This is a genomic window from Xenorhabdus budapestensis (assembly GCF_017743015.1).
In the GTDB taxonomy this organism is placed as follows: domain Bacteria; phylum Pseudomonadota; class Gammaproteobacteria; order Enterobacterales; family Enterobacteriaceae; genus Xenorhabdus; species Xenorhabdus budapestensis.
In genome coordinates, this window is the sequence record NZ_CP072455.1 from 3,081,823 (window position 1) to 3,139,493 (window position 57,671).

The window sequence follows — 57,671 nt, forward strand, 5'->3', positions numbered from 1 at the left end:
TTGCCCTAAAAGATATTATCAAAGGGGGTATTAAGGAGCGTTTCAATGAAATGCGTAGGATGGGGATCAAGACTGTCATGATCACCGGCGATAATCATCTGACCGCTGCCGCCATCGCCGCAGAAGCGGGAGTTGATGATTTTCTCGCAGAAGCTACTCCCGAAGCAAAACTGACGTTGATCCGCCAATATCAATCTGAAGGGCGTTTGGTTGCAATGACCGGTGATGGTACAAACGATGCTCCCGCTCTGGCTCAGGCTGATGTTGCCGTTGCCATGAATTCAGGTACTCAGGCTGCAAAAGAGGCTGGCAATATGGTGGACTTGGATTCTAATCCCACCAAATTAATTGAAGTGGTACGTATCGGTAAACAAATGCTGATGACCCGAGGTTCTTTGACCACATTTAGTATCGCCAATGACATTGCCAAATATTTTGCCATTATTCCTGCCGCATTTTCCGTCACTTATCCGCAGCTTAATACTCTGAACATCATGCACCTCCATTCACCCCAATCGGCAGTACTGTCGGCGGTGATTTTCAATGCAATCATCATTATCTTTTTACTGCCATTGGCTCTGAAAGGTGTCAGCTATCGTCCGATGAATGCACTGTCGCTCCTGCGACGCAATTTATGGCTATATGGTCTTGGTGGTTTGCTTATGCCTTTTGCGGGTATCAAACTTATCGACATGCTAGTCACTGCACTCGGTTTTAAATAACACGAATTCTGAATAGAACAATTTCCAGATAATACAGATTTCAAATCATTAGGTTCTAGAATTTAACTATCAAGTAAGGTGACAAAAATGATTTGGTTACGTTCTTCCATTGTTTTGTTGATATTTCTTACCCTGATCACCGGTATAGCTTATCCGCTACTGATCACCGGGATTTCAGCAACATTATTTCACTATAAGGCTACCGGCTCATTGATTGAACAGAATGGAAAATTTATCGGTTCTGAATTAATCGGACAGGAATTCACTAAAGCCGCCTATTTTCATGGGCGTCCTTCCATGACCGCTCTACAGCCCTATAATGCGTTATCATCCGGGGGAAGCAATCTGTCACCAACTAACCCGATTTTATTTCATAAAATACAACAACAGATTATTAAAATTCGTTTATTTAACTACCCGGAAAACCAACCAATTCCGGTCGATTTAGTGACAGCATCCGGCAGTGGACTTGATCCTCATATCTCACCTGAAGCAGCCGAATTCCAAGCACAGCGCATCGCCACGGCCCGCCACATACCAATAAATGTAATTAATAAACTGATTCAGGAAAATACAACTTCTCCACTGCCGAACTACCTTGGTCAGCCTGTAGTCAATGTTCTGAAACTTAATCTGGCATTAGATAACTTGCGAGCACAAGGCCAATAACTTATGGATCAGACCGAACCACAACGTCCCGACCCAGACAATCTGCTAACATTGGCGAATGAGAAACCGCGTGGCAAGCTGAAAATATTTTTTGGTGCTTGTGCCGGGGTAGGAAAAACCTATGCCATGTTACAGGAAGCCCAACGTTTACTGGCTCAGGGATTAGATGTCATTGTTGGTGTCGTCGAAACACACGAGCGGCAGGAAACCGCAGCACTATTGAAGGGATTGCCTCAACTGCCGCCAAAACATATCCACCATGCTAAACGCAGAATAGCAGCATTCGATATTGATGCGGCTATCGCCCGCCGCCCGGCCATCATTTTGATGGATGAATTAGCATTCAGTAATCCTCAAGGTTGCCGTCATCCCAAACGTTGGCAGGACGTGGAAGAGCTTCTGGAAGCAGGCATTGATGTCCTGACCACCATTAACGTACAACATCTTGAAAGCCTGAACGATGTTGTCGGTGGCATTACCGGTATCCGGGTTCGGGAAACCATTCCCGATCATATATTTGATAGTGCGGATGATGTTGTTTTAGTCGATCTTCCACCTGACGATCTACGTCAGCGGCTTCACGAAGGTAAAGTCTATATATCAGGACAGGCTGAACGGGCTATCGAACATTTTTTCCGTAAAGGAAACCTGATCGCCTTACGTGAACTTGCATTACGTCGCACAGCAGATCGTGTGGATGAGCAGATGCGTGCTTTCCGCGATCCACGGGGAAAAGAGCCAGTCTGGCATACACGGGATAACTTACTGTTGTGCATTGGTGATAATGAAGGAAATGAAAAACTGATCCGCAAAGCTGCCCGGCTTGCCGCAAAACTGGATTGTATCTGGCATGCTGTTTACGTTGAAACCCCTAAACTGCACCGACTGCCAGAAGTCAAACGACGTACTATCTTAAAAGCATTAAGGCTGGCACAAGAGCTGGGAGCAGAAACTGCCACACTTTCTGAACCTCACAGAGAAAGAGCTATTCTCCGTTACGCAAGAGAAAACAACCTCGGTAAAATCATAGTGGGGCGCTACCATAGTTTGTATGCAAAATTCTTTAACCGTAGATGGCGCTCTGATTTCGTCGAACGTTTAGGCAAACTTGGCCCCGATCTGGATATCATTATTATTGCTCTGGAAGACAAAAGACATTGGCATAATCATAGTAAAGAACATCCCGATCACCGCTCATTTAATGAAAAGTGGCTCAGTCAGATCCAAGGCTGCGTGATGGCGATTATACTGTGCGCCTTAATCACCTTATTTTCCCGTGCTGTTTTACTGCCTCTTGATAAAGCTAATCTGGTGACACTTTACCTGCTCGGCGTTGTTGTCATCTCTCTGTTTTATGGGCGTTGGCCTTCAGTCTTTGCTGCTTTTATTAATGTTGTCAGTTTCGATCTCTTTTTCGTTCAGCCACATTGGTCACTGGCAGTTAAAGATATGCAGTACCTGCTCGCCTTTATCGTCATGTTGATCGTAGGGATTGTCGTGGGAAACCTGACCGCTGGTATACGTTATCAAGCCAGAGTTGCACGCCATCGTGAACAGAGAACACGGCACTTATATGAAATTACCCGTGAACTCAGCCGAGCCTTGAATGAAGAAGATGTTGCCCGGATCAGCTACCACTTTTTATCAAATAGCTTTCAGGCCAAAACGGGGCTGTTACTGCCGGATGGCAACAACCGTCTATATCAGGTGAAATCCTACAATGGTGGGCAAATGCTGGTTGATGAAGCCATCGCCAAATGGTGTTTTGAGAAAAAACAACCTGCCGGAGCCGGTACGGATACCCTGCCGGGTGTACCTTATCAGTTAATTCCCATAGCTACTCCGTCGCAAGTATTTGCTGTTCTTGCGATTGAGTCACCTAACCTTCGTCAATTACTAGTACCGGAGCAACAGCGGTTACTACATATTTTTACTGGAATTATTGCTAACGCATTAGAACGATTACATTTGGCCCATGGTGCAGAAACAGCCAAATTAGACAACAAATGGCAACAATTACGCAACGCATTTCTGACTGCACTGTCCCACGATTTACTTACTCCACTGACAACCCTCACTGAACAAACAGAAGCACTGAGATTAGATGTATCCATTGAAAATTCTCATCATGCCAAGCAATTTCAGCAAATTCACCAACAAATTCTCAATACCTCACATCTGGTGAATAACGTTCTGGATATAGTACGTATTCAATCAGGTAGTCTTCAGCCTAATTTGGGCTGTTATTCGTTGGAAAAAATTGTTGGCACAGCTCTGCATTCATTAAACTATGCACTCAGCCATTATCCTGTAGAACTTTCCCTGCCCTCCGATTTAACGCTACAGTGTGACGCTTCCTTATTAGAGCGTGTATTTATCAATCTATTGGAGAACGCTATCAAGCACACTAATCAAGACTCAGCATTAGGCATCAAAGCTATTGTTGAAAAAAAACAAGTTAATATCGAAGTTTGGGATACAGGCTCAGGCATTCCAGTAGGGCAAGAACAATCTATCTTTGATAAATTCTCACATAATCACCAAAAATCTGCTGTACCTAATGCCGGATTAGGGTTGACGATCTGTTATAACATCATTGAAATCCATAACGGAAAAATATGGGCAGTGAATAATGAAAAAGGTGGAGCCAGCTTCCATTTTTCTCTACCACTTTGTTCTACTGCTGAGTAATCGTCAGAGCCATAAATAATGAAAGGTTCCCCAGGAGGCAGTCAGCGGGTTTACGGAGGCTTTAACGCGTTGGTCTCTATCCGTATACCTGCTATTTTCTATAGCAAGTCTAAAAATAACGGATATAAAAACCGAAAAGCCGCAGTCACAGCCACGGCTTTTCTTATCATTGCTAAGCGTCAATTACCCCGCAGAGAGCACTTGATTGACAATTTCCTGGGCTTCCTGCTCAATTTTTTCACGGTGTTCAGCACCAAGGAAACTTTCACAATAGATTTTATAAGCTTCTTCTGTGCCAGAAGGGCGAGCAGCAAACCAGCCATTGTCACTCATCACTTTCAACCCACCAATGGAAGCACCATTGCCTGAAGCGGTTGTCAAACGAGCCGTAATCGGATCACCCGCCAATGTATCAGCCTTAACCATTTCCGGTGACAATTTGGACAATTGTGCTTTCTGCTGATGGCTTGCCGATGCCTGAAGGCGGCTATAACTCGGTGTACCAAAACGTGCAGCTAATTTATCATAGCGTTGCTGTGGATTTTCTCCGGTAATCGCCATCATTTCTGCTGCAAGCAGACAAAGAATAATACCATCCTTATCTGTTGACCATGGTGTACCGTCAAAACGCAAGAAAGATGCACCAGCACTTTCTTCGCCACCAAAGCCCAATTTGCCTTTATATAGCCCATCAACAAACCATTTAAAGCCAACAGGAACTTCCACCAATTCACGACCCAGATCTGCCACAACACGATCAATCATGGCACTGGAAACCAATGTTTTACCCACTGCAACTTTTTCAGACCATTGTGGACGGTGCCGGAATAGATAATCCACTGCTGTCGCCAGATAATGATTAGGGTTCATCAAACCTGCTGGAGTAATGATCCCGTGACGGTCATAATCGGGATCATTAGCAAAAGCTAAATCAAACTTATCACGTAACTCCAGTAAACCCGCCATCGCCCAACGTGATGAGCAATCCATTCTGATCACACCATCACGATCCAGTGTCATAAAACGAAATGTCTGGTCAATATTGTCATTCACCAGCGTCAGATCGAGGTTATAGTACTCCCCAATGCGCTGCCAGTAAGCAATACCTGAGCCACCTAGCGGATCAATGCCAATGTTCAAACCCGCCTTTTGAATGGCAGCCATATCCACAACTTCACCCAATGCAGTCACATAAGGTTCAACCAAATCTTGTGGATGCAGATATTCACTTTTCAATACCTGCTCATAAGGCTGACGCTTAACCCCGTCCAGGTTATTTGCCAACAATTCATTAGCACGATTCTCAATAACGGAAGTCAGATCAGTATCAGCGGGGCCACCATTCGGTGGGTTGTATTTAATACCACCATCTTCTGGCGGATTATGGGATGGCGTGATCACAATACCATCTGCTAAATTTTTTCCCTGCCGATTGTAAGACAGAATTGCATGAGAAATGGCCGGTGTTGGTGTAAAACCATTATCTTCCTGTACAACTACATCGACACCATTTGCTGTCAGCACTTCCAGCACTGAAATAAATGCAGCTTCAGAAAGTGCATGAGTATCTTTCCCTACATAACATGGGCCTGTGATGTCGTGTCGCTTACGAACTTCCACAATAGCCTGAGAAATCGCCAGAATATGTGCTTCATTGAAACTATTGCGTCCAGCGCTGCCACGATGACCGGAAGTACCGAACTTAACTTTATGTGCCGGGTCTTCTGGATGTGGTTGTACGGTGTAATACTTTGAAGTGAGAAGTGCAACATTGATTAAATCATGCTGCTGGGCCAGTTGCCCTGCCCTTGGATGAATTGCCACTTTATTTCTCCTGAAAGGCTGCACTGGATCCCCCCCAGTGCAGTATAGAACAGATAAACTGAGCAGTTTAAAGAGCTAAATTAGATAGTGCTACACACCTTTTCAATCAAATTTGCTGGAAAACTCATACTCTGCATAACATATTCAATCATGCTGCGTTTGCGGTCAGTATTGGTATTGGTGATCACCCAAAAAGGTGTGCCGGGGATATGACGTGGTTTGGTCTGCTTACCACTGGTCAGCAACGTATGTTCATCGCCTGCAAAATAAGTACGGGTACGACCGTGCATCTCTTCTGTTGCTTTGGAGAAATTTTCACTGTCCAAATTATACAATGTAGACAACACTAACATGAAACGCTCAACGGATTTTTTCTTTTCAGCATATTCATCGGAAAGCAATAATTCGCGCATAACACGAACAGTATCACGGGAACGTACAGCTGGTGCTTTGTCGACAAGTACAGGCTCACTGGCAGGCTGTGTAGTTTGTACTGGCTGCCCTGCGTCCAATTTCAATATGCGCCGTAAAATATCAGATGCACTTTCACCGATATGCAGGGTTTGGCTTGCAATAAAGCGGTAAAGGTCTTCATCAACTTCTATCGTTTTCATTTCTATCCAGTACTGTTCTTAATGAAAAAATTATTCTCGGATTATAAGATATAATGCAACAAAACAAAACAATTAAACTTTCAATAACTTAAAGTGATTCTTTCCGTAATTGAGAATTGAAAAAAAGTCGCTTTTCCCCTAAAATAAATCAATCAGTTACAGCCATTTTGTTTGTCCATGCTAATGTGTCATGATATTAAACTCTACAATATTAAACATTGTATGAATGGCATTAACTCAGGCAAATTATGAAGTCAAACAATCAATTAAATTATCATTTACACAAACCGGAAAACCCACTGTCCTCCACACCAATTATTCTTATCCATGGGCTTTTTGGTGATTTGAACAATTTGGGAATATTAGGCCGAGATTTACAGCAATATTATCCGGTTATTCAAATTGACGTGCGCAATCACGGTATTTCTCCGCGGTCGGAAAACATGGATTACCGCGATATGGCTCAGGATGTTTTAGCACTTCTTAATAAACTACTTGATGAACTGAATGCACCGAAAGCTATTATCATAGGACATTCTATGGGCGGCAAAATTGCGATGAGCATGACAGCAATTGCCCCGGAACGAATTGAAAAGATTGTAGTCATTGACATAGCACCTGTGGCTTATCAAGTTCGGCAACATGATGGCATTTTCACAGCACTGAACAAAGTCACTGAAGCAGGGGTACAAACCCGACAGGCGGCAACAGATATCATGCGACAAAATATTCAGGAAGATGGTGTGATCCAGTTTTTACTAAAATCCTTCCGCCAGGGAGAGTGGAAATTCAACCTGCCTGTATTGCAAAAAGAATATGAAAAGATTATCGGTTGGGAAACGATCCCGGCATGGCATAAACCAGCCTTGTTCATTCGTGGTGGAAATTCAGATTACATTACCGAGGAATATCGACAGGATATTATCAGACAATTCCCAAAAGCAAACGCATGGGTAATAGCAGGTGCCGGGCACTGGGTTCATGCAGAAAAACCCGAAGCCGTACTCAGGGCAATTCATCGATTTTTAGGAACAGAATAATCATCATATCAACCCACCTGTAAACGTGGGTTGATCGCTGTTGATAGCAACAAGAGATATATTCAATACTATCGCTAATAAGTTATTTTTTAATATTCTGTTCATTAAATCTTTATTTCCATACCCATTAAACTATATAACTAATACAAAAATAATTATATCTAACTTATTATTTATACACTAATGTTCTGTGACGAAATAAATATCAGGAAAAACCACAAAAATAATAAATTTCATTCTTACCAAATAAAAAACATCCTCTTCAATTAATATTAATTAAAGGATAAAAACAATGGATCCTAAAAACGTATATAATCCTATCGCAGATCTATATGAGAGTTTTTCAGACTCTGCTGCCCAAATCAACATCGAAATTCGGACTATCCTCAATCTGGCAGGGGATATACAAGGAAAATCCGTGTTAGATTTAGCCTGTGGATATGGTCTTTTTAGCCGATTGTTCAGAAACCACGGTGCTTCAAAAGTTGTGGGCGTCGATATATCACATAACATGATTGAGATTGCCAAAAGCAAATCGCAACAATACGATGATAATATCGAATTTCATGTAAGAGATGCCTGCAATATGGAATCATTCGGAAAATTTGATCTGATAATTGCAGCCTGGTTATTCTGTAATACACTATCACTTGAAGACCTTGAAATGATGTTTCGTTCAGTCGCAAAGAATCTAGCCCCTAACGGTAAACTTATCGCTTATACCATTGATCCTGATTATCGGTTAGTAAAAGGAAACTGTATAAATTATCGCGTCAATATTCTTAGTCAAGAACCCTGGAAAGAAGGCGCTTTCGTCAAGGCAGAATTTCTTACCACCCCACCCAGCCCTTTTACAATGTATCAATGGAGTCGTGAACAACATAAAGAGGCGTGCAATAAAGCAGGATTAACACAATTAGAATGGCATAAACCAACGCTGTTACAAAGCGATATTGATAGTTACCCTCCGGGTTTTTGGGATGATTTCCAGAATAACTGTCATGACATAGCATTTGTTTGTCAATTTTAACAGTATCAGATAACTTATCTCTTCATCTTTCAAAATGCACCAATAAAATGATAATTTGAAAGATGAAGGGGATATTAAATTGGAAAAAAATAAACTGAGGAATTAATATATTGAAGACTATAATTAAAATAAACAGCCTAAGAGTATAGGCTATTTATTTTCTAAGAAAATTCTGAATAACTTAACCAGTAACAGAATAATTCATTCTCTCCACCACCTGATCAAGTATAATGTCCCGTTAAAAAACATAAGTACATTAAATTAACCATTTGAAGTTAAATAAAAAAATAGCCCACATTTGTGAGCCATTTTTATTAATCAAGTTCAGGGTAAGAAAACCATCAAGCCAGTTTGGATTTCCCGGTTATGGTATCCGACCAGGCCATCATGATGGAAGATTGAGTTTGTCTATCCAGTGAGTCGATAAAACCACTGTCGCCAATCGCTGGCGCAAAGCCACTCATTGCCTGAACCAATGAATCTAGCGCATTGGCAGAGAGTGCAGTATATTCACGCTCGCCGCGTGCATCTTTACTGCTCATTTGCGTGATAATGTCCGCACGGTTGCCATTGAAATAGCCAGTGAACGTCACCGAGCCGATTGCTTCAAACTGTCCTTGTTCAGAAGTACCCTCAATGTTACGGTTAGTCAACATAACCAGATCGTAACCGCTACGCTGGAACCACAAATTTTGCCAGTTAAGGTTGTCGAAAACGATCTTGTCACCACGTTTAATATCCTCAACTACGTTATCAATCACATCTCCATTGACCACATAACTGTTAACCCCTGCTCCACCTTTGAAGTTGTTCTGGTATCCTCCCAACACCAACAGATCGTCACCATCACCGCCGTCAAACTGACTGAATTTGGAAATGACATCTGCGATCAGGTGATCGTCACCAGCTCCGCCATTGATCAGAGCATGGTAACCCATCAGCTTGATAGTATCGTTACCCACTCCAGCATCAATCTGATTATAGTTGCCGAAAACCGTAGCAAAGTCGTGCTCATCGCCCAACTCAACCTGATTGTTGTTACCGATAGCAACTACGTAATCTTGCCCTTCTCCACTCTCGATGCGATTGAAATGACCTGAAGCGACGATATAGTCACGTCCTCTGCCAGTCTCAATCACAGCACCTTCTCCAAAGGCAAAGACTTGATCATCACCATCTCCCATGTAGGCATAGTTGATACGTCCCGCAACTACGGCAACATCATTACCCTTGCCGCCAAACATGATGTTTTCACGCCCCATCAAAACACCCATATCATTACCTTCACCACCAGTGAAGATATTGGAGGTTCCCAAAGCGTAATAAACATCATCACCGCGACCGCCCCAGAAGTTATTGTTATCTCCCAGATACGCGCCCAGATCTTTTCCGTCTCCACCCCAGTTAAAGTTGTAGTTACCGAGAGAAACATGGATGTCGCCATCACCTTGCAGATGACCACTGTTGCGCAGGAAGTCAAAAGTTTTTTCCTTCATATGCAGCAGATCGTCAGTCAGGTTCTGTTTCAGGTTGGAAACTAACTCTTTCATTTCTCGCTGTTTATCCTGGCTGAACAGAGTTTCAAACAGGTTTGGCAGGTTCAGGGAGTTAAACCCGAATGTACGCTCTGAGTGTGCATCTTCTGCTGTCGGTACAGCACCAACACTTTCAGTTGGCTCCGTCTGCTCAGTTGGCGCTTTTTCTTTTATTCCATGACTCTCAAGGAAAGAGTTCAATCCGTCCGCACCTGCCGACAGGTTTGTCTTCAAACCACTGCGTAGTGTTTCCGGATCAATAAATGCCTCCAATTGACTGCCACTGAATTCACTAATGACTTCCAACATTTCCCGCAGAATAGCGACACCATCCACCGGTTGATTTGAGCGGGAAACAATAGCGCCATCCGATGTGTAATCCACGTTAAAAATATCAGCTAATGTGGTATCTGCATTCACGCTGGCAAGGTTTCTCAACAACTTGTTTTTAAGCTGACGAGGCAGATCCGTCGGACTAAAAGTAAAGGTGGTTTTTGCCATCCCTGTTGAGGTGTATTGCTGAGTCATCAAACCAAACAGTGAACCAAGGTTGATATCCAGAATTGACTGGATATTGTCACCGAACATAAAGTTCCAGTTACCGGTTGTTACTTGAATATCAGCACCTTGTCCGCCAACAGCGAAATTAAAGGATAATTTCTCATTTACCTGTCGGAGTTTATCTGCCCGACTGAGATTACCCGGTTTTGGTTTATTACCCGCGCCACTCAACCATTGGTTGTATTTTTTATTCAGTGTGTTTTCGATATCATTCTTCAGACCACGGCCACTGCGTTTATATTGGGAGTCAATCTCAGTCAGCGACGTATAATCCACGCTGCTGGTCATATCAAGCCCTGACATATCCTGTAGATATTTCTTCACACTTCCTACCGTCCACTGTGCTTCCTGCTCAGACAACCAGTCAGGGGCAGAGAATGTTCCGGCAATATTTTGCAGGCTCCCTGATACGCGGGAAACGCTATCAAATGGATTAAGCATCGGTGGTGTCGGGATGGATTTATCCATCATAACCAGCAGGTCATTACTGCGACCCTGATTGAAACTGATGTTCCGGTTTCCGATAAACAGTTGTGCGCCTTCCAATGCCTGATAACCTGCAATATTGACGCTGTGCTTGCTGTCACCATTCCCCAGATGAACCATGACATTGTTGTCACCAAAGGCCAGTGATTTGAAACCGCCTGTGCCGACTTTAATACCAACGTTGGTGGTTCCCCAGTTAATGGACGTAAATTCGCCGTCTCCTGCCTGTATTTGCACATTACCGGAATAGCTCAGTCGGTTATCGGACGTCATTCCGACAGGGTAATCCTCATACTGATATTTTTCCGGTGCATGGAATACTTCGGTATTGTCTGTAATAGCCCCGCGTGCCCGGTTTTTTCTGCTATCTGTACGCAAACTGCCTACACGCACAAGCGAAACATCGTTTTCAGAGACATTATTGCGTATACGTTCTGAATGACCTTCCAACTCTCCTTGCTCGTTCCAGTTCAAAACGATTTTATTGTCGAAGATCTTATTTTCCAGCGTATTATGTTCTGATTTCGTATATTTACGCCCTGATTTACCGATCACAACTTCAGTGCGACGGGCAGATACCGTGGTACGGATCCCATTTTCATCAAGAGCTGAAATCAAGCGATAAGCAAAGCCATCCCGCTTATCATCACTGAGTAGAGAACACCCTACCAGACTGATATGGTCAAGCTCCCCTCCATACTGGAAGCTATTTTTGAACTGTTTTAACCGCATCGCCAGCTCAGATGCAGTGTAATCACTCAGAGTCGTGTGATTAAATCCATCAATATCATCACCACCGTGCCCAACAACCTGCCAGCGTATTTTGCCGTTCAACAAGCTTGGATCACCGTATATCACCTTATACTGGCCGTTGGTATCAAGCTGGACAAGCACACTCTCTTTCGGGTGCTTACCGGTCAGATAAGAGACAGAATCGGCCACAATAGGATCATCTTCAAGCTGAATAATGACCTGACCATCAAAACGCATTTTTTTGCGTTCCAGTCTCGGAAAAACATCAACAACTTCCCACGCATTGACATCGTGGTTATTCAACGGACGAAGTCTCTCCAGCGCATTTTTCATTGGTGAGCCATCAAAGATTTCCATTGCCAGAATATCTTTCATGGTTTTTATGTCGCCAATTACCGGACGATAAGGTGCCAGTGCCTGACCATCCAGTACAATCACACGCTCGAAAACTCTTTCCCGCCGACCATTTTTGGACATTTTATAGCTTTCTGACATGTCCAGGTCTGAACGACCGAAGAAACGTGTAACGTATTTACTGAATTTATCCACAGACGAAAACTCCACAATCCCGACATTAGGATCATAGAACCCATACATCCGGTTCTCTCCACTGCCTTTTGACCATGCAGCCATTGCATGACCCAATGTATCCAGCTCCAGCAGAATCGGTTGACCGTCTACGCTGGTGGCAGTGATTTTTTCAATCATACCTTTTACCGTTAGTGCCTTCTCACCGCTCAGTTTCTCTTTCCATATCTTGAAAGTACTGTCTAACATCGGATCTCTGGCATAGAGTGCAGACAATGTACCCAATAATTTACTGGCGTTGGCTTGTTCAACTTCGGAATACAACTCTGGATGGCTGAGTACCGAAGCTGCGGAGTAAAGTTTATTCAACAAGTCATGGCCAACATTTTCCTGACCGTCATTCTCAAGCTGTTTTGCCAGCAGAACCAATTTAGATAGCGGTACACAGCGTCCGCCAAAACCATCATTGGACAAATTCAGTAATAGCAATTGTGGCGCTAAATGTTCACTTGCCTTAGGATCGACTGCGCCAGTGGCAGTGATATCACGGAACAGTTGGCTATATTTCTCCGTTTTTGGTCGAAGAGTAATTTTCAGTGCCCGGTTTTCAATTTCCCATGCCAACGCCCCTTTCTGCTCTGCCGTCCAGTTTCCTTTGACCAACAGATCCACCAGTTGTTTGATGTCCATATCCGAATGGAAGCCATCCACTATACGCTCAGCATGGTTATGTTTGTAACCAGACAGAAAAACCTTTGTCGCACGTATATCGTGCTCTATGCCCACTTCATCAACCTGAGGTTTCAACGCCTGCATATAGCGTCTAAAATCACTCTTGATGCCTTTAAGATAGGTATTCTCCTGTGCTTGCTGATCAGTACCAGACAGGTGAGAAACAATTTTATCGGCATACTGACTCATCAGTTGATAACTGGATTCATGACCATGATACGTTCGTTCCCCGGAAATGTTATAATCGGCTGTCATTAATCTGGTACGGAGTTTTTCACCTTCATTACCTAAACCTTCATTGTCGGTCAGTAACATAATTGGCGTCTGCTTCGAGATCCCCCGTAAATTCTGTTCTACCGAGAATTTACCATTGACCGCTTTTGCCAATATACCCGTAAGACCGGATGGATTCGGTATTTCATGAGCAGTAATTGCCTTGCTCATGCTTGGCATTGGCCTGTCTAACAGTAAGCCGGAAACAGCCATGCCTTGTCTGTCAGCGTAACGAGCAAGGTCTGCCGCAATTGGCGCTCCCATTGAATAACCGTGGATAATGATGTTTTCCGGCTTAATACCACGATCATTAACCAGATAACGGAACATGGTACGTACATCCTGATACATCCCTGATTCCCCCGGATAGCCATCGCTGGTGCCGTAACCCCGCATATTGACCGAGAGCATATCAATACCCTGTTGTTGATAATGGGGTTGAATTTTACTCGTTTGCTCTTCAGCAGACGCACCGGAGCCATGGATAAACAGCACGACTTTATTTGTCATGCTTGTATGTGACGAGCTTTGTGCACGATTGCTTTGTACACGATAGTAATAACCGTCTAAGCGCCCGATTTCACCCCGTAGGGTAACTTTTTGTGCAACACCCTGGTTTACTGCCAAATTGAGCTTATTTTGTACCTCCTGGCTGATCCGGCGACGTTCTTCTTTTACACCATACAGTTCATTATTCATGAAACGAGTCAATGGATTAAGCGGTTCTCTCTCACGCGGCAATGATCCATCGTTTAAGATAGCAACTCTCTCCAGTTCATACTCATTGGTTTCATTATTCAGAATTGCTTCAAATGGCTCTCCATTGAGACGGAGATGTTTTTGTTTAACCCGTTCAATATGAACTGCTTGCTGCAATGAACGGCCGAAGTTAAACAGATCACTCGGTGTCCAGACACCAAAAGCAGGCCGCCAGGCTTTGCCGAGCATTTTCTCTGCGCCTCCCGCTCTGAGAATACGCGCAACGACACTGGAACAATTTTTGGTCAGTAACTGATAACGGGCATCCGGATCACTACTGATTTTACCCCATTCAGCCTGCATTGCTGCCACATCAAGCCCTTCCAGATTGATGCGGTATACCCGATCAGGTTCAGTTTTGCTGTTTTTGAAATCGGTAATTTCTACCAGCTCTCTTTCAGCAAATTGATGCATGACATCGGCAATTGCACTCTCCATACGTTTAGGTGTCTGCATTTGTGCCACCATACGTAAGGTTTCGGCAAAATTCCGGCCAACTTCATGCATATCTATACTGGGATCATCCCACTGCGCAAGAAATGGCCGATAAATATATTCCGGTATTTCAGCGGACTTGAGCAGTTCAGGATTAGCAAGGGCAGCCATCGCAAAAATTTCACTGACATCCTTGAATTTTGCATCCACCCCTTTGGCTATTCTCAGTTTTTCAATAAACTCTCTCAGCTCAGCAGAGCCATCAACCAACCCGAAATCATCATCCTCTTCGGCCTCAACATCGAATGTTAACGTTGGAGCCTGAAAAGCAGGTTGACTAAGGTCATACCAACGAAGCCGCAGATCCGGTTGATCTTGTGTCGAGATATCAAACATCCCGCGTATATCGACAAATTTATTCCCTGCCGGCCACCAACTGACATAATTTATTTCATTCAAATGCTTGGCATCGTCTGCATTGACCAGAACACGCCCCTGACCAATTTGCAACGCTACATGACCAAGGGTGCTGTACTCACTTGGTCGCCAGACATACAGTGTTGCACTGACAGGGGATAAGTGCTGTTCAATCGCCAGATGGATTTTTTTCAGACCAGCTATATCAATGCCCCGGCCATCTTTCGCCAGATCACGGGCTGACAGTTTGGAAAAGACTGCATTTGTGACATCCTGTCCATATTCTTTGGTCACGGCTGCCATAACCTGTTGCAGCCCGGCACCAGCGGTATTTCTGGAGATGTGCAAACTGAACTGACCACGTGTCACAAAATCGCCTTGTGCATCCAGGTAGAGATGTTTGCTATCCTTGAGATTGGCGTTATCCAGCTTGATGTATAATTCGCTGAAATTACCTTGGCCTGAGCTTCTCAATGTCGGCTCTGCCAGTACCAATGATGCAGTCAGGCGTGTGTTGATTTGGGAAAGCAGCAGTTTCATCGCTGGTGCCCGCCCAGATTCTGAGTGCCCAAGCAGATAACCTTCCACCTGTTGGTGTAAATCAGTTAATTTTTCAATGGCATCCAGTGAGTAATCCGGCTTTTCCAGTAAAACTTGTTCATAAGCACGCAGTGCCTCAATCACCTTGCGGTAACTTTCCCCCAGTGGCTTACCTTTAACATAAGCCTTTTTCTGTAACTCATCGCCTGACATCAATTTGATATCCGGCAAATAATACCAGACACCATCCGCTCTTTCCGCGAGAATACGGGTATGACCCTCTTCAAGGGAAATAATATGATTTTCCACCAGCCGCAACTCAGCGGGGAGTTGTTCATAGTTTTGATAATTAGCAAAGATGAAATGTTCGATTGTTTTCATCTGTGCCGGATCTTTCGGATTATCAACTTTTATGGTTTTAAACAGAGCAGATCGGGTTTCCGCCCAAGGAAGAACTTCAAAGCTGTTATGTAAGCCTTCGCGGATCAAAATATTACGTTCAGTTCGTAAACGATAGAATGGAATCGCTTGATTTAACATGCGATCGATAGCACTCAACTTGATATCCAGATCTATCAGTGAATTGGCGTGGTAACCATCAGGATCCTGCTCAAGATAGCTTTTCTTCTCAGCCGCACTCAGTGAATCAAAACGTATTTTTACTCTGACACCGGCATCAGTCAGTCTGCGACCAATGGATTCCAATGGTTTGTCCCGGTAGTGATATACTGGTTTATCCAGCAAGCGAATTTCATTGACCAGACCTTCACGTTGTAATTGACGCAATACCGGCAACTCAACATTCCAGAAGAAATTCTTTAAACGCAAACCTCCCGGCACAATAACATAAATATCGTCACGTGCTCCGGTCGCATAAATAGAACTCCAGAATCCTATATTACTTCGCACAGCTTCATTAATAGCAGAGTGCAGATTCTGTTGTTTGAAGTCATCAGGATCAAGAGAAATATTGCTCCAATCCTTTAATTTCTGATTGAGTTCAAGAGCAAGTACGTTCCCTTTTACATCAATATCGTAAACCACTTTTTTACCGTCTTTCTGCGCAGCATCCAGTACATGGCGGTAGGCACTGAACTCTGGGCCTGACCAGAATGAAACAATACTTTTCTCACCATGAGGAGGTTCAAAGCTATAACCGAAACGTTCCAATTTAGTCATAAATTGAACGCGCTTATCCCAGTCAAAATCAATGGTGGAATCGACAAACAATTTCGCCAACGGTGCAATTTGGTCGTTAGGAATGGTGTGTCGGATGACACTAAAAAAATTCTCAATAACGTTAGTCAGTTCATATCTGATGTTGTCATTTATCTCAATATCAACACGTTCACCACCCGGTACAGGAATGTAGTTATCTTGTGAAAGCTCTCCGCTCCGGTCATTATTTTTGCTCAGCCAACGGTAGATATCCGCTACTTTCGCAGCCCTTGCAGCAATAAAAGGATATGTCGCTCCACTTCTCAGGGAACTTTGACTGCTATGTAGAACTTGAGAGGTGCTGCTTGAGTGGGGGTCTGTCCTTCCCAACGCTTTCAGCCCACTCAGATCCAGACCGGAAATAGGTTGTTCTTTTCGGTTTTCCGATCCTGATACATTTGTTATCGATTCAAGTACGCCAACAGAGGAAGCGTTACCATTATTTGATTGATGTGATGACTGTGGTGTGTGTAATGACCGTGGTACATAAATGGTGTTCGTATGTCCGGCACGAAGACCTGCATTGATCTGTAGACGTTCGACAGCTTGTTTAGCATCTGCAAGTGCAGACAAATCATTATCTGACTCTTGCAACTTCTGGCTGAAAGCACCAACTCCCTGTATTAAGGAACCAGAGCCAATATGGCTGGCTGTATTACCGGCGCCTTCTGCTTCATAGGCTTTACCTGACCGACCGCTGCCAGCATTAGTAAAGTTCGGTTTATGCGCATTGTCCTTCGCTGCGGTTCCTACCTCAGCCTCAATTTCCTGAAGAGCCTGATAACTATTCCGTGTGGCTTGTTCAGCCTGTTTCTGCTGTGTCAACGCCTCTTCTTTCCGGTATGCGGCCTTAGCCTGAGCATCCACAACATCTTTCTGCGCATTCAGTTGATCTTGTTTAGATTTAGCGACATTGACTTCCGATTTATTCAGTGCGGCTTCTATCTGATCCTGTTGTTTTGGAATAGTGGAAAGTGCATTATCCAATTGTCGGCCTGCCGTTTCTTTTACACTATCCAGTTGTATCTGGAGGTTACCCAGCAATCCACCGGCAAAATCCTGACGCCACTGTGCGCCTGATTCTCCCTGATGGCTTGTGTATGTTTGGTTATTCAGACTTTCAAGTGCTATGACTTTTGCCAGCAGTTCATCCGTCACAGTCTGCTCTTCTTCCTTGATAGCACTAAGCTGTGACAGTCCGTTAGTGTTCAGGGCATAAAGATCAGTCGCCGCCAACTGAGATTGTGTATCTGCAATCGCCGCCAGTTGTTTCTCTTTTTCCTGCTTTAAGCGTTCACGGTCTGCTTCCGCATTGGCTTTATCACTTAACACTCTTCCAGAAACCAAATTCCCGGACGGGGATTCTGCATTACCCCTGCTGTCTGAACGATCTGAAGTCGCCACCACGTTATCCAGAATATAGCCTTTGCTGTCACTGTTACCCGTGCCTTTAAACGCCAGCCGGTTACTGCCTGCCTGTGCAACCAGCACCAGTTGTTTGTGCTGCCAGGTGCTTTCATCACCTGACGACGAAAAGACAACCTGATCATTCCAGAGCACTTCCATACCATTATCATTAGTACTGTCCGACCGCTTGGCAAAATCAAAGTCAAGGGTAATGACTTCACCTGCTTGAAGTTGCCGGAGATCCTGATAAATAGTGGTGTTGACATATGTATCCAGCTCAGTGACATATTTGCCGTGCTCATAGTTACCCAAACCATAAGCTTCGGCTGGATGCAGAGCTTCAATGCCCTCGGTAAATCCCCAACCCAGCTCTCTCGCTTCAAAATCACCATTGGCAATCAGATTCGGCTTCCGGATTTTTGGAGACTGTTCATCAGCATTCATGATGCTTTTCAGTTTGCTGATGTCCGGCGTATTGAGCTGATTCACCGAAGCGCGCAAATCAGTGGCTAAGTCTGACCTGACTTCCGCCATTTCAGTCAGTTCAAAGCCTTTCAGCGCATTGACTTCCGGCAGATTAATGGCACCACGGCCCCGGTAACTGCCGGATGTGTTTGCTTCATCGCCATGTACCAGAAAATTAATGCCCTGACTGCCCATCACCCCCAATAACGTTTGTTTTAATTCACTGAACAGTATTTCCAATTTATGCCTCTCGGTGTTACCGGAGGCCAGAGCGAGATGATAAAAATCACCGTTTCCTACCTGAATGGCAACATTATTGCGGGCATAGGAAGCGTGGATATTCATCCCGTCGCCCACATGGATATTGGCATTGCCTGTCCCTTTCATCACCGAGAGATTCAGGCCGTCACCCACTTTGGTGTTGATATTGAATTTACCCCACGCCACACTGACAGAAACACCGTCACCGACTTTGGTATTCACATTCAAATCACCGTGGGTCGCCACGACACTTAAACCATTACCCACGTTGGTAGTGATATTACTCTTACCTTTCGCAGCGGTAACCAGCATACCATCACCAACTTTGGTGACGATATTACTTTGACTCCACAAGGCGTTGAAGCTGTCACCCTGCCCCACCTGTGTCACAATGTTGGCATCACCTTTCGCCAGCGTAACCTGACGCCCCTGACCGACTTTCGTAATAACATTCGCTTTACCCCAGGCACCAGTATAATCATTACCTTTACCGACATGAGTGATGATATTGGCTGTACCCTGCACAATATTGACCGTCTGCCCATCACCGATTTTGGTGACGATATTGGCTTTCCCTTTGGCAAAGTTATAGTGATCGCCTCTCCCCACATGGGTCATGATATTGGCATCCCCCCACGCGGCATTGACAACCAAGCCATCCCCCACTTTGGTCATCAGGTTCAGATTACCTTTAGCAAATCCCACCGTATTGCCGTCACCCACATGGGTCATGATGTTACCAAATTGAGAAACCAGCAGACCGGCTGTCGTCCCCGTTCCCACTTTAGTCAGAATATTGCCTTTGCCTAACAACAAACCGGCTGTCGTGCCCTGCCCGACATGGGTTATCACATTTGCCTTGGCTGCCGCCACAACGCCGAGAAAATTATGCCCGACTTTCGTCACCACATTGGCTTCGCCCAGTGCCAACACGCCCGTCATTCCCTGGCCGACATGAGTCATGATATTGGCCTGACCAAACATCGCCGCCAGCGTCGTACCATCACCAACTTTTGTCATAATATTAGCCTCGCCGACAAACAGACCAATACTGGTGCCGTTACCCACATGGGTATAAATATTGGCCTTGCCTATCATCAGCGCGGCCGTCAGCTCATGACCAGCTTTGGTCAGGACATTCGCCTCACCCAGCATCGCGGCAAAGGTATTACCATCACCAATATGGGTCATGATATTACCGACCCCTATCATGGCGACGAGGGTTTCACCGTTCCCCACTTTAGTCGCCATATTGCCTTTGGCCACCATCAGTGCAACACTCAGGCCATCCCCGACATGGGTAAAAACGTTGCCCAGTGCCACCATCAGAGCCAGGGCATGACCGTTACCCACTTTGGTAAAGATATTGCCACCACCCGCCATTATGGCGTACGCATCACCCTGACCAACATGGGTAAAGATATTGCCGACGGCCAGCATGGCAGCGATAGTTTCCCCATTCCCTACTTTGGTAAAGACGTTGCCTGCTGCGCCCATAGCTCCCAGTGTTCTGCCGTTACCGACATGGGTCAACACATTACCGAGGCCAAACATAATGCCGGTGGTCTCTCCATCCCCCACTTTCGTCAGGATATTGGCACCCCCCATCATCACACTTGTGGTTACACCCTGCCCGATATGGTTCAATACGTTGGCACCGCCTCCCATGATGGCAAAAACCTTGCCATCTCCTTTTCGGGTTAGGATATTGGCACCACCCAGAGCAACAACTTTAGTCTGGCTGCTATGAGGTTCCTGTAATGCAGTGGCAGGAGACATACTGATATGAGTAATAACGTTGGCAAGACCACCACCGTTGAAATGCAGCTGACCTTTTCTGCCTTTCTTGAAAATAACATTGGCAGCGCCACCGCCATCAAATTCAGTGTCACCGATTTCTGAATTATGCAGAATAACATTGGCAAGCCCTGCACCCTTAAAGTAAACATTGCCACGGGCTACGTTGGATTTGATCACATTGCCGCCCCCTGCACCTTCGAACCGGACATCACCGTGACTGTCATCCTGTTTCTTGGGTAACAATTCCTGTTCACAGAACTCATGCATATTGGCAATTCGCTCAGAAGTCACGCGGACAGTATTCACACTGTAATGGACATTACTCAGTGTATAACTGCCTTTACCAATAACTTTATAGCCAGAATGAATACCAATAAATTGATCTGCCAAAGCGGCTGTTTGATCGCCGGCCTTATACCATGACGTGGCAATGTATTTCAGCTCACCAGTTTTAGGGTCGTTAGCCAGTTGTACTACCACGACTTTGGTATATCCGCCGAAGACCTGGGCATACAAATAGGTATTTTCCATCCGGTTGGATTTCACGGGCTTGACAGCAACAGTTGAACCATCGGTTGAAACCGCATAACCGCCCATTTGGGCATCTGACAAAGTAATATTTTCTGCGGCGATCTGGACACCACCGCCATACGTTACCCATTCGTTTTCCGGTAGCTCACTTTCCAGCGCATGCACCGTAAATGACTGGTGTTGTTCAACCGTCAGATTTGACAAGGTATAGGCACCATCAACATCAACCACTTGATAACCGCCATAGTCAGAAATATCTTGAGATGCCAGATTTTTGAGATGATTTCCCTTTTTATACCAGGAAGTGGTGTAATATTTCAGCCTGCCGGTTCTAGGATCATTATAAAGATGAATTTTATTAACTTTTGTATATTGCTCATCCGCAAATGCAAACAGATAGGTATTTATATCCCGCGTAGATTTAACACCAATGACTTTCTGTGATTCTTCAATCCAGCTTCCTCCCATCATTGCAGTGGTCAGTACAATTTCTTCTGCTTTAGCGTAAACAATGCCTTCACCACTGAAACAATCAGCTAGCCCCTTACGGGTAATTTGGTTATAACCGCCCCCGCCGATAAAATGAATATTGCCGTGGGTGACATCTGAGTAGAGATGGTTATAACCGCCCAATCCTTTGAAGGTAATATCACCGCTGTTTCCCCGACGATATAAATCGTTATATGCTGCTATCCCTGAATAGTGCACATTACCAGAATGTCCATTATGTTGAATAGCTGCCCCTCCAGTCGCACCGGAAAAAGTAATTGTTCCCTCCTTTTCTTTATTAATTTCCGCATATCCCGCCGCACCTTTGACGTTCAGATTGCCAGTGGTATCGTTAACTTTCAGATAGGCGGCCCCACCAACGACCGTATCGTGACCGGAACCGGTATAAACCACTGCACCAATAGAGCCTAATGTAATGTGATCATTACCGCCATAAGCCTGTATTTGACCACCAAATCCGATGGCAACGATATTATTATCGCCATCATCTGCGGAATAATTTCCTGTAAAAAAGTACTCAACACTTCTCCAAAATGGTTTTCCCATAAATAAATCCCGGAATAAATACAAAAATTGAAGATAAAAAAACCCAGTTACAAAACGCAACTGAGCATCAGTATTTAAATAGGTTTAAAAAATGAATATCTCAAGAATAAATTGAAATCAATGATATTTAATCTGGTCAATTTATTAGATTGATACATAGAAAAATAAGCTGGCAAGCAGACAAAAATTATCAATTGGAAAGTACCCCGTTTTTACTTTTAAAATCAATATAGTTAAATTATAAAGTCTGTTTAACCACCATACTTAGTCCCAATAATCCCACTCAAATGACATAAAAACATTTGACAATATTTTTAATTAGACTACTTATAATAAAAAATATATAGCTCATATCTAATCAACCATCAGATAATAATGACGATGTTATTTTTAAATAAATGGTAAAAAATAATGGCCCACTGATGTGAGCCATTTTTGTTAATCAGATTTAGTTAATAAAACCGTCAGACCAGTTTGGTATTCCCAATTGTGGGTATGTATCTTCTGGTGCACAGACAATTTCAAAGCTGACAATTGTTACCGACGAATAATCACCTCGTTGGAAAGGAAAAACATTTACGCAGCGTATCGAACGCGAAAATCTTACCCTACGAAATCGAATTAAGAGGTTGAACCGTAAAACACTCGGTTATTCAAAATCGCCGGAAATGCATGACAAAGTCATCGGGACTTTTATCGAAAGAGAATATTATATTTAGAGTCAATCAATATGTTGAATACATAACCCTTTTTCTTTGCGGCTAATAAAGCCGGAAGAGACTAATTCTGTACGATTGGTAACATTGGCTTTGGCAAAAATATTTCGCAGGTGAGTTTTCACAGTAGAAAGCGAGACATCAAGCAGTAATGCAATACGTTTATTACTGGCACCTTCTCTGACCAAATGAATAATCTCCTGTTCTTTGGCTGTAAATGCAATCTGTGATTCAGGCAAAATATCAAAAGTCATTAATTCAGCAATAGGAATAATAGCATTGAGCCTCATCACTTCCTGATCCTGAAACGGACTGTCTCTGAGAACAGAAATACCAGCGATGATTTTGTTCCTACGACGGATAAAAATTTCGACCATATCCGTTAAGTTGTTAGGTAGCATAAAATCTTGATAAAACCGTTGACTACTCGCTTGTATGTTGTCGTTCATGCTGATAAGACGCCGTTCATCGTTTGTGAAATTCTCTGGACGTAGAGGATCTAACTGACAAAAATGCTCTAAATATACCTGATGCATTCGAGGTGTAATGCCGTACAGAATATGGTGTTCAGGCCGCCATTGATCATCAACAAGATAATAAACCGCAGCAGATACAGGAATAATATGAGCGATCGTATTCAGACAGCAATTAATCAGTGTTTGTTGATGATGACTGAATGGAAGTGTATTCATTAGTGTCTCCTATCTGACTCAACTTTGTACTCATCATGGTTGCTCTGACTTTTAATAGAAAATACATATGTTAATAATGTGAACTTGATTACATTAATTAAAACTTCTTTTCTTAGATTTTAGTGGCTTTTAGACTAAATTTTCACCTCTGACACCACGTTTATTAATATATTAATAAATCAATTTATCTTATTGTTTGATATAGCTTATATTATGGTGTTTTTCACCCTTTTCTTTGGTACTTTTCGGCAGAAACAGGTACGTTATACCCCCTTTGGGTATCGTTCTTTAGAATGATAGCGGCGCTTTTCCCCTTATCTTTATAGTTGAATCACAGTCATTTTTTGTTTACAAAAAATTCACAATCGACTGTATTTCAGGGGGAAAAAGGGAAGCAAAATGAATATGTCCTCAAAATTAATATCACACATTGAGAAAGGCAAAATAGGGTTCCCAACGACACTTGCCAGTTCTGTCGGTGTGATTATGGCAAGTCCGGTCATTCTAACAGTAACCAGCGGGTTTGGTATCGGTGGTGACACTTTTGCTTTAGCTGTATTGCTCAGCTTTATCGTGATGCAGGCTCAATTAACGACTTTCTCCGAAGCCGCTGCAATTTTGCCTACTTCTGGATCGGTATATGACTATATTTCTTGTGGTATGGGACGGTTCTGGGCAATAACCGGAGCGCTCTCTGCTTACCTGATCGTTCACGTTTTTGCTGGTACTGCGGAAACCATTCTTTCCGGCATTATGGCATTGGTTAACTTTGAAAGCCTCAATACAGTGATGGAGAGTAATAATACTTCCTGGATGGTCGGAGTAGGACTAGTGCTCACCTTCGGACTGCTTAATGCGTTTGGTATTGAAGCATTCAGTAAGGTGGAGATTGTATTGACGTTTGCTATGTGGAGTACGTTGGTGATCTTTAGCCTGTGCGGCCTGCTAATGCCATTTCATGCGTCAGTAGATGGCTGGTTTGGTCAGGCGCTTAATGTTTCTGATCCGACAATGGTATTAAGCCTGATCGGTATGGCGATGTTTATGTTCATGGGCTGTGAACTGGTTACACCGATGGCACCGGAAATCAAAAATTCTGCCAAAGTGATCCCACGTGCAATGGCAACTGGCCTGTGCGCTGTTGCGCTCTGTATGTTTATGTACGGTGCCGCAATGACTCATCAGGTAGAAAATATCATTGTTGATCCTGCAAATAATGTCAGATTATTGGAAACCCCGATGGCAATTCCGGCTTTTGCAGGGCAGATAATGGGGGATTTCGGTAAATACTGGATTGGTTTCGGCCTATTGCTGGCGGGCGCAGCAACCATTAATACACTGATGGCAGCTGTTCCTCGTATTTTATACGGTATGGCTCTTGATGGCGTTTTACCTCGCATTTTTACTTACCTGCATCCAAGGTTTAAAACGCCAGTGTTTGGTATTTTAGTTGCTGCTCTAATCCCCTGCATACATGCTTTCGCTATTCAGGGAGATCTGAGCCGTATTATTCCGCTGGTCTTGGCTGCGGTATGTTCCTGGGGAACAGCTTACTTGTTGGTAACTATCTCTGTTATCCTGCTGCGTATTCGCCGACCAGACCTGCATCGCGCCTATAAATCCCCCCTTTTTCCACTACCACAGATTATTTCCAGTGTCGGAATTATCTTAGCCCTTATTCACATCACGCCACCAGGCATGAACAAAGCCGATGTTTATATTCCGTTCCTAATTATGCTCGGTTTAACAGCGAGCTATGCGTTGATATGGACAATATTTGTGCAAAAAGTCAACCCGTTCAAGACTGTCGATGTGGAATTAATTCTGTCTAAAACTTTCTCTGAAACTGAATTGAAGGAGATTAAACTTGAGCCATTACGCAACCTCTCCTAAGGTCTCCTTCTGGCAAAAAATCAATAAGCAGCGTCTGCCTGCCACTTATCAGGCGGGACTGACACTCAACAGGCTGGAGAGAGATCTTCAACCCTATCACTATGCGAGAACAAGGCCGGATGAGCTGCTCATCAAACCAGAAGAACAATTGACAATATGTGTAAACGAAAGGGTAAAAACTCTGTTTATGGCATTTATTGTTTACACACAATTTTCTGTTTCAGGAACGATAAATCAGCTTTTGAATGCAGAGATACAAGTGAAAACGGGAGGTAGCCTGCGCAAAAAACAGATATGTTTCTTCTCAAAACAGAAAGATGGCTGCAAATTGATTGAGCAACTAGAGCAATACCCTGTTATCCGGCAGACCTTAGAAGAGCTCGACTTTCGATCATGTAGCCTGCAAATCAGAGAAGGAAAATGGCGTTGCGAAATTGGGCATTTTGCTGCTTCTGAAATCGTCAGCCGTCTCCCGGCGGCTCGTCGTTACCTGCGTTTAACGTCAGAACAGCGTTATTGCTTACTGAGTGTCTTGAATTTGATAAATCAATTAATGCAAAAACAGGTGAATGGTGATTGAGAAAGGATGTTTGCCAGCAGACTAAAGCGGCCCACTCTGTTGTGGGCCGCTGCTATTAATTAAAATTGTTATTAGAAATTTTAAACGTCAGAATGCTGTCCGCCATCAGGCCAGTTTAGACTTCCCGTTTGTTGTATCAGTCCAAGCAGTGATGATGGTTGACTTCGTCTGGCTATCAAACGAGTCAATAAAACCACTGGCACCGATATTCGGGGAAAATCCGCTCATAGCCTGCACCAACGTATCCACAGCATTGTCAGAAAGGGCTTTATATTCGCGTTCGCCTTGTGCATCTTTATCGCCCATCAGGGTAATGATATCCGCACGATTACCATTAAAGTAATTATTGAAGGTCACAGAGCCTATCGTTTCAAACTGTCCCTGTACCGAACTATCCCGGACATTGCGGTTGGTCAACAGAACCAAATCGTAACCACTACGTTGGAACCACAAGCTTTGCCAGTTGATATCGTTGAAAACGATTTTGTCGCCTTGTTTGATATCTTCAACCACGTTATCAATGACATTCCCGCTGACCACAAAACTATTGACACCTGTTCCTCCCTTAAAGCGGTTCTGATATCCACCCAGTACCAGCAGATCATCGCCATCACCACCATTAAACTGGCTGAACTTGGAAACCACATCGGCAATCAGATGATCATTACCCGTACCACCATTGATTACCGCGTGATATCCCATCAGTTTGATAGAGTTACTGCCACTGTTGCCATCAATTCGGTTATAGTTACCAAATACGGTCGCAAAGTCGTCACCCTCTCCCAAATCCACCTGATTGTTATTACCAATAGTGACGACATAATCCTGATCTTCGCCAGCATCAATATGGTTGAAGTTACCAGACGCCACGATATAGTCGCGTCCTTTGCCACCTTGAATCACACCGTTTTCACCGAAAGCAAAGACCTGATCATTACCATCCCCCATGTAAGCGTAGTTAATGCGTCCGGCCAGCACAGCAACGTCATTGCCTATATCGCCAAACATCATATTTTCACGCCCCATCAGAACTCCCACGTCATTACCTTCACCGCCCGTGAAAATATTGGAGGTTCCTACAGAGTAGAAGACGTCATCACCACGACCGCCCCAGACGTTGTTGTTATCTCCCAGATATGCACCAAGATCTTTACCGTCACCACTCCAGTTAAAGTTGTAGTTACCGAGAGAGATATGAATATCACCGTCACCTTGCAGATGACCGCTGTTGCGCAGGAAGTCAAAAGTTTTGTCCTTCATGTTCAACAAATCGGCTGTCAGGTTCTCTTTCAGGTTAGTGACCAGAGATTTCATCTCAGCCTGTTTATCCTGATTGAACAAAGTCGCAAACAGGTTTGGCAGGTTCAGAGCGTTAAACCCAAATGCACGTTCTGGTTGTTCAGCTTCGGTTTGCTCGGTCGGTTTATTACCTTCACTCAGAGATATTTTGCCTTCCTCTGTGTCAGCAGGAGCTTTTGCTTTCAATCCGTGGCTTTCTGCGAAGGATTTAATGCCATCGGCACCAGTATTTAACCCGGCTTTTAAGCTATCAAGTAATTTGTCGGGATCAGTGAATGCTTTCAGTTGATCACCACTGAATTCCCCAATGATCTCCAGCATTTCCCGCAGAATAGCAACGCCATCCACGGGTTGACCGGAACGGGAAATAATGCGTCCATCGGGTGTATAATCGACACCAAAGATATCCGCCAATGTAGTATCAGCTCTGACGCCAGCAAGATTTCCCAGTAGCTTGTTCTTGATCTGACGTGGCAGATCCGTCGGACTGAATGTAAAGGTGGTTTTTGCCATACCTGTTGAGGTGTATTGCTGAGTCATCAAACCAAACAGTGAACCCAGATTGGTATCCAGTATCGATTGAATATTATCACCAAACATGAAGTTCCAGTTGCCAGTTGTCACCTGAATATCAGCACCTTGTCCACCAACGGCAAAGTTGAAAGCCAGTTTCTCATTTGCCTGCCGGAACTTATCTGCCCGGCTGAGGCTTCCCGGTTCAGGCTTATTACCAGCCCCTCCCAACCATTGGTTGTATTTCTTGTTCAGGGTACTTTCGATATCATTTTTCAGGCCGCGACTGCTACGCTCGTTCTCTGTATTGAGTTCAGTCAGGGTTTCATATTTGACACTGCTGGTCAGATCGAGGCCTGACAGATCGCTGACATACTTCTTCGCTCCTTCCAGGGACCATTGTTGATCCTGAACTGTCAGCCAATCCGATGAACCTTGCGAGCTGGCAATATCTTGCAATACGCCGGAAATGCGTGCCGCACCATCAAATGGGTTAACCAATGGCGGTGTCGGAATGGATTTTTCCAACATCACAATCAGGTCATTGCTGCGCCCCAAGTTGAAACTGACGTTACGGTTACCCACAAACAGTTGTGCACCTTCAAATGCCTGATAACCAGCAATATCTACACTATGCTTGCTGTCACCATGACCAATGTGAACCATCACATTGTTATCACCGAAAGCCAGAGATTTAAAGCCGCCTGTTCCCACTTTGATCCCAACATTAGTGGTTCCCCAGTTGATAACAGTAAATTCTCCATCTCCTACTTGTACCTGAATATTGCCGGAATAGCTCAGATGCTGGTTAGAAGATGCTGCATTCGGTGCATTATTATTTTGCAGTACCTTGTCATACTGCTTCGGTGCGTGGAATGTTTCGGTGTTTTCTGCAATTGCTCCCTGCGGTTTGACCTCCACATTGCTGTGCCCCACACGGGACAGAGTAATGTCATTTTCAGAGATGCCGCGGCGGATCCGTTCAGAACGAGTTTCCATCTCCCCCTTGTCATTCCAGCCCAGCACAATTTTGTTGTCCACCAGCTTATGAGTCCATTGCTCCTGAGCATCACGGGTATGTTTGCGACCAATGCTGTCTATCGCAACTTCACTACTGCGTGCCGACACTGTAGTGCGGATCCCTTGCCCATCAAGTGCTGAAATAAAGCGTCGGGCGAAACCGTCACGTTTATCATCACGGATCAATGAACAGCCCACAAGGCTGATATGTTCGGGTGTACCTGCCTGTTTGAAGTTTATACTGAATTGTTTCAGTTTCAGTGCTAATTCATCAGCACTGTATCCCGCCATGCGAGTCAGATGCTGAGTTGATGCATCACTCCCGTGTCCGACAATCTGCCAGCGTAATTTGCCAGACAATTTAGCAGGTTCACCGTAAACCACACGATACTCACCATTCGCATCAAGCTGGATAACAACGCTGGTATCAGGATGTTTACCTGCCAAACTCGCAGCCGCTTTGGCGACCGTAGGATCATTTTCTGTCTGAATGATAACCTGACCATCAAAGCGGCTTTCGCTCCCTTCCGCCTGTGGTGTGACGGTAACACGTTCCCATGATGCGACATTTTTATTGTCAACCACACGGTCAACACCTTCAGGCAGATTGTCCTTGAGTGGTGATTTCACCTCGTCGGTGATGCTGATATCTCCCGCAGCGTTGAGCGTTAATTTGCTGGTTTCTGAGTTCGCAACGAGTTTATTGATATTTGATTGTACAAGATTAGCTGCCTGCTTAAAGTTGTTGCTTTCAACGTCAATCTGTACTTTCTGTACTTCTTGGCCCCGTTTCACTACGACTTCCAGCGTTACCGTATCATCACGATAATCAACCACACGTCCAATCACATCTGAACCCAGTTGAAAGGTCTTCCCCTGTTCTTTCAGCGCACGTAATACATATGGTTGTTCACCTTCACGTGCCTGTTGCCAGATTCCGTCATAATCGGTAATGGTGCCATCTTCAAACGCAGTGTAGTTAACATAGAAACTTTGGCCTGGTATTTTGCTAGCTTCATAACGATAAGGAAAACCAAATTTATAACCCGTTATTATTCCCTTATAGAAGGAATCCATAAAGGATCTAAAATTCTCATAATTATTGAATGATTTGATACCAAAGTTAGGATCATAGAATGACCAGATGGTTTGAGTTGTCTCTTTATGTACAGTGATTGCCATTGCATGATTTTCAGACATAAAGGACATATAAGTTGTCTTATTTACATTACGCAACTTATCCATCTCAAACTCATAGCCAGAAATATCAGGCTTCAACGCCCAGTCAATTCTTTTTCCTGTCAGTCCATTGTCTTTCAGTTTTCCACCATAAATTTCATTGGCTTTCTGCTCAAGCTCTTGCGAATCGGCTAAATATTGAGTTTGGGTATATTGAATCAATAACAAATCTTCAATGGCTGAACCGATATATTGGCGACGATACTGGTTAAGTAAAGAAGCCTCAACTGAATTGATGTCACTCTTTTTATTTGCTGTGTTGTCGTTGTAGGCTTTAACAGCATCCATCAACCACACCATATACTTTTTGCCACCACCCGAACCATGTACTCGTTCTTCCATCATGTAGCGGGCAGACAAAGCAAAGCAAAGACCTTCCAGAAATTCTTTTGACTCAACGTGATTTCCATTAGTCAGACGTACATCGCCAATCTCTGGTATCAGTTTCTTAAGGTTATTGATCAATGATTCTCCCTGATTGAAATGGAGAGAATATTCACCCAACTCTTTTCCGCCTGATTTTGCATCAAAGAGGCTGTAAAGCGCTTTTTCCAGTAAACTGGTTTTTGCGCTTTCATTGTCCTTGAGTGGTGATTTCACCACATCGGTAATTTCAGTTTCTGTACGTGCCTTCATTGGTGTTTCATCAAACACATTCAGATCAAGGATATCCCTCATGCTTACATTGTGGGTTGGTTTATAGGTCGCCAGTACACCGCCATCTATCACCACCACACGGTAAAAAACAGCTTCACCCGCGTCATTTTTCGGCATTTTGTAGCTGTTTTCCATATTCAGACCAGTTTTACCGAAGAAGCGAGTCATGTAATCGCCAAATTTTTCGACAGACGAAAATTCGATAATACCGACATTCGGGTCATAGAAACCATAGACACGATTTTCACCGCTGCCTTTCGCCCACGCACTCATCGCATGACCGGGTACATCCAGTTCAAGCAGAACCGATTTACCATCGGCATTTGCCGCAGTCACTTTATTAATTACGCCATTGACAGTCAGTGCCCGCTCGCCTTCCAGTTTCTCTTCCCATACTTTGATGAATGTCTCGTACATCGGATTACGGGCATGCAGAGCTGCCAAAGATCCCAAGAACTTATTGGCATTAGCAAGTTCAGTGTCTGAATACAGATCTGGATTACTGAGTACGGCGGCTGTGGAGTACATTTTTTCCAGTAGCTTACGGGCAACGCCGTCCTGACCGTCATTTTCAAGCTGTTTCGCCACCAGAACCAGCTTCGATAATGGGTCACAACGCCCACCGTAGCCATCATTGGACAGATTCAGGAACAATGACTGTGGTGCAAGCTGTTCACTCGCCTTAGCATCAGCAATACCCGTAGAAGCAACATCACGGAACAGGAGGTTGAATTTCTCAGCCTTATCCTGAAAAGTGACTTTCACGGCTCTACTTTCAATTTCCCATGTCAAAGCACCTTTTTGTTCTGCGCTCCAGTTTCCTTTAACCAGCAGATCCGCCAATTGCTTGATGCTCATGTCTGAACGGAATCCATCCACGATCTGTTTGGCATGGCCCTGCTTATAACCTGCCAGAAAATCTTCTGTTGTGCGGATATCATGCGTGGTTATGCCTGCTTTGTTTACCTGTGGTTTCAGCACTTCGCCAACGTTTTTCAATTCACCCCAGATGTCTTTAAGTATTTCTGGTTTATCAGGCTGGTGTTGCATATCAAACAGATTAGTCACAATCTGCCGCGCAAATTGCTTAATTAATCTGTTGCTGTCTTCATGCCCATAAAAAGTATGTTCACCCGATACCGAATAGCCCGATAGCTTGAGTTTGGTACGCAGTTTTTCACCTTCAGCCCCCAATCCTTCGTTATCGGTCAACAACATGATTGGTGTCTGTTTCGAGATACCTTGCAGATTTTTTTCAACCGAAAACTGACCATTCACCGCTTTTGCCAGCACCCCAGTTATCCCCGCAGGGTTTGGTACTTCATGGGCTGTAATGGCTTTGGTCATACTCGGCATTGGGCGATCAAGCAACAAGCCGGATACTGGCTGTCCACTGTGTTCTGCATAACGGGCCAGATCTGCCGCAATCGGGCCTCCCATTGAGTAGCCATGAATAATGATATTTTCCGGTTTGATGCCACGATCATTAACCAGATAATGGAACATCGTACGAGCATCCTGATACAGCCCTTTTTCACTCGGATGTCCGTCACTGGAACCATAACCCCGCATATTGACCGCCAGCAAATCAATATCCTGTTTTTGATAGTGATGCTGGATTGCACCGGCTTGTTCTTCCGCTGATGAACCGGAGCCATGAATGAAAAGTACAACTTTTTTCGTTATACATTGTTCTGTAGATGCCTCTGTTTCCTGAGCAGAGAGATGGTAATAGCCTGTCAGGCGTCCGGCACTGCCACGTAATGTAACTTTATCTACTGTACCGTTATTAACCGCGTGATCCAGCAATATCTGGGTATCTTCATTGACATTACGGCGGGCATCTTTGGCACCATAAAGTTCGTTATTCAGAAAGCGTGCTATCGGGTTAAATGGTTCGCGCTCACGTGGTGGCGTACCATCATTATCAATGGCGACATTTTCCAGTACCTTGTTTTTATCTTTGCTTTCGCTGTTACCCGGCTCTGTCAAATTTTCACCGATCAGACGGTTTGGCTTCCTGACTATGTGCTCAACCTGAGCTACCTGCAATGCCTGTGCATAATTGAACAGTTCAGTTGGTGTCCAAACGCCAAAGTGTGGTCGCCATTTATGTCCGATGACCTGATCCGCTCCCCCCGCTTTGAGAACTCTGGCAACAATACTTGAGCAGTTACCTGTCAGTAACTGGTAACGGGCGTCAGGATTCTGGCTAATTTTATGCCATTCCGCCTGCATCGCTGCCGCATCCAAGCCTGCCAGATTAATACGGAAGACACGTCCCTGATCGGGTTCACTGGCCTGAAAGTCCTGAATATTGCTCAGTTCATGCTCTGCAAATTGACGAATAACATCAACAATATCCTCCTCAATCAGTTCAGGTGTCTGTCGTTTCGCGGCTGTTCGTAGTGCTTCCGCAAATCTCTTACCCACTTCAAGCATATCTATGCTGCTATCTTCCCACTGTTGCATAAACGGGCGCGAGATATGCTCCGGTATGCCGGCAGATTTCAACAGATTAGGATTCGCCAAAGCAGCCATAGCAAAACCTTCGCTGATGTCTTTAAATCTTGCATCAATGCCTTTTTGTACTACCTGTAATTCTTCAATAAATTTTTCCCGCTTGCGCGTGTCAAATTTATCATTTTCTTCGGAAGCAATATCCAGCGCCAGCGCGTCATGTTGTGCTGCCGGTTGGCTGAGGTCACGCCAGCGGAGTCTTACGTCCGAATGTTCGCTCGTGGAGACATCAAAAATGCGGCTAATGTTGGTTGATTTGCCACCTTTTGGCCACCAACTGACATAGTTTTTCTCATTAAATTCCCCGGCATTTTCTGCACTGACTTCAATACGTCCATGTCCGATTTGCAGGGCTGCATGTCCTAACCGACTGTGATCACTTGGCTTCCAGATAAACAGAGTGGCGCTGATCGGAGATAACTGCTGTTCAATGGCCTGATGTATTTTTTTCAAACCAGAGACATCGATTCCTTTGCCATCTTTCGCCAGGTCACGGGTATTCAGATTTGAGAAAACAGCTTCTGTCACTGACTGACCATATTCTCTGGTGACAGATGCCTTGACTTGCTCAATCGCTTTTTCTGCACTTTCTGCTTTCGTGGCAATCTGAATATTGGATTTACCACGGGTAACAAAATCTCCCTGCTCATCAATATAAAGATGTTTCGAATCTTTCAGGTTGGCATTGCCCAGTTTGTTATACAGCTCACTGAAACTACCCTTACCGGAACTTTCCACGGTAGATTCTGCAAGCGTCGTTGACTCGTTAATCCGCACATTAATTTGTGACAACAGGTTTTTCAGTGTTGGCGCACGTTCTGAATCCGGATGTCCCAATAGATAGCCTTCCACCTGATGACGCAAAGCAGCCAGTTTTTCAATGGCATGCAGGTCATAATCTTTACTTTCTTGCAGCACATTTTCATAGCTTCTAAGCGCATCCAGTATATTCTGATAACTGTCACCACGGATTTTGCCTTTAACGTAAGCCGCTTCTTGCAATTCACTGACAGACATCAGGTCAGTTCTCGGTTGGTAACGCCAGCTACCTTCCACTTTTTCAGCCAGAATACGGGTACGTCCGTTATCATGAGAAACAATGCGATCATCCACTAGGTGCAACGCATCAGGCAGTTGAGCATAATTGTCATAGTTGGCGAGGATAAAGCGTTCAATAGCTCTAATCTGAGCTGTATCATCCTGATCTTGCACAATAATGGTCTTGAAGCTCTCGTTCTCAGAACCATCATCACGCTTGCCCGGCCACGGACGGACTTCAAAACCTTCCTCATCATCAGATTCATGTACCAGCAAGTTGCGCTCTACACGTAATCCATAGAATGGCAATGCCTGATTTAGCAGATTATCGATGGCGCTGGTTTTGATATTCAGATCAATCAGTGTATCCGGCTTATATCTGTCAGGGTTTAACGCAAGGAGTTTTTCCTGTTCTTTAAGGCTAAGTAAGTCAAAACGCGCTTTTACGGAGACGCCCGCTTCTGTCAGCCTACGGCCAATCTCGTCAGGCGGTACGCCCTGGTACTCTTTGGCTGCTTTATCCAGCAGGCGGATTTCTCCCACTAATCCTTCACGCTGTAATTGACGCAGTACTGGTAATTCAACATTCCAGAAATAGTTGCCCAAACGCAGACCACCTTCAGCAATGACATAGACATCATCACGTGATCCGGTTGCATACACGGAACTCCAAAAACCCGTATTACTCCGCGCAGAGGCATTAATGACTGATTGCAGTGCATTCTGCTGTGCATTATCTGAATCAAGGAAAATGCCACCCCAACGCACCAACGTCTTGTTGAGTTCAATGGCAAAAGAGTTACCTTTTACATCAATATCGTAAACGACCTTTTTACCGTCTGTTTGGGCTGCATCCAGAATGTCGCGATATTGTTTAAAGTTCTTGCCAGACCAGAACGACACAATGCTTTTATCACCATGTGTAGGCTCAAAACTATAGCCATAGTGTTCAAGTCTTGAAATAAACTCGACCCGCTTATCCCAGTCATAGTCGATTGTGGCATCAACGAACAGTTTCGCCAGTGAAGATCTCTGTTCTTCCGGTACGCTGTTTTCAGTCCCGTTCAGGTAACCTTCAACAAAATTCACCATTTTTTGCCTGAGATCGTCAGGGATATCCGCATCCACACGTTCAAAGCCCGGTACGGGAATATAGTTTTCGGTCACCATATCGTTATCGCTGTCCAGCCAGCGGTAAACGTCAGCCACTTTCTGTGCTCTGATCGCTGCCCCAGGGTCTGCTGATGTCTCTGCTGGTTCTGGCTGCGTCTGAGTTTCTTCCGCCTGAATTTCTCCCAGTGCTTTCAGCCCGCTGAGGTCCAAACCGGAAATTTTCTGCTCTTTTCTGACAGAACTGACAGGCATATCAGCCATGCTGCTGACTGATGTATCGGTAGATGTCCCGGTAGATGTATTGACAGAAATATTGTCGGAAACTTTGCTATCAGCCGATGGCTGCGCGATTTCCTCACTTTGGGCATTCAGATCAGTATGTCGCTTTCTGATACGCACTCCGGCATTAATCTGTAAACGATCCAACGCTTCTTTTGCATCGTCAAGTTCGTTCAGATCTTCCTCCAGATATTGCAACTCCATACTGAGTCCTTCCTCTGTTTCAACAGAAGAGTCGGAATCAATATGGCTATTGGCTTTTTCGGCGTGATTCTCGACCGTTGTTTCAAACGCGTTTCCAGCATAAGTAGCGGATTGCCCTTTAACTGACAACCCGTTTCCCGTTGCTTGCGTACGGTTCGGCAGGCTATTGCCATCAAGTTTCGCGCCTTTAGCATCAGATTGCACTTGTGCCGTTTTTATCTCCGCCGCAGACACTGCATGTTGACCACGCTGTTCTGCTTTTTGTACTGCGGTTTTTCCATCACGGGAAGCCTGTTCAGCCTGTTTCATGCGAGCTATAGCTTCTTGTTCCCGCAATTCTATGTCGGCACGGGTCTTTTCGATGTCCTGTAGAGACTGCTGATGGTTTTGTTCCCCTTTGAGGACACCTGACTCAGATTTGGTGACTGCGTCTTTCATATCCCCCAGACGTTCTGAAGATGCTTGCTGAGAGCGCTCTAGTTGCTGCTGTGCTGTCTCTTTTGCGCTGTCCAGTTGGGATTGCAGGTTTCCCAACAAACCACCAGCAAACTGATCACGCCACTGACTACCGGATTGTCCATGATGCTCCGCATGATCATTCAGCACTTCTAATCCTTTAGTTTGTGCCATCAACTCTTTGGTAATTGCCTGCGCTTCATCATTAATAGAATCACGCTGCGATTGACCATTAGTCTCCAGTGCATCCAGATCGGTATTTTCCAGTTGCGCTTGAGTACCAGAAACCGCTGTCAGTTGTTTATCTCTTTCCTGCTCCAGGCGTTGACGATCGGCTTCTGCTTTTTCTTTATCCTGTAAGGCATTCCGGGCTGCCTTATTCTGTTTCACGTGCTTAGCAATATCACTGCCTGACAGTTCAGATTGGGCAACAATGTTATCCAAAACGTAACCCAAACCATCACTTTTACCAGTGCCTGCAAATTCGAGTCGGTTAATTCCCTCTTGTGCTTTCAGGGTTAAAGTTTTGTTACTCCATACAGCATCACCTGCGGAAACTGAAAAAACAATTTCGCCATTCCAGAGTACACACATTCCATTGTCAGCGGAAATATTGGTACGCTTTGCGAAATCAAAACTAACTGTGATGGACTCTCCTTCGGTAAGGTCATTGATATCCTGGTAAATACGGGTATTGGTATTGGTATCAAGTTCGCTGACGCGCTCACCGTGCCCCTTTTTATTTAACCCATAAGACTCAGCAGAAAAATCAGCTTCAACCCCATTCGTGGACAGCCATCCCACAGAACCCTGTTCAAAATCACCATTGGTAATTAAATTGCGTACCTGATTCGGATAGACGTGTTTTTCATCGCTCAAAGCATTCTGGATTGCATCAGTGTCTGGCGTACCCACTTCTGACACACTACCTTTCAGATTGTTATGTAACTCAGAAGTCACTTCATCAATTTCTGTCAGCTTGAAACCATTCAGAGAGGAAATTTCCGGCAAATCAATAGCACCACGCCCTTTATGGGTTCCCGATGTGTTGGCTTCATCACCATTCACCAGATAGTTAATGCCCTGACTGCCAGCGGTGCCCAGTAATGTCTGTTTGATGTTATCAAACAGTGCACCCAGTTTATTGCTCTGAGTATTGCTTTCTGCCACTGCAAGGCTGTAGAAATCGCCGTTACCTATCTGAACTGCTACATTGTTTCGCGCATAAGAAGCATTGATGTTCAGGCCGTCGCCAACACGGATATTGGCATTGCCTGTCCCTTTCATGACAGAGATATTCAGACCATCACCCACACGGGTATTGACGTTGAATTTCCCCCAAGCTACGTTGACAGAGACTCCATCACCGACTTTGGTGTTCACATTCAGGTCGCCATGAGTAGCCGCCACACTCAGACCGTTTCCGACTGTCGTGATGATATTGCCTTTGCCTTTAGCGGCTGTTACCTGTGTACCGTCGCCCACTTTTGTGACCAGATTGCCCTGACTCCACAACGCGTTGAAGCTATCGCCCTCGCCGATCTGGGTGACAATATTGGCATCACCTTTGGCAAACACGACATTACGTCCGTCGCCCACTTTCGTGATCGCATTCGCTTTGCCCCAGGCTCCGGTGTAATCATCTCCATTACCGACATGAGTAACGATATTGGCTTGCCCCTGAACAACAGTAATTTCCTGACCTTCACCTACCTTAGTGATGATATTCGCTTCACCTTTGGCAAAGTTGTAGCGATCTCCATCACCGTAATGAGTCAGAATGTTAGCTTTACCCCAAACTGCGTTGACGCCCGAACCATCACCCACTTTGGTAATGATGTTGGCTTCGCCTTTGGCAAATCCGACTGTGGTTCCGTCACCAACATGAGTCATAATGTTGCCGATTTTAGAAACCAACAGACCGACAGCGGTTCCATCACCGACTTTGGTCAGAACGTTTCCTTTGCCGCTCAACAAAGCGGCCGTTGTTCCTTCTCCAACATGGGTCACCACGTTGGCCTCTGAAGCAGCAACGACGCCCAGAAAATCGTTACCGACTTTTGTCACGATATTGGCTTTACCCAATGCCAGCACACCCGTCAGGCCATCACCGACATGAGTCATGACATTGGCCTTGCCGAACATAGCAGCTAATGTTGTGCCATCACCGACTTTAGTCATGATGTTAGCCGTACCGGCAAACAAACCGATGCTAGTTCCTTCACCAACATGAGTAAAAATGTTGGCCTTGCCCACCATTAATGCCGCCGTCAAACCATTGCCGACTTTGGTCAGAACGTTTGCACCGCCAATCATGGCTGCAAAAGTGGAGCCGTGACCAATCTGAGTAAAGATATTAGCTTTGCCGATCATCGCAGCCAGTGCATCACCATTACCGGCTTTAGTCGCAATGTTACCTTTGGCGATCATCAAAGCAACGCTGGTGCCATCACCAATGTGAGTAAAGACGTTGCCAAATGCCAACATTAACGCCAGCGCATCACCATTACCCACTTTGGTAAAGATATTGCCGCCGCCCGCCATCATTGCGAACGCATTCCCTTCTCCGACATGGGTAAAAATATTGCCGACTGCCAGCATGGCGGCAATAGTGTCACCGTCTCCCACTTTAGTGAAGATATTACCCGCCGCAGCCATCACACCCAATGTTTGTCCATCGCCAACATGGGTCAAGGCGTTACCCAACCCCAACATGATACCGGTAGTATCGCCATTGCCAACTTTGGTCAGAATATTCGCACCACCTAACATGATGCCGGAAGTTGTTCCATCGCCAACATGAGTCAGGACGTTAGCACCACCCCCCATAACAGCCGAGAGGTTACCCTTACCCTTTTTGGTCAGAATATTGGCACCACCCAATGCGATTGCTTTTGTATCAGAAGAAAGTGGATTAGAAGCATCACTATCACTGCTGATATGGGTAATAATGTTGGCACCGCCGAACGAGCCAGCTTCGAGATCACCTTCCCCTATCTTGGTCAGGATATTGGCTCCCCCGGCCAGAATAGAAGAAATATGGCCCTGTCCCATTTTAGTCAGGACATTGGCACCACCAACAGCAGACCAGACCGCATCCCCATGACCAATTTGAGTGTGAGTATTAAAACCCCCTCCCATTGAAACGCGGCTATTGCCGTTACCTTTGTGGATAGAGATATTGCCGATCGCCAGAAGATGAGCAAGATAGCGTCCATCACCAACGCGAATCAGTACGTTTGCCGCCCCGCCAGCATTGACTTCCATATCCCCGTGCTTCCCCTGATGAAGAAGTACGTTGGCAACACCGGCACCATTAAAGCTCAGGTTTCCTTCCTTGCCTTTTTTGATGATGACGTTTGCGCCACCAGCACCATTAAATTCTGTGTTACCGAATTCGGAAGTATGTTCAATAAAATTGGCAATACCGGCACCATTAAAGTAGACATTACCTTTTGTCACGTTAGATTTGATAACGTTACCGCCACCAGCACCCTTAAACTGGATATCTCCCTGCACACCTTTGCGGGTGATACCATTGTATCCAGATATACCAGAGTAATTGATAGCACCATCGTTACCTGTGTGGTTGATTTGCAACCCACCGGCAGCCCCAACAAACTCCACCGTTCCGTTATGTGTTTTATTAATAGTAGCGTATCCCGCACCGCCTTTTACGGTCAGGAAACCACTTGTGTCGTTGATATTCAGGTAACCAGCGCCACCAACAACAGTATCATGTCCCCACGTTGTATTGACTGTAGCCCCAATCGATCCGACGACAATGTAATCATTACCACCGTAAGCATTGATGACGCCACCAACGCCGATGGCGTGTATTGTGTTGCCGTCATTATCATCTTCGTATTTACCGGTAAAGAAGTATTCAGCACTTCGGTTAGATGATTTCCCCATAAATATTCCTGGTGTTGGGCAAAAAAATTAAACAGTAAACCACTGCACCCGCCGGATACAGCGGTCATTTTTAATATCCAGAATGCCCCGGACAGTACAGGCTTTCTGCCCTTTCCACGCTGCAAAAACACGTCGGCGCAGATCGCAGGCAATGTCACGCGCATGTCCGAAAGGAGCTATCATTTCTGGAAAAAAGATATGCTGACCAGAGCGCCAGTCTTCATGCATGATTTCCCGATCACCGGAAAGGATTGCATCCCGACTGCTGTCAGACAAAAAAGCCCAATTACAAAAAGCAACTGGGCGTTGGTATTGATCTTCGTAATAGCAAAACTGATTGAGCTGAAATGACGGTAAAATACGTTGTTGCCATTCTGCAACTAAATAGCGTCGATGCAGGGGAGAATGCTGACAAAGTAACATCACCCCACCAATTAATGCTTGTATTTCAGTCTGACTCAGTGTTGCTGGTTGATGTGTGATCATCATAATCGAGCAACTATCTGGTAGGATTTTACTGATTTTATTTTGATTTTTTCGTGTTACGTGCTGCCGGTTTTACAGACTGTTCAGCTTCAACAGGTGCTGCATTTTCGTTCACCTCTGTTATCGGCAAAAATCCGGCAGCAATCAGCTTATTGATTTCAGCTTCCATACGCGGATCTTCGAGCATACTTTTCACCATAGAAACCATATACATAAAACCTGATATCGGCATATGGATAACTTGTTTTAACTCCAATTCCTTATCATTTTCCGCCAGTACACCATTTGCCATTCGATGAGGATCTTGACCAACAAAATAAAGAGAAAATACACCTTTATTGTAATTAACGCTTGAAATTGTTTGAACGAATTTTTCAGACATACCATTATCCATTAAATAAATATTAATCAAATGTTAAAAATACATTAAAACAAAAAGGATTTAATGATAAATGAAATCCTAACCAGATAGGGTTAATTTATCATTTAATCTCTTTTTACAGCAATCTAATAGATTAAGTAGCACCAAGGCACTGTTACAACATGAATTAATTAATGAGTGTTGAAGGTTGCAAACAGACATACACTTCAACATAAATTGCAAAATGGCAAGTAAAACAAGGGAGAAAAAAACCAAGTAATCCATCGGCTATTTTGATCGAAAATATATCTGCTTGCTTTTTAAAATCAACATATAAATATTAAAATGTCTATTTAACCACTGCACTTTGTCCCAATTACCCACGTTAATATCCCCATTAATAGCAGATAATATTCATTATTAAATTTATTAAGATTGTTTTATCGAAAAATACCACTTTATCTCTCTGGTTGCTTATTTAATTTGAGTTTTGTCTTTTTTTACAAATAGATATCCATGCATGAATGAAATAGAAAAAACGACATTATCATTAATTAAGTTAATAATAATGATATCTAATGGCGAGCACTCGATTATATCTGATGGAAACATAAGCAATGATGATGATTATCATACTTCTTTGAATAAATTAAAGAAAAAACACCATATATCCATTAAAAATAAGCGCTCAATAAATAAGAAAATTAATACATTATCTTTGCCAGCTATTCTGTTCGATAATAACGGAAATCCTTCTATTCTGGCAAAATCCGATGAACATCGTGTGTTAATTCAAAAACCTCATCAAGAAAAACCAGAAATATTAGATAAGGTAGACTTTATCAATTCATGGAGTGGCCGTTGGATAAAAATAAAACAAAACAGTAGCCAATTTAATATCCAATGGTTCATTCCAGAATTTGTCAGACAGAAGAAAAATCTGTCTGAGATATTGCTGTTTTCTTTCGTCTTGCAGATCTTAGCCCTGATTTCTCCTTTATTCCTTCAGGTTGTCATGGATAAGGTATTAGTACATCAGGCGCTTTCTACATTGGATGTCTTAGTATTTGGTTTAGTGGTCGCCGGACTGATTGAAGTTATCCTGAGAGGATTGCGCGAATACCAGTATGCTCACACAGCTAACCGGATTGATATTAAACTGGGGCTGAAGCTGGTCAAGCACCTATTTGGCCTGCCTTTGCTATATTTCAAATCCCGCCAGGTGGGGGCAATTGTCACGCGGGTACGGGAACTAGAAACTATCCGGGAATTTTTGACAGGTTCGATGTTTACATTATGTATTGATGTCCTGTTCATGTTCGTTTTCATCTACGTTATGAGTCTGATTTCCGGGACATTAACCCTGATCTTTTTGCTCACTATACCGTTCTATGCCTTACTTGCCTGGTGGGTTACGCCCAAGATCGAAAAAGCAGTAGAGAAACAATTCACTCATGCTGCACTCAATACCTCTTTTTTGACTGAAACCGTTGCAGGAGCCGAAACGCTGAAAAGCCTTGCTGCTGAGCCACGTTTTACGCACCGCTGGGATAACCAGACCGAAAATATGGTCAGTACCAGTTATGAAGTTCAGCAATGGGACAACCGTTCCAGCCATCTGGTGATGCTGCTACAAAAAGTAACCAGCGCAATTATTATCTGGCTTGGTGCATCAGAAGTTCTTTCCCTGCACATGACTATCGGTCAATTGATTGCTTTCAATATGATGGTAAATCATACCGAACAACCATTGACCAAACTGGTACAACTTTGGGGACAATTTATCCGCTCACGCATTGCTATCGATAAATTAGGGGATATGCTGAACTTACCAACAGAGCAGCAATCTGGTAAAGAGCAGGTAACATTACAGGGTGCAATTTCGTTCTCCGATATCGTCTTCCGTTACCAACCTGATCTTTCTCCTACCATTAACCATTTCACGCTGAATATCAGGGCAGGAGAAACCCTTGGCATTGTTGGTACATCCGGTTCAGGAAAAAGCACCCTTGCCCGCTTGCTCTTGCGTCTCTATACCCCGGAACACGGAAAAATCACATTAGATGGTATCCCGCTGCAACAGATTGATATTGCCTCATTAAGGCAGCAAATAGGTATCGTGCTACAAGAAAACTTTCTGTTCAATAAAACCGTACAGGAAAATATTGCGCAATCGCGGCCGGATGCCGCATTGTCCGATGTCATTGAAGCTGCAAAACTGGCCGGTGCTCACGATTTCATTCTCAAACTACCGCTGGGGTATGACACCGTTATCGCAGAAGGGGGACAATCTCTGTCAGGCGGACAGAGACAACGCCTGGCGATTGCCAGAACCCTGCTCTCTGATCCCAAAATTTTGATCCTTGATGAAGCCACCAGCGCATTGGATGATGAATCACAGGCTATCATCCAATCCAATATGGCAAATATTGCACAAGGTAGAACCGTCATCACCATCGCACACCGATTGTCCACTGTACGTCAGTGCAACCGGATAATTGTGCTGCATCAAGGCCAGATCACCGAACAAGGAAGTCATGAGCAACTTTTGCAGCATGGCAAACACTATCGAAAACTCTGGCAGCTACAACAAGAACTACAACAGGAACTGAAACAGGAGGGACCCACCCATGTTTAAAGCCATCTTGCGTAAGGGGCTAAAACACTTGCGTGCTCCTTCAATACATTATGATTTTCTGCCAACCCATTTGGCATTGTCACAACGTCCACCTTCTCCGTTTGCTCGTTATACGGCGATTATACTCAGTATTGGTGTAATGGTAGCTCTCCTGTGGGCATATCTGGGGAAATTAGATGTACAGGCAACAGCAACCGGGCGCCTGATCGTCTCTGGTCGTTCGCAAATGATCCAGGCTTATGAACAGAGTCGTCTGATCACGATCCATGTTACCAACGGGCAACATGTTGAAAAGGGAGCAGAGCTACTGACATTAAATACACTCGGTGTGAATCAGGATATTGCACGTCTGCTTGAGCAGTGCGAATATTTTACTGAAGATAAGATCCGCTATCAGGCATTGCTGGACAAGCATGACCCTAAATTTTCGCCTCTTTTCCAACAGCAGCCGACATCTATACAGCAGAAAATCCTGACACATTACTATCATGATAAGCAGGAATTCGACGCTATTATTACCAATACCTATGCTGAAATGAATGTCAATCTCTCTTCCCAAAAAGCCAAAGAGAGCGATATTAAGGCGCTGACTAACCTGCGCCAGAATATCACTCAACGCTTACAAGCAAGGAAAACACTGAGTCAGCAGCAAGTTATAAGCCGAATGGAATATCTGGAACAGGAAAAGGAATTACTGGAAACAGAACGGCTGCTAACTCAACAAAGATCAGAGCTTAATGTCCTGATGACTCAATACAAGAGTTTTGAAGAGCGCCTGAAAAGTCTCAAAGCACAAAAAGAACGGGATTGGTTTGAAAAAAGAAAGCAGGCCGAAATACAACTGGCTGTACTGAAACAAGAGCTATCAAAAATGAAGGAGCGGGAAGAACTTTCTGTTGTACGTTCTCCTGTTACAGGTACTGTTCAGCAATTGAGTGTTCATACTTTTGGCGCAGTGCTGCAACCCGCGCAAAATCTTATGGTGATCGTTCCAGATGATCATGTACAGCTCTCCGAAATCCAGATCCTGAATAAAGATATCGGTTTTGTCCGTCCCGGTCAGTCGGTAACAGTGAAAGTCGATGCTTTCCCTTATACACGCTACGGCACTATTGAAGGAAAATTACTAAGTATTTCCCGTGACTCCACTATCGATGAACGATTGGGACTGGTTTTTCCGGCTCAAATCAGCCTTAATCAGAACAATATCATGGTTGATGGCAAACCCGTCGAGCTTACGGCAGGGATGTCGATTGTTGCAGACATCAAGACCGACCAACGGCGAGTGATTGATTACCTGCTCAGTCCGATTCAGGAATATCAGTCTGAAGCGCTGAGGGAAAAATAATATGGCAGAGACTTTTTCCTTTACAAATAGTACTGATACGGAAAATCACGTTAATAATCGTGCACTGGAATGTATCACTTATCTGGGAAAACAATTTCACAAAGCTGCTGATGCCAGACAATTGCACCATGCACTGGGATTAGATTCCCTGCAACTGACAGACTGGCAACTGCGGGAAGCTTCTGATGCTATCGGGCTACACAGTAAATTTGATTTTCTGACATCAGAGACGGCTACAACTTTACCTCTGCCGGCACTGGTTGAACTGGAGCAGTGCTGGTGGATACTGTTGGATGCCAACGCTGATCAATTTACAGTACTCAATCCTATTACGGGAAAACAAAAAATTCAGGATTTGCATGACCAATATAAGATTTTGCTTGTCGCTGAAAAAAATCTAACTAAAAAACAGGTCAAATTTGGCTTAAGCTGGTTTTATCCATCCATTTTCAGACAAAAAAAACAGTTACAGGATATTTTCTTACTGGCCATTGTGCTGCAACTTTTTGCATTGGCATCACCTCTGTTGTTTGAAAATATCATCGACAAGGTATTGGTGGGACGTAGCCTTTCCAGTCTGCATGTTCTCGGTCTGGCGATGCTGGCACTCGCCATTGCAGAACCTTTGTACGGCTTTTTACGCAATACTGTGTTTGGACATATGGCAAGCCAAATCAACGCAGAACTTTCTGGCAGACTTTACCGCCATCTGGTAGGTTTGCCTCTGCCCTATTTCAAACAACGTCAAACAGGGCAAATCATCGCTCGTGTCAGAGAAATGGCTCAAATTCGCCAGTTTCTGACAGGTTCTACCCTGATGTTATTGCTCGATCTGATCTTTATCATCCTATTTCTTGGTGTCATGTTCCATTACTCCAGCCTGCTGTCATGGATAGTGATCGGCTCGCTGGTACTCTATTTCCTGCTCTGGATCACCGTAGGGCCAATCATCCGGCATAAAGTAGAAGCCGAATATGAAGCTGATGCCAATGCTACCAGTTTCTTAACGGAAGCCGTGACGGGTATCGAAACGATCAAAACCACAGCAACGGAAAAACGCTTCCTGCACCAATGGCAAAAAGTATTGAGCCGACAGTTAATCCAGCGTTTTGCCGCCCAGAAAAGCGGGCTTGCCGCAGGACAGGGGATCACTTTGATCCAAAAAATTGTCGCAGCTCTATTGCTATGGTGGGGAGTCAAAAGCGTACTTGTAGGAGAGTTGTCTCCCGGAGAGCTGATTGCTTTCAATATGCTGGCAGGGCATGTCACACAACCGATCCTGCGATTGGCACAAGTATGGCAGGATTTCCAGCATACTCTGATCGCTCTGAGACGTGTCGGCGATATTCTTGATGAACCCATGGAGAACAGTAAACAAGGATTAGCTTCTTCCCCTGAGCTGGCTGGTCAGATTGAATTCAAAAATATCCGCTTCCGTTATCATGAAGATACTCCCGAAGTGTTGGCAAATCTGTCACTGTCGATCAAGGCAGGAGAATTTATCGGTATCACAGGGCCATCCGGCTCAGGCAAAAGCACCCTGACCCGATTACTGCAACGTTTGTATATACCACAACATGGCCAGGTTTTAGTGGATGGCATGGATTTGGCCATTGCCGATCCGGTATCGCTGCGACGTAATATGAGCGTGGTATTACAAGAAAGCATTCTGTTTTCTGGTAGCATTGCCGACAATATCCGTCTGTGTAAACCCAATGCCAGTGATGAAGAACTCTATCAGGCAGCAACTCTGGCTGGGGCTATCAATTTTATCAATCAGTTTCCCCATAAATTCGCCCATCCGGTCGGTGAAAAAGGCAGCAATCTGTCTGGTGGCCAACGGCAACGCATCGCTTTGGCAAGAGCATTACTGAATGAACCCAAGATCCTAATCCTGGATGAAGCAACTTCCGCACTGGATTATGAATCCGAAGCTGCCATTATGAGCAATATGCATGAGATCCGCCGGGATCGGACAATTATCAGCATTGCTCACCGACTGAATACTATTCGCCACGCAGATAAAATCTTCGTTTTAGATCAAGGAAAAATCATCGAATCAGGCTCACATGATGATCTGTTACAACAAAATGGACTCTATGCACAACTTTGGTATCAGCAAACTAGCTGACTATTATCCTGAAAAATTTATTGAAGACAGGAGGCTTGTTTCATCTTAATAACAAAATTAACACAAAATTGTAAGATGCTCTTTAGGAAGAGAATATGGATATGAAACAATTCTCTATCACAGTTCTGGTATTTTCACATACTTCGGTCACATCGGTTACTATGCCGATTGAAATACTGACTATTGCCGCTAATGCTATTGGTGGCCCTATTCCTGATGTTCGTATTGTGTATCCCACTCAGAAAGGAGTGGATGAACCCCATGAACTGTTGATTAAATCCTCCTCAACTTTTCAGGGCAGCCTTTATCATAGTACACAACCCGACCTTATTCTGATCGGTTCACTGGGCTTTCCTGAATGGCAACCACATCATTGTTCACAGGAAATAATCGACTGGCTGAAAGCTATGGATGAAAAATATATTCCTATTGTTTCCATATGTTCCGGCACTTTCATGTTGGCCAATGCGGGCTTACTGAAAACAAGTGCAACTATTCATCCTCATTTCGCTGCTGAATTCAAAGAGCTATTTCCCCATATTCCTCTGTATACCAACAAAAAAATCACTTGTGACAATAATCGGTTCTGCATTTCCAGTGCTTATGAAGATGCCCGTTGCATGATGAATATTGTGGAGCTGATGTATGGACAATACGCCAGAGAACGTTGTGCACATTTCCTGTTTGGAGAAAGTGAGAACCAGGATCCAGTCAGTTTTGTCCCTTATCGCCAACATTCAGATCCGCTCATTCACAAGCTGCAAGATTGGATGCATTCCTCCCCTTCTGAAATTTTATCGGTAGCTGATTTGGCAAATAAAATTCATCTTTGTGAGCGGCAAATGAAACGCAGATTCAAAGTTGCCACAGGACAAACACCGATCCAGTATATCCAACAGATACGTCTGTCACAGGCCAAACACTGGCTAGAAAAATCACAAAAAACTATCGAAGAAATCAGTCATGAAGTGGGTTATGAAGATACCCGTTATTTCAGAGAATTATTTAAACGCTGTAATGGCCTGACGCCAAAAGAGTATCGACAAAAGTATCACCATAATGGTTGATTTCCTATTGAGTGATATTTTTGTTACCAAGCCACTTTAACGCTTGATAATTAACCAACATACTATACTAAACGTTCCTTTTGCGTGAGCAATAATAAATCATCTGGGGACTGATTCCGGGTAAAATATGGTTAACGTAAAGCATGATTAAAACATGTTGCACGTAAATTTTAGATAGACTAATCTATCTAGAATATAGGCGCTAATTTAAGCGATCATCATCAGTCATTAGTAAGGACGATAAATGGCAAGAAATTTGTTATCTCTTCTTGGCTTTTGTTTTTCTGTGCTCGTTTTCACTACAAATGCCCAGGCATCCCAAGAACAGATGCGTGTCTCAGCAACAACGATGCAGGCAGTTCCCTTTGCTCCCTCAATTAATATATTAGGCTCTATTGTAGCAAGGAATGAAATTGTAATAAGCCCGTCACTGACTCAACATATCATTACTGATGTTCTGGTCGAAGAAGGCGATCATGTTAAACAAGGTGATGTTCTGGCTACGCTAGAAACGCCCATTCAGGATGAAAAAGTCAAGCAAGCCAAAGCGAATCTGGAACAAGCTGTGGCTATGATAAAACAGAATGAGGCCATGAACGATCGGGCACAATCCGATCTGAAACGGGCAAAACCGCTGATCAAAACAGGCGTAATTACTGCCAGTGAATTTGAAAAATATAAAATGGAGGCAAACTCCGCATTAGCAGCCTTAAATGCGTCAAAAGCCGAATACCGGCAATTACAGGCACAATTACAAGAAGAAAAAAGCCAGCGTGCCAAAACAACGATTCTAGCTCCCAAAGCAGGCGTTATCAGTGAACGAGTTGCCACAGTTGGTATGACCACTGATGGTAATTACCTGTTTAAGCTTATCGACAATAACCAGTACGAATTTTCGGCTGAAGCCTATATTGCTGACTTAAAACAGATTCAGGTGGGTTCATCTGCGGCGATTTCTCTTACTGAAGGGGATAAAATAACCGGTAAGGTGAGATATATATCGCCAAAAATTAATCCTATTACCCAAATAGGAATCATCAGGATCACGCTTGATAACGTTCCCACAAATATCAAACTGGGGGATTTCGGTTATGCTCTCTTTCAGCTTAAGCCAGAAAAAATTAATGCTATTCCTTATAGTGCAGTGAATATCACTGCTGGAAACAAAGCAGATGTCTATGTTATTGGTAAAAACAATGCGGTGGAGAAAAAACAGGTCAATATAGGGCGTATTTTTGATAAATGGGTTGAAATAAAGTCCGGATTATCTGCAAACGATAAAGTTGTAGTCTCTGCATCTCCATTCCTACAAGAGATGGATACAGTTTCCATTAAGTCACAGGGAAAATAAGATGAAGTTTCAATTATCAGAATGGGCCATCAGAAAGCCAATTCCTACTATTGTTATTTTCTTGGCTCTCACTATCGCTGGGTTATTTTCCTTTTCTGAGTTACCCATTAATGCCAACCCTGTGATTAATTTTCCGGTTGTGACTGTAACTGTCTCACAAAGTGGTGCTTCACCTTCTGAATTAGAAAATGCAGTGACTCAACCTATTGAGCGGGCAGTTTCTGGCTTACCGGGAATTCGGCATATTAACTCAACCATTACTGATGGTGTCTCTATCACGGTTGTTGAATTTAATTTGAAGGTTGACCCTAATGTCGCTGTAAATGATATTCGTGAGCAAATTACCCAAATTCGAGCAGAATTACCTCAAAATATAGATGAGCCTTTGATAAACCGCATTGATGTCGAAGGCGGGGCTATTCTGAATTATGCCGTTCAGTCAAAGAATAAAAATTTAACCGAATTATCTTGGTTTGTTGATGACAAATTAAGTAAGAATCTATTAACTGTGCCAGGGGTGCAAAAAATAAGCCGATCAGGGGGTACAAACAGAGAAATACTGGTTGAACCCGATCCGGTAAAACTGGCTGCGTTAAAAATCAGTGTTGCAGATATTAACCAGTTATTGCTCCAGAGTAATGTCAACATTCCCGGCGGGAGAATGGTTATAGCGGAGCAAGGTCATTCTATCCGTATCTTAGGGGCCAAAAATCAATTAAATTATCTGCGTAAATTAAAGTTTCCTTTAGAGAATAATAACTGGATTACTTTGGGCGATATTGCCACGATTAAAGACTCTCACTCAGAAACAACCTCTATTTCCCGCCTGAATGGTAAACCTGTTATTGGTTTTGCCGTGTTCCGCACTAAAGGTTCAAGTGATACCGTGGTAGAAAAAGGGGTCACACAGGCATTAGAGCGAATTAAAAAAGAGAACCCTGATGTTAATATCAAACTTGTTTCATCAAATGTGAAATACACAGTGGCCAGTTATAACGCCACCATGCAGACATTAATAGAAGGTGCAATATTAACAGTCATTGTGGTGTTTTTCTTCCTGAGAAGCTGGCGTGCTACTTTAATTGCAGCAATTGCGCTACCATTATCTATTTTGCCCACATTTGTTATTCTGCATTTATTTGGCTACACATTAAATAGCATCACATTATTAGCATTAACGCTGGTAATTGGTATTTTAGTTGATGATGCGATAGTCGAAATAGAGAATATAGAAAAATATATTGAAAGAGGAGAAAGACCTTATATTGCAGCGATCAAGGCATCCAATGCCATTGGGTTCGCAATCATCGCAATTACTATTACGATTGTCGCTGTTTTCATGCCAGTCAGCTTTGTTGGCGGTTTCGTGGGTAAATATTTTGTCCCCTTCGGCATTACCGTATCCGCGGCGGTTTTATCATCCTTACTGGTTGCCAGAATGGTGACTCCTCTGATGTCCGCTTATCTGTTATTACCGAAAAAGGCATCAACGAAAAAAGCATTGTCTGAACAAAACAGTGAAACAGGTAAAGTCGAGACACCGAAATGGATCAAGAAATATGTTGCCATTCTGGATAAAACACTAAAATTTCGCAAAACAGCCTTAGCACTAGCTGTCGTTTTTTTGCTTGGTTCACTAAGTCTGCTTGAGCTATTACCATCTGGCTTTTTACCTAAATCCGATATCAGTATCGCTAGAATAGATATTGAAGCCCCACCCGGAACACAGGTGGCGCAAAGCGATAAACTTTTGCAGCAGATTATTAAACAGTTTAAAGATCGTCCAGAAATTGTAGATATTTTCTCTATTGCAGGTGTTGAAGGAACAGCCGGCGATATTAGCCAAAGTAAAAGCACTATTATCGTTAATTTAGTGCCCATCAATGATCGCAAATTGTCACAAAAAGAATTTGAACAGTCACTGACGCCTATCTTAGAGGCAACACCGGATATTCGCTATACCTTTGGCAGCAGTGATGGAAACCGGGATGTTTCGATTGTTTTAGCCAGTGATTATCCAGAAATTCTGGCTCAGACAACAAGACAGTTGCGTCAGGAAATGATGCAGTTGAATGGATTAAAGAATATCCAAATTTTGCAACCATTACCAAAACGGGAAATTATCATCACCCCGAATATTGCTGAAGCTGCCAGAGCGGGAGTAACAACAGATGCTATTGGTTCAGTAATCAAAACCGCAACCATCGGTGAAATCAACGCTAATGTCGCTAAATTTAATTTACCAGACAGGCAGGTTCCTATCCGCGTCTTATTATCCAAAGAGGACAGAGATAATCTGAATGTGCTAAGTAATATGTACGTTAACAGCACATCCGGGGTTAATGTCCCTATAAAATCGGTCGCTGATATCTCTTTTGGTTCAGGGCCTGACACTATAGAACGCATTTCCAGACAACGTAAAGCCGTGATTGAGGCTGATCTTCATGGTATTGCAATTGGCACCGCTCTGGAGCAGATCAATCAATTACCAATATTGAAAAAATTGCCACCAGAAGTTAAAAGAATCCAATATGGTGATATTGAATACATGAATGAGATGTTTGAACGTTTCTCTACCACTATGATGCTCAGTATCCTGATGGTATTGGCTATTCTGATTATTCTGTTCAAAGATTTCTTACAACCAATGACGATTCTGATTGCCCTGCCATTTGCTATCGGTGGTGCCATTATCGCTTTACTTATCTATAATGCCACGATTGATATGCCCGTTATTATCGGCATATTAATGCTGATGGGCATTGTCACCAAAAACTCAATCTTACTGGTTGAGTTTATTCTCGAAAAATCCCGCTCTGGTATGTCGCGAACTGACGCCATTATTCAGGCAGGAAGAGAGCGTGTCAGGCCAATTATCATGACAACAATTGCCATGGTTGCCGGGATGATCCCTCTGGTAATCACCAGCGGCGCGGATACCAGTTTCCGTGCACCGATGGCGATTGCCGTCATTGGTGGGTTACTCAGTTCAACATTGCTAAGTTTGCTGTTCGTGCCCGTTATTTACAGTTATATGGATGATTTTAAAAACTATATCATTCCATATCTTAGAAAATTGTCATCGGTAACAAAAGACGATCTCAATTATCATTGATAGATGAATCAATTTGATTCTGTATCTAGCCTTTGGAGGAATATAAGGTGAAAAAACAGACCGAAAAACAGCAAGCCAAACGTAAACATATTATTGATGCGGCTATCTCCTGTTTTATCGAGAAGGGATTTCATGCAACATCAACAGCAGAAATCTGCAAAGCAGCAGGTATGAGTCCCGGAAACCTGTTTCATTATTATCCAACCAAGAATGCCATTATTAAAGCGATTGCAGAAGAAGACAGCCACGACTATGACGAAATTTTGGCGGCCTGTCATGATGAAAATTCAATGATTGCCACAATAGAAAAATTGTTGGCAAAGCTGATACAGCTCTACAACGAACCCGGCTATGCACGCCTCAGTATTGAAATTATCGCTGAGGCCAGCCGGAATCCGGCTATTAATAAAATATTCATCGAGAATGAGAAAAAAGTCCGGGAACGTTTAACTCTATTACTCAATAAAGGCATTGAGAACGGGGAAATCGATAAAAAACTTAATGCTGAACAGACTGCTTCCTGGTTGATGATCGCCGTTGACGGCGCTATCGGAAAGCAAATCATGGGGTCTGATTTTGAGTGGCGAGGAAGCCTTGAAGCTTTTACTTATATTATACGAAAAGCCTTTATTCCATAACCCTTACAAACGCTTTCTGATTAAGGCAAATGCCTTAATCAGACCAACACTATTCACTTTTCTCCGTTTTATTTCTCTTTCATACCGTACTTGCTATACACCACTTTCCCTACATTATTAGGTCTGAATTATGACTGAACCCGACAATCCCTCTTATCAACCAACAATCTCCCCCATCAACCAGTAGCGACACGCGTCCAGCTAAGGTATCATTGCCCGCTATATTATTGGTACACGCCCTTTATCAATCGAATTTATGGCAAAAGAACAAACTGATCGCACCACACTGGATTTGTTCGCAGATGAACGCAGGCCAGGGCGACCTAAAACAAATCCGCTGTCCAGAGATGAACAGCTTAGGATCAATAAACGCAACCAGTTGCGCCGGGATAAAGTCAAAGGACTGCGTCGGGTGGAACTAAAACTCAATGAAGATGCTGTTGGTGCTCTCAACCATCTGGCAAAACAGCGCAATATCAGCCGCAGTGAATTAATTGAACAGATGTTGCTGGCTCAACTGGCAACAGATAATCACCTTGCCAATTAACGGCTTTAATTCAACAGAGTGAAGCGGTGTCACCACACAAATCTGACAGACTTGTCACTGATGTTTGGTCAAAATAACGTTTTTCATTTTAATAAAACTGATATTTTTCCTGCTGATTTCAGCGTGACGTGTATGGATTTAATACACTAATAGAACAAGAGGTTAATCTACTTTATGGCAATAATAGGTATATTCTTCGGCAGCGACACTGGCAACACAGAGAACATTGCCAAAATGATCCAAGAAAAACTGGGCGGTGCTGATGTTGCGGAAGTTCACGATATTGCCAAAAGCAGCAAGGAAGATCTTGACGCCTTCGATATCCTGCTGCTAGGCATTCCAACCTGGTACTACGGCGAAGCTCAATGTGACTGGGATGATTTCTTCCCGACTCTGGAAGAGATCAATTTTGAAGGAAAGTTAGTTGCCCTGTTCGGTTGTGGTGATCAGGAAGATTATGCAGAATACTTCTGTGACGCTATGGGCACCATCCGCGATATTATTGAACCTCGTGGTGCAATTATTGTCGGTCACTGGCCAACTGAAGGGTATCACTTTGAAGTATCTAAAGGTATGGCTGATGATAATCACTTCATTGGCCTTGCTATTGATGAAGATCGCCAACCAGAATTAACCGAAGAGCGTGTTGATGCTTGGGTACAGCAGATTAAGGCTGAAATGAGCCTGTCAGAAATCCTCGGCGCATAATAAAAGATCTCCTCTGTGTATGTAAGGAAACAAATGCCTTTTGCACGGGATAATTCTTGAAATATGTGTCATGATAGCGAAGTGGGCATGGTTTTCATTTTCAGTATCCATGCCTATAATCTACAGCATGAAGCTGAATCATGATTCTCTCACGATACCCCAAGTATCACAAGTTCACTAAACTCAAGTTACAGGACTAAATCCGCATGACCGACAACAATAAAGCATTAAAAAATGCTGGACTTAAAGTAACACTTCCTCGCCTGAAAATTCTGGAAGTGCTACAGGTCCCAGAATGCCATCATGTCAGTGCGGAAGATCTCTACAAAAAACTGATTGATATCGGTGAAGAGATTGGCCTCGCCACTGTCTATCGCGTGTTGAACCAGTTCGATGATGCCGGCATTGTCACTCGCCACAATTTTGAAGGCGGTAAATCGGTTTTTGAACTCACTCAGCAACATCACCATGACCATCTGATTTGTCTCGACTGCGGCAAAGTGATCGAGTTCAGCGATGAGTCCATTGAAGAACGTCAGAAGGATATTGCTGCACGTCATGGAATCAAGTTGTCAAATCATAGTCTCTATTTGTATGGTCACTGTACTACAGGTGATTGCCGTAAAGATAGTACGTTACATGATGAGAAAGCATGATAAGAAGGCACGATAAGAAGTGATACATACTGCTCACTTTTGATATCGGCTCTTGTCAAAAGAAGCTGCTGCCGATTAGCCAAAGCTAATCGGCAGGTTGCTTTTTTACAGGCGATTATTTTTGATATACATCTTCAATTCGGCTGAAACGCTTACCATCAGTGCTAACAGAACGGACTTTCACATTACCTTCGACATATGGTCTTTGTCTGTCATCATAAATTTCCCAGGTTTTTCCATCATTCAACGAATACTGAATTGCCAGCCCGGGCAAAGCAATGTTCGCTTCCAATGTCCCTGACACAATCCTTGCGCCCGGTATTGGTAATCGATATGCAACATGTGCCTTATCCAGTTTTGCCATTTCACGTTGCCCCATTAAATTGGCAAAACGACGCCAATCATTATTGAGTTTATCGATTTCAACATACCGTGTGACTCCGCCTTTATATTCCCTGCCCTGCTGGTAATTCTGTTCCCATCCAGCCTGATGCCATGCACGTTCCGCCAGCGACAGCAAACGCGGATAAATCATATATTCCATTTGCTCATCAGTACGCACCGTTTCGCTCCATGATAGCCCTGACAAGCCATACGCCCCCGGCCAACGTTTATTACTGGTGGTATTGAAATAGTTGCCATTGATATCCACCGAAGTCTCGGCATTTTGTGGCATATTATTTGGTGCAAAACTGAAGATTTTGGCTTCATCATTAAAACGAGACGCCCAATAATAGCCCCGCTCCTTCGGATTAACTTCGTACGGCATATCCAGATAAACATAATCAGGGCTGGAAACAACGACACGATAGCCCTTGTTTGCCCAGTCATTAACGGAATCGTAACCTCCCCAATACAGCGTATCCCAAAAGTTCACCGTAACGTACTGAGTAGCAAAGTCTTTCACCGATTTCGCATGTTTCAGACCATCCTGCCATGACTGCATCGCCTCAATACCATGAGCATTGACAATCTTACTAACTTCAATCGCGAAATAACTGGCCAGCTCATCAACATCTTTGATGGTGCCATTCGCAATCATTTTTTGACAAACCTGAGATTTTGCCCATGGTTTGTCCTCAATTTTTTTATTTATGATCCCTTTACCCGGTTCAATTGGACCATCTTTGTCCTGATAACCCGACCCCAAACGAATATTTTTCGCTTCATCACCGCCAAAATGCCATGTTCTCAGTGATGTTCCGGCTTCTTTGTGCATAGCAACGATTTCACTGATGACTTTGTCAACAAAACGTTTGGAAGAATCCATGCACGGGTTCAAATAGCTATGGCGATCGTAAAACTGTACAGATGTCGTATTTGAGGTATCCGTCGGGTCGAGCAAACGGTACTCATTGGCTTCCTGTACCTTTCCTTCTGCCACCAATTTTTTATAGCGGGCTTCCATAGACACTACCGCTGCACGGGAATGGGCCGGAATATCAATTTCCGGGATCACCTCTATCTGACGAGCCTTAGCATATTTCAAGATATCAATGTAATCCTGACGGCTAAAATAGCCACTGCCCATATTATTACTTGCTGGCCCTGAGCCTAATTGTGGTAACAAACATTGCGTCTCAGTTAAATCATGGCAACGTTTGCTGCCGATTTCTGTTAATTCCGGTAAACCAGGAATTTCCAGACGCCAGCCTTCATCATCACTCAAATGGAAATGGAATTTATTCAGTTTATAAGCCGCCATTTGATCGAGCAGACGCAAGACAGCTTCTTTACTATGGAAATTCCGTCCGACATCAAGAAACATACCTCGATATTCAAATTTGGGGGCATCTTTTGCTGTTAATGTGGCTATTTTCGGTACACCATTGGCCGGAAGCAGGGAAAACAGTGATTGCAGGCCATAAAATACACCGGATTCATCAAAAGCAACAATTTGTGCTCCCTTAGTAGTGATATTCAGGGAATAAGCCCCTTTAACCCGCCAATCACCGGTAAATTTGTTAGCATTAATCTGAGTCGCAATCCGATAACCGCTATCGGTTAACTTAATGTTATAGTCAGCAAAACGCTCTCGAATAATCCGAATTGAAGCGTCACTCAATCCTCCCAGTTCTAACCTCACTCCATGAGATAAGTTGACATCCTGTGAATGAATGGACAATTTTCTGGGCGTCGGGATA

At 43.9% G+C, this 57,671-nt stretch carries 25 protein-coding genes and 1 pseudogene (2 of these 26 only partly in view); 18 read left to right on the plus strand and 8 right to left on the minus strand.

Annotated features, from left to right (window positions below; genetic code table 11):
* The 3 genes from kdpB to kdpD form a co-directional block, all read left to right on the plus strand.
* Positions 1-722 carry the end of a potassium-transporting ATPase subunit KdpB gene (kdpB, locus tag HGO23_RS13490; RefSeq protein ID WP_209026979.1) on the plus strand. It extends 1,345 nt beyond the left edge of the window, so 722 of the gene's 2,067 nt are visible here — the last part of the coding sequence; the start codon falls outside the window, past its left edge; it ends in the stop codon at positions 720-722.
* A gap of 87 nt (positions 723-809) precedes the next feature.
* Entirely contained in the window at positions 810-1,391 is a 582-nt protein-coding gene (gene kdpC / locus HGO23_RS13495; protein ID WP_209026980.1) for a potassium-transporting ATPase subunit KdpC, read from the plus strand.
* A 3-nt stretch (positions 1,392-1,394) separates the two neighbouring features.
* Positions 1,395-4,082: a two-component system sensor histidine kinase KdpD gene (gene kdpD, locus HGO23_RS13500; protein WP_099134505.1), complete on the plus strand. Its 2,688-nt coding sequence runs from the start codon at positions 1,395-1,397 to the stop codon at positions 4,080-4,082.
* A 183-nt stretch (positions 4,083-4,265) separates the two neighbouring features.
* Here the strand turns inward: kdpD and pgm are convergent, their stop codons facing one another.
* Both pgm and seqA read right to left on the minus strand, forming a co-directional pair.
* A complete protein-coding gene (pgm, locus tag HGO23_RS13505; RefSeq protein ID WP_209026981.1) occupies positions 4,266-5,906 on the minus strand; it encodes a phosphoglucomutase (alpha-D-glucose-1,6-bisphosphate-dependent) in 1,641 nt (546 codons plus the stop codon).
* Positions 5,907-5,986: 80 nt separating this feature from the next.
* Positions 5,987-6,520, minus strand: coding sequence for a replication initiation negative regulator SeqA (seqA, locus tag HGO23_RS13510; protein WP_209026982.1), 534 nt, complete (start codon positions 6,518-6,520; stop codon positions 5,987-5,989).
* A gap of 248 nt (positions 6,521-6,768) precedes the next feature.
* Between seqA and ybfF the strand changes: the two genes are divergently transcribed.
* Positions 6,769-7,560, plus strand: a complete 792-nt coding sequence (ybfF, locus tag HGO23_RS13515; RefSeq protein WP_099134502.1) for an esterase — start codon at positions 6,769-6,771, stop codon at positions 7,558-7,560.
* A 292-nt stretch (positions 7,561-7,852) separates the two neighbouring features.
* Positions 7,853-8,590, plus strand: coding sequence for a class I SAM-dependent DNA methyltransferase (locus HGO23_RS13520; protein WP_209026983.1), 738 nt, complete (start codon positions 7,853-7,855; stop codon positions 8,588-8,590).
* A 341-nt stretch (positions 8,591-8,931) separates the two neighbouring features.
* Here the strand turns inward: HGO23_RS13520 and rtxA (HGO23_RS13525) are convergent, their stop codons facing one another.
* On the minus strand, positions 8,932-22,347 hold the full coding sequence (gene rtxA, locus HGO23_RS13525; protein WP_209026984.1) for an MARTX multifunctional-autoprocessing repeats-in-toxin holotoxin RtxA: 13,416 nt from the start codon (positions 22,345-22,347) through the stop codon (positions 8,932-8,934).
* A 566-nt stretch (positions 22,348-22,913) separates the two neighbouring features.
* Here rtxA (HGO23_RS13525) and HGO23_RS13530 point away from each other — a divergent pair.
* Positions 22,914-23,066, plus strand: a pseudogene (locus tag HGO23_RS13530) (IS1 family transposase); the annotation flags it as partial.
* Between the two features lie 2 nt (positions 23,067-23,068).
* Here HGO23_RS13530 and HGO23_RS13535 read toward each other — a convergent pair.
* Positions 23,069-23,755 (minus strand): helix-turn-helix transcriptional regulator, encoded by a 687-nt coding sequence (locus HGO23_RS13535; protein ID WP_209026985.1) that lies wholly within the window; start codon positions 23,753-23,755, stop codon positions 23,069-23,071.
* A 399-nt stretch (positions 23,756-24,154) separates the two neighbouring features.
* On the opposite strand from HGO23_RS13535, the gene HGO23_RS13540 reads away from it, so the two are divergent.
* Together HGO23_RS13540 and HGO23_RS13545 are read left to right on the plus strand one after the other, a co-directional pair.
* Positions 24,155-25,648 (plus strand): APC family permease, encoded by a 1,494-nt coding sequence (locus tag HGO23_RS13540; RefSeq protein WP_209026986.1) that lies wholly within the window; start codon positions 24,155-24,157, stop codon positions 25,646-25,648.
* On the plus strand, positions 25,623-26,228 hold the full coding sequence (locus HGO23_RS13545; RefSeq protein ID WP_209026987.1) for a DUF3156 family protein: 606 nt from the start codon (positions 25,623-25,625) through the stop codon (positions 26,226-26,228). Before HGO23_RS13540 ends, HGO23_RS13545 begins: the two co-directional genes overlap by 26 nt.
* Before the next feature lie 105 nt (positions 26,229-26,333).
* Here the strand turns inward: HGO23_RS13545 and rtxA (HGO23_RS13550) are convergent, their stop codons facing one another.
* The 3 genes from rtxA (HGO23_RS13550) to rtxH are packed head-to-tail and all read right to left on the minus strand — an operon-like array spanning position 26,334 to position 41,349.
* Positions 26,334-40,481 (minus strand): MARTX multifunctional-autoprocessing repeats-in-toxin holotoxin RtxA, encoded by a 14,148-nt coding sequence (gene rtxA, locus HGO23_RS13550; RefSeq protein WP_209026988.1) that lies wholly within the window; start codon positions 40,479-40,481, stop codon positions 26,334-26,336.
* 27 nt (positions 40,482-40,508) lie between these two features.
* On the minus strand, positions 40,509-40,970 hold the full coding sequence (gene rtxC / locus HGO23_RS13555) for an RTX toxin-activating lysine-acyltransferase RtxC (protein ID WP_099134495.1): 462 nt from the start codon (positions 40,968-40,970) through the stop codon (positions 40,509-40,511).
* 34 nt (positions 40,971-41,004) lie between these two features.
* Complete coding sequence (gene rtxH / locus HGO23_RS13560) at positions 41,005-41,349, minus strand: protein RtxH (RefSeq protein WP_099134494.1); 345 nt, start codon at positions 41,347-41,349, stop codon at positions 41,005-41,007.
* A gap of 499 nt (positions 41,350-41,848) precedes the next feature.
* On the opposite strand from rtxH, the gene HGO23_RS13565 reads away from it, so the two are divergent.
* The 10 genes from HGO23_RS13565 to fur all read left to right on the plus strand — a co-directional run bounded on the left by HGO23_RS13565 (position 41,849) and on the right by fur (position 55,527).
* Positions 41,849-43,966: a peptidase domain-containing ABC transporter gene (locus HGO23_RS13565; protein WP_209026989.1), complete on the plus strand. Its 2,118-nt coding sequence runs from the start codon at positions 41,849-41,851 to the stop codon at positions 43,964-43,966.
* Positions 43,959-45,314, plus strand: a complete 1,356-nt coding sequence (locus HGO23_RS13570) for an HlyD family type I secretion periplasmic adaptor subunit (RefSeq protein ID WP_209026990.1) — start codon at positions 43,959-43,961, stop codon at positions 45,312-45,314. Before HGO23_RS13565 ends, HGO23_RS13570 begins: the two co-directional genes overlap by 8 nt.
* 1 nt (position 45,315) lies before the next feature.
* Positions 45,316-47,445, plus strand: coding sequence for a type I secretion system permease/ATPase (locus tag HGO23_RS13575; protein WP_209026991.1), 2,130 nt, complete (start codon positions 45,316-45,318; stop codon positions 47,443-47,445).
* Positions 47,446-47,546: 101 nt separating this feature from the next.
* On the plus strand, positions 47,547-48,512 hold the full coding sequence (locus HGO23_RS13580; RefSeq protein ID WP_209028788.1) for a GlxA family transcriptional regulator: 966 nt from the start codon (positions 47,547-47,549) through the stop codon (positions 48,510-48,512).
* A gap of 244 nt (positions 48,513-48,756) precedes the next feature.
* The gene (locus HGO23_RS13585) at positions 48,757-49,863 is read left to right on the plus strand and encodes an efflux RND transporter periplasmic adaptor subunit (RefSeq protein WP_209026992.1); all 1,107 of its coding nucleotides are present in this window, start codon (positions 48,757-48,759) and stop codon (positions 49,861-49,863) included.
* Between the two features lies 1 nt (position 49,864).
* Complete coding sequence (locus HGO23_RS13590; RefSeq protein WP_209026993.1) at positions 49,865-52,978, plus strand: efflux RND transporter permease subunit; 3,114 nt, start codon at positions 49,865-49,867, stop codon at positions 52,976-52,978.
* A 47-nt stretch (positions 52,979-53,025) separates the two neighbouring features.
* Positions 53,026-53,616: a TetR/AcrR family transcriptional regulator gene (locus tag HGO23_RS13595; RefSeq protein WP_099134488.1), complete on the plus strand. Its 591-nt coding sequence runs from the start codon at positions 53,026-53,028 to the stop codon at positions 53,614-53,616.
* Between the two features lie 256 nt (positions 53,617-53,872).
* The gene (ybfE, locus tag HGO23_RS13600; protein ID WP_099134487.1) at positions 53,873-54,163 is read left to right on the plus strand and encodes a LexA regulated protein; all 291 of its coding nucleotides are present in this window, start codon (positions 53,873-53,875) and stop codon (positions 54,161-54,163) included.
* A gap of 174 nt (positions 54,164-54,337) precedes the next feature.
* Positions 54,338-54,871 carry a flavodoxin FldA gene (fldA, locus tag HGO23_RS13605; RefSeq protein WP_099134486.1) on the plus strand — a complete coding sequence of 178 codons (534 nt, stop codon included), beginning with the start codon at positions 54,338-54,340 and terminating at the stop codon, positions 54,869-54,871.
* Positions 54,872-55,077: 206 nt separating this feature from the next.
* Entirely contained in the window at positions 55,078-55,527 is a 450-nt protein-coding gene (gene fur / locus HGO23_RS13610) for a ferric iron uptake transcriptional regulator (protein ID WP_099134485.1), read from the plus strand.
* A 115-nt stretch (positions 55,528-55,642) separates the two neighbouring features.
* Here fur and HGO23_RS13615 read toward each other — a convergent pair whose 3' ends face one another.
* Positions 55,643-57,671, minus strand: the 3' portion of a protein-coding gene (locus tag HGO23_RS13615; protein WP_209026994.1) for a beta-N-acetylhexosaminidase. It continues 665 nt past the right edge of the window; only the last 2,029 of its 2,694 coding nucleotides appear in the window; its start codon lies beyond the right edge, outside the window — the gene reads right to left on this strand; the stop codon is at positions 55,643-55,645.

Excerpts from the sequence above, each read along its gene's own strand:
- kdpC (WP_209026980.1), top strand. The coding sequence starts at position 810 with ATGATTTGGTTACGTTCTTCCATTGTTTTGTTGATATTTCTTACCCTG.
- kdpD (WP_099134505.1), top strand. The coding sequence starts at position 1,395 with ATGGATCAGACCGAACCACAACGTCCCGACCCAGACAATCTGCTAACA.
- seqA (WP_209026982.1), bottom strand. The coding sequence starts at position 6,520 with ATGAAAACGATAGAAGTTGATGAAGACCTTTACCGCTTTATTGCAAGC.
- ybfF (WP_099134502.1), top strand. The coding sequence starts at position 6,769 with ATGAAGTCAAACAATCAATTAAATTATCATTTACACAAACCGGAAAAC.
- HGO23_RS13520 (WP_209026983.1), top strand. The coding sequence starts at position 7,853 with ATGGATCCTAAAAACGTATATAATCCTATCGCAGATCTATATGAGAGT.
- rtxA (WP_209026984.1), bottom strand. The coding sequence starts at position 22,347 with ATGGGAAAACCATTTTGGAGAAGTGTTGAGTACTTTTTTACAGGAAAT.
- HGO23_RS13535 (WP_209026985.1), bottom strand. The coding sequence starts at position 23,755 with ATGAATACACTTCCATTCAGTCATCATCAACAAACACTGATTAATTGC.
- HGO23_RS13540 (WP_209026986.1), top strand. The coding sequence starts at position 24,155 with ATGAATATGTCCTCAAAATTAATATCACACATTGAGAAAGGCAAAATA.
- rtxA (WP_209026988.1), bottom strand. The coding sequence starts at position 40,481 with ATGGGGAAATCATCTAACCGAAGTGCTGAATACTTCTTTACCGGTAAA.
- rtxC (WP_099134495.1), bottom strand. The coding sequence starts at position 40,970 with ATGATGATCACACATCAACCAGCAACACTGAGTCAGACTGAAATACAA.
- rtxH (WP_099134494.1), bottom strand. The coding sequence starts at position 41,349 with ATGTCTGAAAAATTCGTTCAAACAATTTCAAGCGTTAATTACAATAAA.
- HGO23_RS13565 (WP_209026989.1), top strand. The coding sequence starts at position 41,849 with ATGAATGAAATAGAAAAAACGACATTATCATTAATTAAGTTAATAATA.
- HGO23_RS13570 (WP_209026990.1), top strand. The coding sequence starts at position 43,959 with ATGTTTAAAGCCATCTTGCGTAAGGGGCTAAAACACTTGCGTGCTCCT.
- HGO23_RS13575 (WP_209026991.1), top strand. The coding sequence starts at position 45,316 with ATGGCAGAGACTTTTTCCTTTACAAATAGTACTGATACGGAAAATCAC.
- HGO23_RS13580 (WP_209028788.1), top strand. The coding sequence starts at position 47,547 with ATGAAACAATTCTCTATCACAGTTCTGGTATTTTCACATACTTCGGTC.
- HGO23_RS13585 (WP_209026992.1), top strand. The coding sequence starts at position 48,757 with ATGGCAAGAAATTTGTTATCTCTTCTTGGCTTTTGTTTTTCTGTGCTC.
- HGO23_RS13590 (WP_209026993.1), top strand. The coding sequence starts at position 49,865 with ATGAAGTTTCAATTATCAGAATGGGCCATCAGAAAGCCAATTCCTACT.
- ybfE (WP_099134487.1), top strand. The coding sequence starts at position 53,873 with ATGGCAAAAGAACAAACTGATCGCACCACACTGGATTTGTTCGCAGAT.
- fldA (WP_099134486.1), top strand. The coding sequence starts at position 54,338 with ATGGCAATAATAGGTATATTCTTCGGCAGCGACACTGGCAACACAGAG.
- fur (WP_099134485.1), top strand. The coding sequence starts at position 55,078 with ATGACCGACAACAATAAAGCATTAAAAAATGCTGGACTTAAAGTAACA.